This window comes from Leifsonia lichenia, from assembly GCF_054780215.1.
In genome coordinates, this window is sequence record NZ_BAAGWT010000009.1 from 55,537 (window position 1) to 111,505 (window position 55,969).

Genomic DNA, 55,969 nt, shown 5'->3' on the forward strand with positions numbered 1-55,969 from the left:
TTCTACTCGGCGGCCGTGCAGGCGGGAAGCGTCGACTGGGAGGCGTTCTTCTACGGCTCCAGCGACGCGGCCAACTCGATCACGGTCGACAAGCCACCGGCGAGCCTGTGGATCATGGCGCTCTCGGTGCGGCTGTTCGGGCTGAGCTCGTGGAGCATCCTGGTGCCGGAGGCGCTGATGGGCGTCGCGACGGTGGCCATCGTCTACTGCATCGTGCGGCGGCACTGCTCCGCACAGACCGCGCTGCTCGCGGGAGGGGTGCTGGCGATCACGCCGGTCGCCGTCCTGATGTTCAGGTTCAACAACCCGGATGCGCTGCTGGTGCTCCTGCTGACCGCGTCGCTCTACTTCACCCTGCGCGCGATCGAGTCCGGGCGGACGCGCTGGCTACTGCTGGCCGGGGTGGCGGTCGGTTTCGGCTTCCTGACCAAGCAGCTCCAGGCCTTCCTCATCCTCCCGGTGCTGGCTGGGGTGTACCTCGCGGTTGCGCCCGTCTCCGTGAAGAAGCGATTCGGTCAGCTTTTCGCGGCCCTCGGCGCCGTGATCGTGGCTGCGGGGTGGTGGGTCGCCGTTGTCGAGCTGGTGCCGGCATCCCTGCGCCCGTACATCGGCGGATCGCAGACCAACAGCTTCCTGGAGCTGACCTTCGGCTACAACGGGCTCGGCCGTCTCACCGGCGATGAGACCGGAAGCGTCACCGGCGGCGGTGGAACGACGACCGGAGGCGGGATGTGGGGAGCCACCGGCATCCTGCGCCTATTCGAGAACGAGATCGGCGGCCAGATCTCCTGGCTGCTGCCCGCCGCGCTGGTGCTGTTCGTGCTCGCTCTGGTGCTCGGCCGTGCCGCGAAGCGGACGGACGCCCGCCGGGCGACCCTGCTGCTCTTCGGCGGTTGGCTCATCGTCACGGCGCTCGCGTTCAGTTTCATGGCGGGGATCTTCCACGCGTACTACACGGTCGCTCTCGCTCCGGCGCTGGCGGGGACCGTAGCCATCGGCGCCGCTGCCGCCTGGTCGGCGAGGGAGAGACTGTGGGTGCGCATCCTGTCTGCCGTGACCCTGGTGGGCACAGCGGTGTGGGCGTGGGTGCTGCTCGACCGGGCGGCGGACTGGCTGCCCTGGCTGAAGGTGGTGGTGCTCGTGCTGGCGATCGTCGGGGCGGTGCTGCTCGTGCTGCCCCCGCGCGGCCGGAGGTTCGCAGGAGCGACCATCGCCACGACACTCGCCGCTGCGCTGCTGGCACCCGCCGCGTACGCGGTGGAGACCGTGGCGACGCCGCACACCGGCTCGATCGTGACGGCGGGGCCGACCGTGTCCGGGTCGATGGGCGGTCCGGGCGGCGGCGCAGGCCGCGGCGGGTTCGGCGGCGCGCCAGGAGGTGCGGGAGGGCCGGGCGCTGGCACGGCTCCGGGCGGCACGGGCGGGACAGGTGCGGCGCAGGGCGGCACCGGCACGGGCACTGGCACCGGCGGCACCGCGCAGGGCGGCACCGGCACCGGCACTGGCACCGGCGGCGCCGCTCAGGGCGGCGGGATGGGCGGCCTTCTCGGCTCCTCGACCGTCAGCTCGCAGCTCAGCGCCCTGCTCACGGCGGACGCGTCGTCGTACACCTGGGTCGCCGCGGCGATCGGCTCCAATTCGGCGGCCGGATACCAGCTCGCCACCCAGCAGGCCGTCATGCCCATCGGTGGCTTCAACGGCTCCGACCCGTCGCCGACGCTCGCGCAGTTCAAGGAATACGTCGCAGCGGGGAAGATCCACTACTTCATCGCGGGAGGCGTCGGGCAGGCGAACGGAGGGAGCAGCGCATCCAGTGCCATCGCGAGCTGGGTGGAGCAGAACTTCACGGCGACGACCGTCGGGAACACGACGGTCTACGACCTGACGAGCCAGCCACGCGCCTGATGGAATCGATGTCGGGGGTCTGCGCCATCATGGAGACATGACGGAAAGCGGGCCCTCGATCGCGCGCGCCCGCGGCACACGCGCCGACGGTGTGCAGGACGGTCCCGCCGAACCGCACGGCCACCTGGGCGTCGCGGGCGGCACGGCGCTGTACATCGCCGCCGTCCTCGGCACGGGCATCCTCGTGCTCCCCGCGCTCGCCGCGTCCGTGGCCGGACCGGGGTCGATCATCGCGGTCGCCGCCCTCGCCGTCATCTCCATCCCGCTGGCCGCCACGTTCGCCGCTCTCGCCAGGCGGCATCCGGATGCGGGTGGCGTCGCGACCTTCGCCAGGCGCGCCTTCGGCCCGACCGCCGCCCGCGTCATCAGCTACTGGTTCTTCTTCGGCACGCCGATCGGGGCGCCGATCGCCGCGCTGATGACGGCACGGTACGTGGTCGCCGTCATCGGAGGGGATGCGCTGACCACCACGCTCATCGCCGTCGGCCTCATGGTCATCCCCGTGATCGTCACGGCGTTCGGCGTGCGGTTCGCCGGGTGGCTGCAGCTCGTGCTGTCGGCGGCGCTGGTGGCTGTGCTGGTCTTCGTGCTCGCCGCCGCCGTCCCGCACGCCGACCCGGCCAACCTGCAGCCGCTGCTGCCGCACGGCTGGGCGGGCGTCGGACTCGCGATGAACCTGTACATCTGGGCGTTCGCCGGCTGGGAGGCTGTTGCGGGGATCGGCGGCGAGTTCCGCAATCCCAAACGGGACATTCCACGGGCGACGGCGCTGGCCCTCGTGATCGTGTCCGTGGCCTACCTGGCGATTCAGACGGTGACGGTCCTGGTGCTCGGCGGCCGCGCATCCACCAGTGCCGTGCCCCTGCTCGACCTGGTCGTGGTGTCGTCCGGGAGGGGTGGCGGGATCGTGGTCGCCGTCATCGCGGCCATCGTGGTGACCGGCGTGTTCAACGCGTACCTGGCGGCGTTCAGCAAGCTGGGGGCGGCGATGGGGCGAGACGGCGACCTGCCGCGCTGGTTCGGGCGGGGTGCTGAGAACGGCGGGATCGCGCGCCGCGGGCTGCTGCTGTCCGCCGTGATCATGGCGGCGTACTCGGCGGTGGTGCTCGCCAGCGGCGACCTGCAGCCGTTCATCCTCGTGCACACGAGCATCGCCGCGGCCGTCTACGCGCTCGGCGTCGCCTCGGCGCTCGTGCTGCTGCCGCGCTGGTCGGTCGGCTGGTGGATGTCGCTCGCCTCCTGCGTCTTCGCGGCCGGTCTCCTCCTCCTCGCCGGGTGGCACCTCGTCTTCCCGCTCGCGCTCGCCCTCGCCGCCGTCCTCATCCGCCCCCGCAGGCCGACGATCGAGTCCGAACCTGTTCGGGCGACGCGCCGGGGACCGGCCTGAACGACTCCGGACTCGAACCCGTGGCGCTGCACGCATAATTGGGAGGTGACGCACGAGGAAGGCGCGGGTAGAGCCGCCAGTATGCGCGATGTCGCGCGCGTCGCCGGCGTGTCGCACCAGACCGTGTCGCGCGTGCTGAACGGGCACCCGAGCATCCGGGCGTCGACGCGGGAGCGGGTCGTGCAGGCGATGGATGCGCTGCACTACCGGCCGAATCGCGCGGCGAGGGCGCTGGTCACCGCCCGGTCGAACACGATCGGTGTGCTCACCTCCTCCGCCGCGGCGCTGTACGGCCCGGTGTCGAGCATGGGCGCCATCCAGAACGCGGGACGCGAGGCCGGCTACTACGTCACCGTCGCGCAGCTCGCCGACCTCAGCGCCGAGAGCATCGCGGACGGGATCGACCACCTGCTCGCGCAGGCCGTTGAGGGCGTCGTCGTGATCGCCCCGCAGGAGCGGGTGCTCGACCAGATCGCCGCGAGCCTCGACGTGCCGTACGTGACGCTGCAGGCGGGCGCCCAGTACGCGGAGAAGGAGCTGTCTGTCGATCAGATCGCCGGAGCCCGCGCCGCCACCCGTCACCTGATCGACCTCGGACACCGCAGGATCGCCCACGTCTCCGGGCCGCTCGGCTGGATCGAGGCGCAGGCCAGGGTGCGCGGCTTCGAAGAGGAGCTGCGCTCTGCCGGACTCGAGGCGCTGCCGCCGATCCGCGGCGACTGGTCGGCGCAATCCGGCTACCTCGCCGGTCTCGCGCTGCTCGCCGACCGCACGATCACGGCGGTATTCGCCTCCAACGACCAGCTCGCCCTCGGCGTGATGCACGCCGCGCGCGACCTCGGCAGGGACATCCCGGGCGACCTCAGCATCGTCGGCTTCGACGACATCCCCGAGTCTGCGCACTTCTGCCCGCCGCTCACGACGGTCAGGCAGGACTTCGCCGAGCTGGGCCGCCGCTGCGTCGCCCGGCTGGTCGCCGAGATCGAGTCGACGGAGGAACCGCACCCCGGCAACGTGCAACCGGCGCTCGTCGTGCGCGCGTCGACGGCCGCGCCACGCTGATCGCGGCACGCCGACCACGGCACGCCGACCACGCCGGGCCGACCAGGCCGGGCCGACCGCTTCAGTCCTCGTCGTCCATCCATCTGCGCGGTCCTGGCCCGCTCCCGCCGAGTTCGTCCGACGGGTTCTGGAGCGCGCACGTGCGCAGGCTGAGGCACCCGCATCCCATGCAGCCGGTGAGGTCGTCGCGGAGGTGTTCCAGGTCCCGGATGCGGTCGTCGAGCGCATCCCGCCACAGCCGGGAGAGCCGCGCCCAGTCCTTCTTGGTCGGCGTGCGTCCTTCCGGAAGCGAGTCGAGGGCGACCCGGATCTCGGCGAGCGGCACGCCCACCCGCTGCGAGACCCGGATGAACGCCACCCGACGCAGGACGTCCCGCCGATAGCGCCGCTGGTTCCCCGCCGTGCGTTCGCTGCTGATGAGTCCCTGCCGCTCGTAGAAGTGCAGGGCGGACACGGCGACGCCGCTGCGCGCGGCCAGCTCGCCGACGCTGAGGATCGGTTCCGACGGGTTCATTGACCTCAACCGTAGTTGAGGTCATAGGCTCGCACCATGACCAGTGACGACCTCGACCGCACCGGCGCGCCCGCGCAGCCGAGCGCGGCCGTCCATCCCGAAGCGCCGGAACACCAGGGCGGCGCGGTCGCCGATCTTCCTCCGCCAGGCGGCGTGCTGAGCCAGCAGTACCGCTGGGTGAGCATCGGGATGTGCGCCCTCATCATGCTGGCGGCGTTCGAAGCCCTCGCGGTCACCACGATCATGCCCACCGTGAGCCGCGAGCTCCACGGCGCGAGCCTGTACGCCTTCGCGTTCGCCGGTCCCCTCGCTGTCAGCGTGGTCGGCATGGTGCTCGCGGGCGCCTGGTGCGACAGGGGAAGCCCTCGGAACGCGCTGTTCGCATCCGTCGGGATGTTCGTGATCGGCCTGCTCGTCGTCGGCACCGCCCAGAACATGGGCGTCTTCGTCGCGGGCCGGCTCATCCACGGCTTCGGCGGCGGAGCGCTGACGGTGGCCCTGTACGTGATCGTCGCCCGCGTCTACCCCGCGTCGCTGCACGCCAAGATCTTCGCCGGGTTCGCGGCTGCGTGGGTCATCCCGTCGTTGATCGGCCCCCTGATCGCCGGGGCACTCGCTGAGTCCGTCGGCTGGCGCTGGGTGTTCCTCGGCGTCGTCGCCCTGGCGGTGCTCGCGATGCTGATGGTGGTCCCCGCGATGCGCGGGGTGCACCGGCCGGCCGATGGCGACGATCGTCCCCCGCTCGATCTTCGCCGCATCGGCTGGGCCGTGCTCGTCGCTGTCGCCGTGCTCGCCCTCAATCTGACCGCGGAGGCGCGCGGCCCCGTGCAGTGGATAGCGCCGGTGTTCGCCGTGGCTGTGGCGCTGTACGCCATCCGTCCGCTGCTGCCGGCGCGCGCTCTCCGGGCCGCCCGCGGCCTGCCGAGCGTGATCCTGGTGCGCGCGATCGTCGCCGGGACGTTCTTCGCCGCCGAGGTCTACGTTCCGCTGCTGCTGGTGACGGAGTTCGGTTTCACGGCAGCGCTCTCCGGCCTCGCCCTGACGGCTGCCGGAGTGAGCTGGGCTGCGGCGTCGTGGGTGCAAGGCAGGTTCCCCGCGATCCGCAACAGGACGGCCGCCATGCTCGGCTCCGCTGGTCTCAGCATCGCTGTGGGCTCGCTGCTGCTGACGGCCCTCTTCCACCTTCCTCCCGTGATCGTCGTGGTCGGCTGGGCGTTCGCGGGAGCCGGTATGGGCATCCTGTATCCGCGGCTGGGTGTGCTCACGCTGGAGTACTCGACGATCGAGAACCAGGGCTTCAACAGCTCGGCGCTGTCCATAGCGGATGCGATCGGCTCGTCGATCTCGCTCGCGGCGACCGCGATCGTGTTCGCGGCCCTCGCCGGGCTGGGCGGCGCATGGCCGTTCGTCGGAGCGTTCGCCTTCACGGGCATCCTGTGCCTGGCGTCGTGGGCCGCAGGCCCGCGCATCCTGGTGTCGCGCCGCTGACGCGGCACCCTTCCAGACTCGTCGCGGCGGCAGCCGGGCGGCTCCCGAACCGCGGGGCCGAGCGACAGCCGTCCGCCGCCGCGACGATACTCGTCGGCCGCGCTGTCGCCCTGCGCCAGCACCCCTCCGAGGTCACGCAGCGACACGCCCGGTTAACCTCGCGTCCCCCTGTTGAAACCCTGAGTGGATACTGTCATTCCGTTCACAGAGAGGACACCCATGTTCCCCATCGCCCTGGCCGCCGACGGCCTGATCGCCACCGAGACCACCGCATACAACCCGGTGCCGTCCATCATCGGCGGCCTCATCGGATACATCCTTGTCGTCATCGCCCTGTGGCCCGTGTTCACCAAGGCGGGCAAGCCGGGCTGGGGTGCGCTCATCCCGATCTACAACACCTACCTGCTGGTGAAGATCGGCGGATTCCACGGCGCGCTCGTGATCCTGTACTTCATCCCGATCGTCAACATCATCGTCGCGATCATCGTTGCCCTCGGCGTCGGCCGTGCGTTCGGCAAGGGAGCTGCGTTCAGCATCTTCCTGCTCTGGCTGCTGGCGATCATCGGCTACTTCATCATCGGCTACGGCAGCTCGCAGTACGTCGGCCCCGGCGGCAAGCGCGAGGCCGTCGCGGCGTAAGCGCCGCCAGCGCCGTAAGCGCCGCCAGTGCCGTAAGCGCCGCCAACTTCGCAGAAAGGGTGCGACCGGGAGTCTCCCGGTCGCACCCTTTCGTGTGTCGTGCGCTCGATGTGTCAGCGCACCGCTGCAGGCTCCGGTGCGGCGACGGCGTCTGGCGCGCCATCCTGGCCGAGTTCGCCGGTGGGCACATGCGCCGTCTCGCGCGCTGTGAGTGCTGCGACGGAGGCCAGCACCGCGATGCCGGCGGTGAAGATCGAGATGACCACCCAACTGTTCTCGGCCGTCGCGCCGACGGCGGCGTTGATCGCCGTGATGATGGTCGGTGCGAACCCGGCAGCGAGGAACCCGATCTGCGTGCCGATCGCGACCCCGGAGAACCGCACCCGGCGTGAGAACATCTCGTTGTAGAACGCGGGCCAGACCGCGTTCGCTGCTGCGTAGCCGCAGGAGAACGTCGCGACGGAGAGCGCGAACACGATGCCCATGTTCTCCTGCGACATGGACAGGAGATAGAACGGCAGCAGGGCTGCGCTCGCGAGGGCGCCATAGACGAAGACCGGTTTGCGCCCGATGCGGTCGGCGAGCATCCCGAACAGCGGTTGCGTGACCAGGGCCACGGCGTTCGCGGCCACCACCAGCCACTGCGTCATCCCCTTGTCGACGCCGACGCCGATCCCGTAGGCGACAGCGAGCGTGGTGATCACGGTGGACACCGCCGAGACGGTCGCGCAGAGGATCACGCGCAGCACATCCCGCCAGTGGTCGCGCAGCAGGTCGGCCACCGGCAGCTTGGCCAGCTCGCCTTTGCTCTTCGCCTCCTCGAACTCCGGGGACTCGTGCAGCGAACGGCGCACGACGAACGCGATCACGACCACGAGGGCGGACAGCCAGAACGGGATGCGCCAGCCGATCGTGTACGTGAACTCGTCCGGAGCCATCAGGATCGGGATGAACGCGAGCGCCGCGAGGATCTGCCCGCCCTGCGTGCCGGTGAGAGTCCACGACGTGAAGAACGCCCGCCGGTTCTCCGGTGCGTGCTCGAGCGTCATCGAGCTCGCGCCCGCCTGCTCGCCAGCGGCGGAGAGGCCCTGCATCAGTCGGCACAGCACCAGCAGCGCGGGCGCGAACCAGCCGATCGTCTCGAACGTGGGCAGGCAGCCGATGATGAACGTGGACAGTCCCATGAGCACGAGAGTGAACACCAGCACGCGCTGCCGCCCGATGCGGTCGCCGAAGTGACCGAGGAAGATCGCCCCGATCGGTCGCGCGACGTACGCGAACCCGAAGGTCGCGAACGACATCACCTGCGCGTTCGCGTTGGCATCCGGGAAGAAGATGTGCGGAAAGATCAGCGCCGCAGCCGTGCCGAAGATGAAGAAGTCGTAGTACTCCACGGCGGAGCCGAGAAAGCTGGCGACGGCCGCGCGTCGCGGGGTTTTTCCGGGGGTGTCGCCGGGGTTCGTGCTGGGGGGAGCGGCGGTCGTATTCGCCATTGATTCGTCCTCTGGTCGCTCTGGGCGCGCCGAAGACCCGCCTTAAATGATGAATGAACTATACGGTACGTTAGGAAGGCGCTGGCGGCGGTGTCAACCAAATTCCAGCATCCAATATCGATCGGCAGAGGAGGCTCCGATGAGCACCGTGGATGAGTCGCACCTGGTCGGACTGATCGGCGACGGCGTGCTGCCGTCGCTCACCCCGGCACTCCACGAGGCGGAGGGCGACGCCCACGGGATGCGCTACCTCTATCGCCCGCTCGATCTGGCCGCGATGGGCAGGAGCGCCGTCGAGGTGGGCAGGATCCTGGTCGAGGCGCGGGCGCTCGGCTTCTCCGCGTTCAACATCACGCATCCGTGCAAGCGCGAGGTCCTGTCCGTGCTCGACACGATCGACCAGGTGGCGCAGGCGGTCGGGGCGGTCAACACCGTGCTCGTCAGGGACGGACTGTTCGTCGGACACAACACCGACGTCACCGGCTTCGCCTCCGCGCTCTCCGCCGGCCTTCCGGGGGCCGACCTGGATTCCGTCGTCCTCGTGGGCGCCGGAGGCGCAGGCTCGGCCGTCGCGCACGCGCTCCTGGGAGCAGGGGTCCGCAGACTCGCGATCGTCGATGTGGTCGATGCCGCGGCAGCGCGGCTCGCCGCCGAGACTGCCGCCGCTTTCCCCGCCGCGCAGGTCGAGGCCGCCACTCCCTCCGACGTCGCCGCCCTCCTCGAACACGCCGATGGTCTGGTCAACGCGAGCTTCGTCGGGATGCACTCGCACCCGGGCATCCCGGTGGACGCCGCCCTGCTGCATCCGGGACTGTGGGTGGCCGACATCGTCTACCGCCCGGTGGTCACCGAACTGGTCGCCGCTGCGCGAGCGGCGGGATGCCGGGTGCTCGACGGCGGCCAGATGGCGGTCGGCCAGGCGGCGGACGCGTTCCGCCTGATCACCGGCAGCGAGCCGGACAGGGCACGGATGCACGCGCACTTCCTCGACCTGATCGCAGCCGGGCGCTGATGCGCACCTCGATCGCGACCGTCTGCCTCTCCGGCACCATCGTCGACAAGCTGCACGCAGCCGCCGACGCGGGGTTCGACGCCGTAGAGCTCTTCGAGCCCGACCTCGTCGTCGCCCAGCAGTCGCCGGAGGAGTTGCGGGCACTGAGCGACAGGCTCGGCCTCGAGCTCTCGCTCTATCAGCCGTTCCGGGATGCGGAGGGCGTCGCCGAGGAGGAGTTCGGCGCCGTGCTCCGCCGTGCGGAGGCCAAGTTCGAGCTGATGGACCGTCTCGGCATCGAAACGGTGCTGGTCTGCAGCAACGTGGCGACGGCCACCGTCGACGACGACGCGGTGTCCGCATCCCAGCTCGCGCGTCTGGCCGACCTGGCAGGCGCGCGCGGCATGAGGATCGCGTACGAGGCCCTCGCCTGGGGCCGGTTCGTCGACGACTACCGGCGGTCCTGGCGGATCGTGGAGCGTGCCGACCACGACGCGCTCGGCGTCTGCATCGACAGCTTCCACATCCTGTCGCGCGGCCACGACCCCGCCGCGATCGAGAGCATTCCCGGCGAGAAGATCTTCTTCGTGCAGCTCGCGGACGCGCCGCTGCTGTCGATGGATGTCCTGTCCTGGAGCCGGCACCATCGCCTGTTCCCGGGAGAGGGCGGCTTCGACCTTCCGGCGTTCCTCGGCCACGTGATGCGCGCGGGGTACACGGGGCCGCTGTCGCTCGAAGTGTTCAACGACACCTTCCGGCAGACGGATGCGCGGAGGACGGCTCGGCACGCGCTCCGCTCGCTGCGCGTGCTGGAGGATGCGACGGCCCGACTGCTGGCGGAGCATCCGTCCGCCGCGGCCCTCGACTCTGTGACGACCGTGCCGGAGCCGCGCGGGTTCGACTTCGTGGAGATCACGGCGGAGAACACCGACGCCGTGGCGGACGTGCTCGATCGCCTCGGCTTCGCGTTCGCCGGGCAGCACCGCACCAAGGACGTGCGGCTGTGGTCGTGCGGGTCGGCTCGCGTGATCCTCAACGAGCAGCAGGCGCGCGGCTGTGAGCCGTCGATCACGGCCGTCGGCCTCGACGTCGAGAACTCTTCTGCCGCCGCGGCGAGGGCGTCGGAGCTCAGCGTTCCCTCCGCGTTCCGCCGCACGAGCGCGCAGGACCAGGAGCTTCCGGCGGTGGTCGCCCCGGACGGCACGGAGGTCTACTGGTCGACGCAGCCCGCCGGGGCCGCTGTGCCAGACTGGGTCGCGGAGTTCACCGGCGGCTTCGGCGACGGCGATCCAGCCATCGACCGGATCGACCACGTGAACCTGGCGCAGCCGGCCGCCCACTTCGACGAGGCGGTGCTTTTCTACGGGAGCCTCCTGGCGCTCCGGCCGTCGGCCCCCACCGAGGTCGCCGGCCCTGTCGGGCTGGTCCGCAGCCAGGTGATCCGCTCGCGCGACGGCGGGGTGCGGTTCGCGCTCAACGTGGCGCCGTCGCTGTCCGAGGGCGATGCGACACCGGATGCGCGGCCCCTGGCTCAGCACGTCGCCATCGCCTGCTCCGACGTGGCCGGGCTCGCCCGCCGCGCCCGGCAGCGCGGGCTGCGCTTCCTGCCCGTCCCCGCGAACTACTACGAGGACCTCGCGGTGCGGTTCGACCTCGACGCCGACCGGATCGCCGAGCTGCGCACGCTGGACCTGCTCTACGACCGCGATGCGGACGGAGAGTTCGTCCACTTCTACACGCCGACGGTCGGGAACGTCTTCATCGAGCTGGTGCAGCGGTGCGGAGCCTACGACGGCTACGGAGCGGGGAACGCGCCGGTGCGGATGGCCGCGCAGCACGCTGCGGACTGAGGCGGCGCCGACTGCTGTCCGCGCCGCCTCAGTGACCCGAGGTCCCCCTCAGTCGGTCGCGCTCGCAGCCGCGGTTGCGCTCGCAGCCGCAGTCGCGCTCGCAGCCGCCGTCGCGCTCGCAGCCGCGTACTGCTCGCGGATGACCGGCCGGGTGTCGACGGCCAGCGCGGGGGCCGCATCCACCGTCCACGACGGACGCGTACCGGTGAGCGCCCACGCCGCCTGAACGGCGGCCCCGTCCGCGACGTACTCGCCAGGCGACGGCACGACCACGGGGGCGTCGAAGACCTGCGCCGCGATGGTGGCGACGGCGCGGTTCTGCGCCGCGCCGCCGATCAGGAGCACGCGCTTCTCGCGCACGCCGACCGCGCGCACGGCGTCGAGACCGTCTGCGAGGCCGCAGAGCATCCCCTCGATGGCCGCGCGGGCGACGGTGGCCGGCCTGGTGCTCGCGATGGTGAGTCCGTGGATGCTCGCGGTCGCGTCCGGCAGGTTCGGTGTGCGCTCTCCTTCGAAGTACGGCACGAGCACGACGCCCTCCGCACCAGGCTCGGCGGACAGCGCGAGCTCGGCGAGCCCGTCGAAGTCGACCGAGAGCAGGTCGGCGATGGAGCTGAGCACGCGGGCCGCGTTGAGGGTGGCGATGAGGGGGAGGCTGAGTCCGCTCGCGTCGGCGAAGCCCGCGACCGTGCCGCTCTCGTCTGCGACCGGAGCCTCCGTCACTGCGAACACTGTGCCGCTGGTGCCGATGGACACCACCACGTCGCCGTCCGCGGCGCCGAGACCGAGCGCGGCGCCAGCGTTGTCTCCCGCTCCCGGCCCGACAAGCACGCCGGACGGCGTGCGCCCGGCCGGCTCCGCAGGCCCGAGCACGCGGGGGAGCACCACGCCGTCGCCCTCCGTGCCTGCCTCGCGGGCGCCGCGGCCGAACGCCTGGGAGAACAGGTCGAGGTCGTACGCACCGGAGGCGGCGCCCCAATATGCGGTGCCGCTCGCGTCGGAGCGGTCGGTCGTCAGGGCGTCGAGGTCGGGACCGAGCTCGCTCTCGCCTTCCGGGCCATACCCGAGCAGCCGCCAGGTGAGCCAGTCGTGCGGGAGCGCGACGGCCGCGACGCGCGTGGCGTTCTCCGGCTCCGCATCCCGCAGCCAGCGCAGCTTGGTGGCCGTGAACGACGCGACCGGCACCACACCGACGCGCGCGGCGTACGCTGCGGCTCCGACCTCGGCGATCAGGTCTCGCGCGGCCTGCGCGGAGCGGGTGTCGTTCCAGAGCAGGGCGTCGCGGACGACCTGGCCCTGTGCATCCAGTGCAACCATGCCGTGCTGCTGCCCTGCGATGGAGACGGAGGCGACATCGTCCAGTCCGCCCGCCTCCGCGATGGCCTGCTGCAGCGCCGCCCACCAGGCGGCGGGGGCGACCTCCGTGCCGTCCGGATGCGCGGCACGGCCGAACCGCACGACGGCTCCGGTCTCGAGGTCGCGCACGACGACCTTGCAGCTCTGGGTGGATGAGTCGACTCCGGCGACCAGGGTCATCCGCTCTGTCCTTTCAACGGGGGAGAGGGGCGCCCCGGTCGGGACGCCCCTCAGGAGTGGGTCGGTTCAGCGAGCGCCGAGCAGGTGCTCGAGCGCCAACTGCTGCAGCCGGACGAAGCCGAAGCCCTTGCCGCCGAAGTACGCGTCGGCGTCGAAGTCTTCGTACGCCGAGCGGTCGGCGAGCAGGTCGTCGTAGCTTTCGCCGGCGCCGATGGTCGGCTGCGCGAGCTGGGTGACGCGCGACGCCTCCAGGGCCTCCTGCACCTCGGGGTCGGCGCGGAACGCCTGCGCGCGCTCCTTGAGCAGGAGGTAGGTGCGCATGTTGGCGGCCGCGGAGTCCCACACGCCGGTGATGTCCTCGGTGCGCGACGGCTTGTAGTCGAAGTGACGGGGACCGTCGTACGACGGGCCGCCGTTCGGGCCGCCGTTCTCCAGCAGGTCGACGAGCGCGAACGCGTTCTGCAGGTCGCCGTGACCGAAGACGAGGTCCTGGTCGTACTTGATGCCGCGCTGGCCGTTGAGGTCGATGTGGAAGAGTTTGCCCTGGTACAGCGCCTGGGCGATTCCGGCGGCGAAGTTCAGTCCGGCCATCTGCTCGTGGCCGACCTCTGGGTTGACGCCGACGAGTTCCGGACGCTCCAGCGTCTCGATGAACGCCATCGCGTGTCCGACGGTCGGGAGGAGGATGTCGCCGCGGGGCTCGTTCGGCTTCGGCTCGATGGCGAAGCGGATGTCGTATCCCTTGTCGGTGACGTACTGCCCGAGCAGGTTGACGGCCTCGCGGTAGCGCTCGAGCGCCGAGCGGATGTCCTTGGCCGAGTCGTACTCCGCACCCTCGCGGCCACCCCACATGACGAACGTCTTGGCGCCGAGCTCTGCGGCCAGGTCGAGGTTGCGGAGCACCTTGCGCAGCGCGAAGCGGCGCACGGCGCGGTCGTTGGAGGTGAAGCCGCCGTCTTTGAAGACCGGGGCGCTGAACAGGTTGGTCGTCACCATCGGCACGATGACGCCGGTGTCGGCCAGGGCACCCTTGAGGCGGTCGATCTGCTTCTGGCGCTCGGCGTCGGTCGAGCCGAACGCGAACAGGTCGTCGTCGTGGAAGGTCAGGCCGTACGCGCCGAGCTCGTTGAGCTTGGTGACGGCCTCGACGACGTCGAGCTGCGGGCGGGTCGGGCCGCCGAACGGGTCCGTGCCGTTGTAGCCGATGGTCCAGAGGCCGAACGAGAACTTGTCCTCGCGGGTGGGTGTTGCGGTCATGGGAGTTTCCTTCAGGTGTTCGATGGGATGGAGATCGGAATTCGATCGGTGGTGGGGTCGATGGTGAATGCGATGCCGGCGTCGCCGACGCTCGCCAGGTAGTCGCCGCTGAATCCGGAGACGGCCACGCGGCCGTGCTCGTCGGTGACGGTCGTGGTGGGTGCGAGCCACCAGTCCTCTTTCACCAGGCGGCGCAGCGCGTCGTACGCGGGCTTGGGGGTGCCGTCCGCGCGGACCAGCCCGATCGGCGCACCGAGCCAGGCGTCCGCGTCGGTGATGCCCCAGTAGGTGATGGCCTCGACGGCGGGATGCGCGACGAGCGACCGGTAGTGCCGCACGAGTTCGTCGGCCTGGCGCTCCTCGCCGTCCGGTGTCGACGGCCACGAGGGGATGCGGTAGTCGTTGAGGTCGACGATGTCGGCCGGCATCAGGTGCCCGGAGACCAGCGACGTCTCCGTCAGGTGCAGCGGAAGGCCGTAGCGGGCGAACCGGTCGACGGTCGCGAGCATCGCATCCTCGCCCCGGTAGCCCTGGTGCATATGCGTCTGCAGACCGATGGCGTCGATCGGGATGCCCGCCTCGAGCACGCCCTCGATCAGGCACTCGTACGCGGTGGACAGATCGAAGTCGTTGAGCAGCAGCTTCACCCGCGGATCGGCGGCGCGCGCCTCCTCGAACGCCATCCGGATCATCTGGATGCGGCCCCTGGCGCGGGCGAGCGGACTGATCGCGTTGTCGCCGTTGTCGAACACCGGCATGATGACGACCTCGTTGATGGCGTCCCAGGTGTCGATCAGGCCGTCGAAGTCGCGCACCTCGCGGCGGATGCGCTCGCGCTGGAGGCGCTCGACCTCGTCGAGCGGCAGGCCGAGCAGCCAGTCGGGCTGCACCGTGTGCCAGACCAGCGGGTGGCCCTTGAGCGCGATGCCGCCCTCGCGGAACCAGCGCGCCGTGCGCTGCAGCCGCAGCGTGTCCGGCTCGCCGCGCTGCGGCTCGAAGCGGCCCCAGTAGAACGGCAGGGTCGCCGTGTTGAACACGTCGGTGTACAGGGCGGCGAGGCGCTCGTCCGCGTCGCTCGTGCTCTCCCCGTTGGCGAGGGGGATGAAGTGGAAGCCGATGTTCCCGAACGCGAAGGCGTGCCTGGTCTGTTCGACCGTGACCTCGACGCCCGCGAGCGGCTCTCCCCGCGCATCCAGAACCGTCACGACGGCATCGTGGATGCGGTGGGCCTGCGCCGTGCTCGACGGTGCGGCTGCGGAATAGATCGACACTGATTCACTCTCGGAGGGAAATTGTTGTTTCTAAGAACATATCAGCGAGAGCGGCCGACGGGAAATGGAATTTTCGTCAGGCGGACGGTGCGGGGCCCGTGCTCCCGCGGACGACGAGCTCCGCAGGCAGGTGGATGCCGCCCGCCACGGGCTGGTCGTCCAGGAGAGCGAGCAGCATCTGCAGCGCGCGCTCGCCGAGTTCGTGCAGGGGCTGCGCGACGGTGGTCAGCGGGGGAGTGGCGTTCGCCGCATCCGGGATGTCGTCGAAGCCGACCACCGACAGATCCTCCGGGATGCGCAGCCCGAGCTCGCGTGCCACAGCGACGACGCCGAGCGCCGACGTGTCGTTCGCGGCGAACACCGCGGTCGGCCGGTCGGGGCGGCTCAGCAGCTCCCTCGCGACGGTCGCCGACTGCGCGGCGGAGTACTCGCCGAAGAGCACGAGTTCCTGGTCGAACGGGATGCCCGCCCCTTCGAGTGCTGTGCGGTAGCCGTCCTCGCGGAGCTGGGCGGACGCGAGGTCCCTGCGGCCGCGGATGTGCGCGATCCTGGTGTGGCCGAGCTCGATGAGGTGGCGCACGGCGACGAGCGCGCCGCCGACGTTGTCGGAGTCGATCGTCGCTGGTCCGCCCTGCCCGGTGTGCGGGTCGATCGCGACGACAGGGATGGACGTGCTCGGGATGAGCGTGGTCGGCGTCACGATGATCGCGCCGTCGATGAGCGTCCCCGCCAGACGGGAGAGCGACTTGCGCTCCCAGCCCACGCTGCTCTCGCCGGAGACGAGTCCCGTATACGCGAGCAGTTCGTATCCCGTGCCCGTCGCAGCCACGGAGATGCCCTTCAGGATCTCCACGGAGAACGGCTCGAACTCCGCCACCAGGATGCCGATGACGTTCGTGCTGCGCCTGCGCAGGCTGCTCGCGACGAGCGACGTCTCATAGCCGAGCTCGTTCACCACCTCCATCACGCGGCGTGAAGTGGTCGGGGCCACGCCGTATCGTTCGTTGACGACCTTCGAGACGGTGGACACCGAGACGCCGGCCGCGCGGGCGACGTCGTTGATCGTCACCCTGCCGAAGGCGGCCGGATCGAGTTCGGTGGACATAGTGGACACAGTACCGTGCGCCCAGCGGGTTTCCACGTTGCGCAGCACGTTTTCGATAACGATATCGAAAACGTTATCGACAACGTTTGACAAACGATGCGAATGGATGCGATGCTCTCGGCGGGCGGACGAATGTGCGTCAATGAGGACAACCAAGGAGTTTCCACAATGAAGAGGAAAATTCGAGCGGCGGGCTTGCTCGCACTCGTCGCGAGCACAGCCCTTCTCGCAACGGGGTGTAGCGGCGACGGCGGCAACTCTGCTGACGGCAAGGTCACGATGACCTTCTGGCACAACTCCACCACCGGACCGGGCAAGGCCTACTGGCAGCAGACGGTCGCGGACTTCGAGAAGGCCAACCCGAACGTCACGATCAAGATCCAGTCCATCCAGAACGAAGACATGGACGGCAAGCTGCAGACCGCGCTGAACTCCGGCGACGGTCCCGACATCTTCATGGCACGCGGCGGCGGAAAGCTCGCGGACGTGGTCGCCGCCGGTCAGGCGATGGACATCTCGGACAAGATCGACTCGGCCACCAAGTCCGCGGTCAGCGAGGGCGTCCTGAACTCGTTCGCCGTCGACGGCAAGATCTACGGAATGCCGACGGCCGTGCTTCCGGGCGGCATCTACTACAGCAAGGACCTCTACAAGGCGGCGGGCGTCACAGCGACGCCGACCACCATCCCGGAACTCGAGGCGACGGTCGAGGCCGTCAAGAAGACCGGCGTGCAGCCGATCGCGCTCGGCGGCAAGGATGCATGGCCCGCAGCGCACTGGTACTACTTCTTCGCCCTGCGCGAGTGCTCGCAGGACACCATGAACAAGGCAGCCAAGTCGCGCAGCTTCGATGACAAGTGCTGGCTCAAGGCCGGTGAGGACCTCCAGTCCTTCGCAGCCACCAAGCCGTTCAACGACGGCTTCCTGACCACGACCGCGCAGCAGGGTGCAGGCAGCTCCGCCGGTCTCGTCGCGAACCACAAGGCATCCATGGAACTGATGGGCGCGTGGGACCCGGGAGTGATCGCATCGCTCACCCCCGACCAGAAGCCGCTCGCCGACCTGAGCTGGTTCCCGTTCCCCGCGGTCGACGGCGGCAAGGGCAAGGCCGACGCGATGATGGGTGGAGTCGACGGCTTCACCTGCGCTGCCAAGGCTCCGAAGGAGTGCCCGGAGTTCCTCAACTTCTTCATGCAGAAGAAGTACCAGGAGGGCTACGCGACCGCGTTCCAGACCCTCCCGGCGAGCAAGGATGCTCAGGAGGTCGTCACCGACCCGGCGCTGAAGTCGATCCTCGAGGCGTACAACAAGGCACCGTACGTGTCCGTCTGGCTCGACACCCTCTACGGACAGAGCGTCGGAAACGCCCTGAACGCCGGAGTCGTCGACATGCTCGCAGGCAAGGGAAGCCCGGAGGCGATCGTCAAGGCCGTCAACGACGCCGGAGCCAAGGGATAGTTCTCGATCATGAGTGAGACACTCGGCGCTCAGTCGGCCATCGACGAGCAATCAGCTCCGAGCGCTCGCACCAACGGGGGTGACGCCGTCGTGGCGTCACCCCCTGTGCGGTCGCGATCCAAGCGACGCCGCAGCGGTGGCGGCTGGCGTCAGCGATCCGAGATCGCCCTGCTGGCCGGTCCCGCGATCATCGTGTTCCTGGCGTTCGTCATCTTCCCGGTGGTGCTCGCCGCGTACTACGGCTTCTTCAAGTGGAAGGGCTACGGCGCCCCGACCGACTTCGTGGGGCTCAACAACTACCTGATCATCTTCCAGGACAAGGCGTTCCAGGACGCCCTTGCGCACAACGGGATCATCCTCGTGCTCTCCCTGGTGATGCAGGGGCCGGTCGCGATCATCCTCGCCCTGCTCCTGAACCAGAAGATCCGCGGTCGCACGATCATCCGCGTGCTGATCTTCGTGCCATACGTGATCTCAGAGGTCATCGTCGGAACCGGGTTCAGCCTGATGCTGCAGAGCGCAGGCGCTGTCAACGACCTCCTGCAGAGCATCGGTCTGGGTGCGTTCAAGCAGGACTGGCTCTCCGACCCGAGCATCGCCATCTGGTCGCTGATGTTCATCATCTCGTGGAAGTACATCGGCTTCGCCGTGATCCTGTTCCTCGCCGGGATGCAGAGCATCCCCGAGGAACTGTTCGAGGCAGCATCCATCGACGGTGCGAGCTACTGGCAGATCCAGCGGCGCATCACCCTGCCGCTGCTCGGCCCGACCATCCGCATCTGGGCGTTCCTGTCGATCATCGGCTCTCTGCAGTTGTTCGACCTGGTTTACATCATCTGGGGCCAGTACGTGGCCGCGACAGCGGGGACGTCGACCATGGCGACGTACATGGTCGCCAACGGCCGCGGCTCGGGCAACTACGGCTTCGGCAACGCCGTCGCCGTCGTCATGTTCCTGATCTCGCTCGTGATCGCCCTGATCTACCAGCGTTTCGTGCTTCGTCGCGACATGGCTGGCGCTGTAACGGAGGGTAAGAAGTAATGTCAGCAACGACAGCAGGAACCGTGCAGCCGCCGGCGCGCGAGCAGCGCGGCCGCAGGCAGAAGCTCTCCCGCAACGGCGAGAAGTGGGGCAGCCCGCTCACCTACTTCATCGCCCTCGTCTTCATCGCCGTGTGCCTGGCGCCGATCCTCTACACGATCGTCGGCGGCTTCCGCACGAACTCGCAGATCACCACATCCCCCGCTGGGCTGCCGAACCCGTGGGTGATGGTCAACTACGCGGACGTCCTGACCAGCTCGACGTTCTGGATCGAGATCGGGAACTCGGCGATCGTCGGCATCCTCACCACGGCCGGCGTCGTCGCGCTGGGTCTGATGGTCAGCTACGTTCTGGCACGCTACGAGTTTCGCGGTCGCGGAGCGATCTACTCCCTGTTCGCGGCCGGGCTCATGTTCCCGCTCACCGTCGCGATCACGCCGCTCTACATCCTCGTCAAGGACCTCGGGCTGACCAACAGCCTCGCCGGTGTGATCCTGCCGCAGATCGCGTTCTCCCTGCCGACCACGGTGATCATCCTCGTCCCGTTCATCCGGGCGATCCCGGTCGAGCTCGAAGAGGCGGCATCCCTCGACGGCACCAGCCGCCTCGGCTTCTTCTTCCGGATGGTGATGCCGCTGTCGATCCCCGGCGTGGTGACCACGGGCATTCTGGCGTTCATCGCGAGCTGGAACAGCTATCTGCTCCCGCTCTTCATCCTGAACGACCCGTCGACGTTCACCCTGCCGCTCGGTGTGCAGGCGTTCGCGTCGCAGTACTCGGTCGACACGGCGAAGGTCCTCGCCTTCACCTCGCTGTCGATGATCCCCGCTCTGATCTTCTTCACGATCTTCCAGAAGCGCATCGTCGGCGGCCTGACCGGCGCGGTCAAGGGCTGACCGCGGCGTCCGACCGATTTCTCTCTCCCCGCATTCAGCTCTCTTTTGTGATTGGTTCCTGTGAAGAAAAGCACTGAGTCCGCGACCGTTCCTCCCGCGGCCATGCCAGACGTCTCGGAGCGCGTCCGCGCGCTGCACGCCCGGATGACCCTCGAAGAGAAGCTCGCGCAGATCGTCGGATACTGGCTCGACCAGAACGGCCTCGTCGCCCCGATGCAGGGCGAGATGGCCGCGGGTCAAGAGGCGAAGGGCAGCCTCGCCGACGTGACGCGTCACGGCATCGGGCACTACACGAGGGTCTACGGCACCCGGCCGGTCGACCCCGCGGAGCGTGCGGCGTGGCTGTGGCAGGAGCAGCGTAGGCTGAAGCGGGAGACCAGGCTGGGCATCCCCGCGCTGGTGCACGAGGAGTGCCTGACCGGGCTCGCCACCTGGAAGGCAGCGACCTTCCCGACTCCGCTGGCCTGGGGTGCGTCGTTCGACCCCGACCTGGTGGAGCAGGTGGCTCGCTCGATCGGCGACGCGATGAAGCAGCTCGGCATCCACCAGGGGCTCGCTCCCGTGCTGGACGTCGTGCGCGATCCCCGCTGGGGCCGCGTGGACGAGTGCATCGGCGAGGACCCGTACCTCGTCGGCACCGTGGGAACCGCGTACGTGCGCGGCCTGCAGGATGCGGGGGTGCACGCCACGCTCAAGCACTTCCTCGGGTACTCGGCGTCCCGTGCCGGCCGCAACCACGCGCCCGTGCACGCCGGGCCGCGCGAGCTCGCGGACGTCTTCCTCCCCCCGTTCGAGATGGCGATCCTCGACGGGGGCGCGCGCTCGGTGATGAACTCGTACACCGAGATCGACGGCGTCCCCGTGGCCGCCGACCCGAACCTGCTCACCGGGACGCTGCGGGAGAAGCTGGGGTTCGACGGCGTCGTCGTCGCCGACTACTTCGCCGTCGCCTTCCTGGAGGTCATGCACGCCGTCGCCGCCGATCGCGGGGAGGCGGCAGCGCTCGCGCTGGAGGCCGGGATCGACATCGAACTGCCGACCGGGGATGCTTACCTGCAGCCGCTGGCCGACCGCATCCGCTCCGGTGCGTTCGACGAGGCATACGTCGACCGCGCGGTGCTCCGCGCGCTCGCCCAGAAGGAAGAGCTCGGCCTGCTCGACGCCGACGCGTTCGAGGACGAGCCACCCTCGGTGGTCGACCTCGACTCGCCGCGGCACCGTGAGCTGGCCAGACGCCTCGCCGAGGAATCGGTCGTGCTGCTCAGGAACGACGGTGTCCTCCCGCTCGGCGCACGCTCCTCCGCGCTCTCGACTGTGGCCGTGATCGGCCCGAACGCCGACAGGGCGGAGGCGCTGCAGGGCTGCTACTCGTTCGCCAACCACGTGCTCGCCGCTCACCCCGGTCTCCCGCTCGGGTTCGAGATCCCGACCGTGCTGGAATCGCTGCCGGGTGCGTTCGCGGACGCAGGGCTCCCCGTCCCCGAATTCGTGCACGCCGAGGGCTGCGCTGTGGAGGGCGACGACGAGTCCGGTTTCGCGGCGGCTGTGGATGCGGCGACAAGCGCCGACCTCGCCGTGGTCGTGGTCGGCGACCAGGCCGGCCTGTTCGGCCGCGGAACGGTCGGAGAGGGCAACGACTCCGAGTCGCTCGAACTGCCCGGCGCCCAGCGCCGCCTGGTCGAGGCCGTCATCGCGACGGGCACTCCTGTCGTCATGGTCCTGCTCACCGGCCGTCCGTACGCGATCGACTGGGCGCTCCACAGCGAGGCGGCTCCGGGAGCCGTGCTCCAGGCCTTCTTCCCCGGCGAAGGCGGTGGTCCCGCCATCGCCGACATCCTGACCGGACGCGTGAACCCGTCCGGCCGACTCCCCGTTTCGATGCCGCGCTCGGCCGGAGCGCAGCCGTACTCGTACCTGCATCCGATCCTCGGCGGGCCGTCCGACGTGACGGCGACCGACTCCACTCCGGTCCTCCCGTTCGGCTTCGGCCTGTCGTACAGCTCGTTCGCGTACTCCGACCTGGCGGTCGACCTGACCGCATCCACGGACGGGTCGTTCGCAGCGACCGTGACGGTGACCAACACCGGCCCCGCACGCGGCGCAGACACGGTGCAGCTCTACGGCCGTGACATCGCGGCGACCGTCACCCGCCCGGTGGCGCAACTGCTCGGCTACGCCAGGGTGACGCTCGACGCCGGCGAAGCCGTGCGCGTGACCTTCGACGTGCCGGCCACCCGGTTCGCGTTCAGCGACAGAGGGATGGTCAGGGTGGTCGAGCCTGGAGACGTCGAGGTGTGGGCGGCGACGCACGCGGCCGCATCCACGGGTCTCCGCGGCGACGAGGTGACAGGTGGCGCCATCGTCAACGAGAAGCAGGCCGACGTGCGGGACATCCCAGGTGCGGCGACGCCGAGAGCGACGCTGACCCTGACCGGCGCCGTGCACGCGGTGACGGCCTCGGATCGACGGACCGTGCGGGTGCTGCTCTCGGAGCGCGTGCCGGAGACGGTCTAGGCCGCTAGAGGGAGCAGGCGGATCGGGGCTTCCGTTGGCCCCGACTGCAGCGTGCCGTTCAGGATGCCTTCAGATACTGCGCCAGTGCGTCTCGGATGATTTCGCTGCGGTTGCGGTGCTCGGTTTCTACTCGCGCAGTGAGTAGCTCGTCGAGTTCCTGTCCGAGCCGCACCTGGCGGGCGGGGGAGTGGCCCGCCGTCATGCTGCCATCGACGCGGGGCCTGCCCATCGCCCGCTCGACGGCTTCGGGAGAACCCAGCAGTTCTTCCATCAGGGTCCGGCCACCATGGGTCGCCGCGGCGTCTACGACGGTGGCGTCGGCGGGGATTCCGTCGACGCCCTCCGCCCAGTCGGCGGCGCGTGCGTAGCGCGCTTCCTGCTCTTCGGTCAGTTTCCGGTTCATTTGCCGATCCTCCTCTTCGCCTCGTTCAGAATCTTCGGTCGTACCAACATCACGTGAAAGACGGTCGCTTGTGTTCGCGACGTGCGTTCCAGCAGGACCTCGAGCATCCGCCCGTCGCGGCCGGGGCCGATATACAGGTCCGGAGAGATCCCACCAGTGCGACCGTCATCAAACTGAGGCACGACGTACAGCGCGTTCACGATCGCGTGCACCGCATCCTCGTGCGCCACGTGATGCCTGTCGGCGCTTGCTGCCCAGCTGATCGGTGCCATTTATATAGTGTAGTACAAATGACCTACTAGTGTGATACAAAAGACTGAGTCCTCGGAACGAGACGCGCGGAGGCCAGCGCCCGACGGACTACACCGCGAGGCGCGTCGCCAGCCAGCGCGCCTGCTTCTGCCACTGCACGGCTGACCCGCCCTCGTGGTCGTTGAACGGGTACACCTCCAGGGTCGTGTCCTCTGCCGCGAGGTGGTTGTATGCGGCCACCGTGGTCGAGGGCGGCACGACGCTGTCCATGAGCGCCACCGAGAACAGGGACGGGGCGTGGATGCGGCGGGCGAAGTTCACGCCGTCGAAGTACGAGAGGGTGCGGAACACCGCATCCACCTCGTCGCGGTGCACGGACAGATAGGTGGCGAGTTCCAGGTATGGGCCGCCGAACGCCACCTCGGCGCCACGGCGGAAGGCGCAGAGGAACGCCACGTCAGGGAGCAGGGCGCGAACGCCATCGGCAAGGGCAGCGGCCGCGATGGCGATGCCGCCGCCCTGGCTTCCGCCCGTCACGGCGATGCGGCCGGCGTCGACGAACGGGAAGGTGCGCGTCGCATCCACCGCCCGCACCGCGTCGGTGAAGACGCGGCGGTAGTAGTAGGAGTGCGGGTCGTGGATGCCGCGGGTCATGTAGCCGGGGGTCGCGGGGCCGGAGCCGTGCGGGTCGGGGGTGTCGCCTCCCGTTCCCCAGTTGCTGCCCTGACCGCGCGTGTCCACGAAGACGTGCACGTAGCCGGCGAGCGCCCAGAGCACGTTCTCGCCTGGCAGCCCCCGTCCGCCGCCGTAGCCCTGGAATTGCACCACAGCGGGCAGTGGGCCTTCCGCGTCCCGTGGCCGGGAGACCCACGCGCGCACCGGCTCGCCGTTGAACCCGGGGAAGGTCAGGTCTTCCACGATGAGCTGCGTGACCGGGGTGTCTGCCGGGGTCAGCGTCGTCTCGCCTCCGGCTGCTCGCGCCTCGGCGATGGTCTCTGTCCAGAACGCGTCGAAGTCGTCCGGCTCGTCCACGTCGGGGCGGAATGCGAGCAGTTCGGCGGGGGAGAGGTCGGTGAAAGCCATCTCTGAGCTGGTCCTCCTGGGAAGTTTTCGCCGGATCGGGCGAAAGGGATGGGCCACATTGTGGCACAGTGTGTGCATGTCCGATCGAAACCGGCCGACGCTGGAGGCAATAGCGCGGCAGGCGTCCGTGTCTCTGTCGACCGCGTCCAAGGTGCTGAACGGTCGGCCCGGGGTGTCCTCATCCACGCGCCAGCGAGTCGAGGAGCTGCTGCGCGACTCCGGGTACGCCAGGCGCGGGCTCGACCCGGAGCGCGGCGGACTGGTCGAGCTGGTCGTCGAGGACCTGCTGAGCGAGTGGTCGGTCGAGATCATCCGCGGCGTCGAACGGATCACGCGCGAGGCCGGATTCGTGCTGGCCCTCTCCGCGCTCGGCGACCACCACACGCCGAGGGACGAGTGGATGACCGGGGTGCTGCAGCGCAAACCGGTCGCGGTGATCCTGCAGTTCTCCGACCTGACCGTGGCGCACCGCAGGCAACTGCGCACCAGGAACATCCCGTTCGTGGTCGTGGACCCCGCGGGCGATCCGCCAGCGGACGTCCCGGCCGTCGGTGCCACCAACTGGGCGGGCGGCGTCGCGGCGACCAGGCACCTGATCGGCCTCGGCCACACCAGGATCGGCGTCATCTCCGGGCCGGCCGACCTCATGTGCTCGCGGGCGAGGGTGGCCGGATACCAGTCGGCTCTGGCCGAGGCGGGCATCCCGTTCGTGGAGGAGCTGGCGGGGTCCGGCTCGTTCGGGCAGCGGGACGGCGAGAGGGAGGGGCGGCGGCTGCTCGGCCTCCGCGACCGGCCGACCGCGATCTTCGCGGGCAACGATCAGCAGGCGCTCGGCGTCTACGACGCAGCGGCGGCTCTGGGGCTGGAGGTGCCACGGGATGTCTCTGTCGTCGGCTTCGACGATGTGCGGCCTGCGCTGTGGGCGCGTCCGCCGCTGACGACCGTGCGCCAGCCGCTGCAGGAGATGGCGGAGGAGGCGACGCGGATGGCGCTGCGCCTGCGCTCCGGCGAGGTCGACAACGCGCGGCTCGAACTGGCCACGTCTCTCGTGGTGCGGCAGTCGACGGCGGCTCCCGCATCCTGAATCGACGTCGCATTCACGAAAGTTTTCCAATGGCGGCTCGAAACTTGTGGCTCTCGTTGGGCGGGCAATAGCGTCGAACGGCGGAACGACGCGAAGGAGCGAGACGATGACGGATGCGGCTACAGAGCTGCGCGTGGCGATGATCGGCTACGGGTTCATGGGCGCCGCCCACTCCCAGGGCTGGCGCGTCGCCCCGCGGTTCTTCCCCCTCGATGCTCAGCCGGTGATGCACACCATCGTCGGCCGAGACAGCGCCAGGGTCGAAGCCGCGAGGGAACGCTTCGGCTGGCAGCACGCCGAGACCGACTGGCGCCGCGTCGTCGACGACCCGACCATCGACATCGTCGACATCTGCTCGCCGGGCGCATCGCACGCCGAGATCGCGATCGCGGCGCTGGAGGCAGGCAAGCACGTCCTCTGCGAGAAGCCGCTCGCCAACACGGTCGAGGAGGCGGAGGCCATGGTCGCTGCGGCCGAGCGCGCCGCCGCCCGCGGAGTGCGGTCGATGGTCGGCTTCAGCTATCGTCGCGTTCCGGCCATCGGGTTCGCCAAGCGGCTCGTGGAGGAGGGCAGGCTGGGCACCATCCGCCAGGTGCGTGCACTCTACCTGCAGGACTGGCTGACCGACGAGAACGGCCCGATGACCTGGCGGCTCGACAAGGAGGCCGCAGGCTCCGGCTCGCTCGGCGACATCGGCGCGCACGCGATCGACCTGGTCGAGCACATCACCGGTTCCCGCCTCGACAGCGTCTCCGGCACCCTTGCGACCTTCGTGGAGGAGCGTCCGCTGCTCGGCGAGACGGTCGGTCTGTCCGGCACGGCATCGACGGAGCGCGGCAGGGTGACCGTGGACGACGCGGCGTGGTTCACGGCGCGACTCGGCGGTGGAGGCGCGGCAGCAGGAGCCGTCGGCGCGTTCGAGGCCACCCGCTACGCCACCGGCCGCAAGAACGCGCTGCGCATCGAACTGAGCGGTTCGCGGGGCGCCATCGCCTTCGACCTGGAGGCGATGAACGAGATCCAGTTCTACGACGCGACCGCGCCGGCCGGGGAGCAGGGTTTCACGCGCATCATCGTGACGGAGCCGGAGCATCCGTACATGGCCAACTGGTGGCCGACAGGGCACGCGATCGGCTATGAGCACGCCTTCAGCCACCAGATCAAGGACTTCGTCGACGACATCACTTCCGGCCGCGACCCGCAGCCGTCGTTCGCCGACGGGCTGCACGTGCAGCGCGTGCTCGCCGCCGTCGAACGCAGTGCGGCCGGCGGCAGTGCATGGACGGCGACGGACGCACCGGTCGCCGCCTCCGAAGAACGGACAGGACAGGAAGCATGACCAGGAACGCACTCGTCGTCCGCGGCGGCTGGGACGGGCACATGCCCGTTGAGACCACCGACCTCTTCATCCCGTATCTCGAAGCGAACGGCTTCGACGTGCGCATCGAGGAAGCCCCCGCCGTCTACACCGACGAGGCATACATGGACACAGTCGACCTGGTGCTCCAGATCAACACCATGAACACGATCACGAAAGAGGAGTTCGCCGGCCTGCAGCGGGCGGTCCTCAGCGGGACGGGCATGGCGGGCTGGCACGGCGGCATCGCAGACGCCTACCGCGACAACGCCGACTACCTGCACATGATCGGCGGCCAGTTCGCGCATCACGCAGGCAAAGACCCGGCCGAGCGCACCGGCGAGCAGTCGGACAACTACATCCCGTACACGGTGCACATCACCGACCACGGTCGCGGCCACCCCATCACCGAGGGCATCGACGACTTCGACCTGGTGAGCGAGCAGTACTGGGTGCTGAGCGACGAATACAACGACGTCCTCGCCACCACGACCCAGTCGGTGCGCCCGTGGGATGCGTGGAACCGCCCGGTCACAGCGCCCGCCATCTGGACGCGCCAGTGGGGCAACGGCCGCATCTTCGTCTCCGCACCCGGCCACCGGCTCGAGATCGTGGAGAGCCAGCCGGTCCGCACCATCATCGAGAGGGGGCTGCTGTGGGCAGCACGTTGAACATCGGCGTCGTCGGGGTCGGCAACATCAGCCGCCAGTACTTCGAGCGGTTCCCGCAGTTGCCCAACCTCTCGCTGACGGCTGTCGCCGACCTCGACCTGGGTCGCGCATCCGCTGTCGCCGCCGAGCAGGGCGTCGAGGCGCTGACGGTGGATGCGCTCATCGCCGACCCGCGGATCGACGCCGTCCTCAATCTCACCATCCCCGCCGCGCACACCGAGATCGCGCTCGCGGCACTGGATGCGGGCAAGCACGTCTACGGGGAGAAGCCGCTCGCCCTCGCCACGGCCGACGCCGTACCCGTGCTGGAGCGCGCGGCCGACAAGGGGCTGCGCGTCGGGAGTGCGCCGGACACGGTGCTCGGCACGGGCATCCAGACCGCTCGCGCGCTGCTCGACGACGGGCGGATCGGCCGACCGGTGGGTGCCGCGGTGTCGTGGACGGCGCCTGGACACGAGCTGTGGCATCCTGCGCCCGCCTTCTACTACCAGCCGGGCGGCGGGCCGCTGTTCGACATGGGGCCGTACTATCTGACGAGCCTCGTGACGTTCTTCGGTCCGGTCGTGCGGGTGTCCGGCGCCGTCGGACGCTCTGAGCGAGCGCGCACCGTGGCGACCGGACCGCTGGCGGGAACCGTCATCCCCGTCGACGTCGACACGCACGTCACCGCGATCCTGGAGCACGCTGACGGCGTCATCTCCACGGTGACGATGTCGTTCGAGGTGTGGGAGTCCAGGATCCCGCTGTTCGAGGTCTACGGCACGGGCGGCACCATCGCGGTGCCCGACCCGAACGCGTTCTCGCAGACCGCATCCATCGCAACCGCCGACGACCGCACCTGGCGCGAGGTTCCGGATGCGGCCGGGTACATCGACGCCGGACGCGGAGTCGGCCTCGCCGACCTCGCCCGCGCTGTGGAGACCGGACGGCCGCACCGGGCGTCCGGAGAGCTGGCGTTCCACGTGCTGGAGATCATGGAGTCGATCATCTCTGCGGGACACCGTCACGAGGTCGTCACCCTGCGCTCGACGGTTGAGCGGCCGGAGCCCGTGCCGCTCGGCGCGCGGCCGGAAGCCTGGTGAACAGAAGCCTGGTGAACGGAAGCCTGGTGAGGGGGCGCTGTCGGACGACCTGATGCGCCGCCCCGCGCGACGCGAAACGGTACAGTACACAGGACCATGAACACGACCGGCACGAACCTCGACACCGTGCGCCGGAACAACCTCGCCACGGTGCTCGGGCTCGTGCACCGCGGCGGCCCGGCCGCACGGTCGTCGCTCACGCACGCAACGGGGCTGAACCGGTCGACGGTCGGCGCGCTCGTGGCCGAGCTCGTCGAGCTGGGGCTCGTCACCGAGCGCGACCCGGAGACCAGCAACAGGGTCGGGCGTCCCTCGCCCGTCGTCGTCGCGGACGGCCGCGTGGTCGCGATCTCGGTGAACCCGGAGATCGACGCGGTCACGGTGGGTGTCGTCGGCCTCGACGGAGCTGTGCACCGCCGCGTGCGATTCCCCCTCGACCACGTTCCAGGAGCGCAGGAGGCGGCGGCAGTCGCCGCAGCGGTCATCGACGGACTCCGCCCCGACCTCGCCGCAGCACGCAGAGTGGTCGGCATCGGCGTTGCCGTGCCGGGGCTGGTGCGCGAGAGCGACGGCGTCGTGCGGCTCGCACCCCACCTCGAATGGCGCGATGAACCGTTCGCCTCCGAACTCGCCGACGCGACAGGGCTGACCGTCAGCGCGGCGAACGACGCCAACCTCGGCGCGAACGCCGAACGGCTCTTCGGCGCCGGGCGGGGAGCGAGCGACCTGGTCTACCTCAACGGCGGCGCATCCGGCATCGGAGCCGGTGTCGTCGTCGGCGGCGTCTCCCTCACCGGGGTCTCCGGCTACGCGGGGGAGCTCGGTCACACACTCGTCAACTCCAACGGCGTGCGCTGTCACTGCGGCGCGATCGGCTGCCTGGAGACCGAGGTGAGCCAACGGGCGCTCCTCGCGGCCCTCGGGCTGGAGGCGGCCGATAGTGAGGAACTGGATCGCGCGCTCGCCGCGGCCGTCGCAGCAGGGGATGCGGAGGTGCGCGCCGAGATCGAGCGGCAGCTCGGCTTCCTCGCCATCGCGCTGCGCAACGCGACCAACGTGTTCAACCCGGAGCTGGTGGTGCTCGGCGGGTTCCTCGGCTCGCTGTACGCCGTCGCGCCCGACCGTCTGGCGGCTCTCGTCGCCGAGCAGGCGATGGCGGCGTCAGGGGAGCACCTGCGGATCGCACGCGCGGAGCTCGGGGCGAACATCCTGATGATCGGCGCGGCCGAGCTCGCCTTCGCGCCGCTCCTCGCCGCTCCGGCGGACTGAGCGCATCCACTGTCCGGATCCCCCGAATTCGGGGATGTGCACGGTAACATTCCCGCCCGGTATCCGATAGGATTATCGAGCAACGACGGTCGAATCGATTCGAACGAGCGAGTAGCACCACCGCCGGATTCCCGGCAGCACCCCTCCCACCCACACACCGCGGCTTCCCCCGCGGTGCTCGTCTTCCAGTCAAGGACCCTTTCGTGACCACCGTCGTGCATCCAGGAGACTCGCTCTCCGGTCGCCAGCGCCTCGCATACATCCTCATCCTCGGTGCGCTCACCGCGCTCGGGCCGTTCACCATCGACACGTACCTGCCGGCGCTTCCGACGCTGCAGGCCGACTTCAACGTCTCGACGGCGGCCATCCAGCTCACGCTCACGGCCACCACGATCGGGTTCGGCGTCGGCCAGTTGCTCGTCGGCCCGTGGAGCGACAAGATCGGCCGCCGTCTGCCGCTCATCCTGTCGACCGTCGTGCACATTCTGGCCTGCCTCGGCGCTGCGGTCGCACCGAACGTCGAGCTGCTCGGGCTCGCCCGCGCCATGCAGGGCATCGGCGCTGCAGCGGGCGGTGTCGTCGCGATGGCGATGGTGCGCGACCTGTTCGGCGGACGCCCGCTGGTCAGGATGCTCAGCCGCCTCGCGCTGGTCAACGGCCTCGCTCCCGTGCTCGCGCCCGTGATCGGCTCCTGGCTGCTGCTCGTCATGCCGTGGCGCGGCATCTTCGTCGTGCTCGCCTGCTACGGACTGTTCGTCGTCATCTGCGTCTCGCTCTGGATCGTCGAGACCCTGCCGAAGGCGCGCCGCCACGACGCGGGCCACTCCACCGTGCGGCAGCGGTACAAGGCCGTGCTGAGCGACCGGATCTTCGTCGGCATCGCCATCGTCGGCGCTGCCAACTTCACCGGCCTGTTCTCCTACCTCTCGTCGAGCTCGTTCGTGTTCCAGGAGATCTACAAGTTCAACGCCCAGGAGTACGGTCTGCTGTTCGCTGTCAACTCGATCGGCATCATCATCGGTGTGCAGTCCGCTGCGCGGATCACGAAGTACGTGGGCCCGCAGTGGATTCTCGCGGTGTCGACGGTGGTGATGTTCGTCTCCAGCGTGCTCATCGTCATCCTCGACCAGGCGCACGTCGGGCTGTGGGGCACGGCCATCCCGCTGTGGTTCTTCATCGCGGCGTGCGGTTTCGGTTTCCCCTGCGTACAGGTGCTCGCGCTCAACGCGCACGGGCACGAGGCCGGCACGGCCGCATCCCTCCTCGGCGCGCTGAACTTCGGCATCGCGGGCATCGTCTCACCGATCGTCGGCATCCTCGGCGTCGGCAGCGCCACCCCGATGGGCTTCGTCATGGCCGTGTGCGCCCTCGTGTCCATCGCTGCCCTCTGGTTCATCGTGCGCCCCCGCACCGTCCCCGCCCTCGCCCACTAGCCCCTTCATCCGGCTTCCTGACAATCGAATCGGAACTCCTTCACGCGTCGCACCGTCGAACCCGTGAATACCGTCTGACTCGATGGATGCACGGCGAGGCATGAGTACGTTGGTTGGCATGGGAACGGCACGCGACGACATCCAGCAGGCCGCACGGGTGAGCAGACGGTGGCCGGTGATCTCCGCCTCCGTCGCCGTCGGACTCGTCGTCGTGCTCGGCGTGATCATCGCGTTGCGCCCGACGGAGCCGTTCGCCATCGACCTCGAGTGGATGGGCGAGATCGTCGAGCACCGCTCGCCGATCTGGCTCGGCCCTGCCCTGTTCTTCAACTACGCCGGTGGAGGCATCATCGGCTCGGTGGCCATCCCCGTCCTGATCTTCCTGCTGTTGCTCGCGTTCCGACGGCCATGGGGCGCTTACTTCTTCGCGGTGGCGAGCCTTCTGTCGGTGGCGGCGGTGCAGCTTCTCAAGCACACGGTCGGTCGCGCGAGGCCGACAGAGATCCTTGTGCAGTCGGACACGGGCTCGTTCCCGTCCGGGCACACGGCTAACGCCGCCACGATGGTCGTGGTGCTCGCGATCATCTTCCCGCGGGTGTGGGTGTGGGTGGCCGGTGCGGCGTGGGCCGTCCTGATGGCCGTCAGCCGCACCTACCTCGGTGCGCACTGGCTCAGCGACACGATCGGTGGTCTGCTGCTCGGGGCGGCCATCGCGGTGATCGCGTGGGCGCCGTTCGCCTTGCGCCTGGTGCAGGAACGCCTGCGCCCGCATCCTTTCCTGCGGCGGACCATCTGACCCGTGATGTTTAATTTCGATATTCGGAATCCGCAACGTTATTGATCTCCCCCGCGCGGCTCTAGATCACCGGGAGACCCTCCCTGCCCGGCGCCATGTGCTGATCGAGCAGGTTCTCCTGTCGTAGAGACGCGGCTCCGCCGTGCGCTCTCCGAGATCACATTCGAAGCAGTGCACCTGAGTGGGCGCCGAACCGGCCGGATGACATCGGCTAGCGGCTCCCCGACACATGGAGAAGAGATAACGTGCGTTCACGCAAACTGAGGGCGACTATGGCCCTTGCTGTCGCCGGTGGTGTCGGAGCCACCGGTATGGTCGCGGTACCCGCTGCGACCGCAGCACCGGGGCAGCCGCTCGATCCGGCACAGGCGGCGCTGTACACGACGTCTGCGTTGGACGCCGGCAACAACCAGACGGTTCTGCTGCAGGGCATCAACGGGCCGACGGGGTTCACGTTCAACCAGGTCGGCACTCCCCAGGGCGGGTACGGCGCCATTGGACTTCACCAAGCGTCGGGCTTCCTGTTCGGATTGTCTCAGAAACCGGTCGCGAACAACGGCGTGTGGACGCGAATCGACTCCGAAGGAAACACGACGCTGTACAGCGTTCCTGACGCGTTTCCCTCATCCGATCTGACTTTTGTCGTCGTCTTCGGCGGAGCGTTCGGGACGGGCGCATACGCCAACAAATTCGTGTTTCAGTATTTCGCCGATTCCCAGCTCTATCTCGGCGTCATCGACGTCGATGACTCGGGAGCGCCTGTCACCGCGGGAAACATCCAGGTGAACACGACGGCGCTCGGCGATCTTGCATACTCGAACGGCTATTTCTGGATTCTTGGAATCTCAACGATCCTCCGCATCGACCCCACAAACAACTTCGCGACCGAGTTTCCGCGCCCCGCGGACCTGGCGCCGGCCGTGTCTGCGTCCACTGGAGGCGCTTGGACCTACCCGAACGGCAACGTCGGCTTCATGAGAGGTGACGTCGGCACGACGGCCGGCCGGCCTGCTGTGCAGCTTCACATCGACAACCCGAGCAGCTCGAGCCCGACGTTCACGGCTGTCGCTCAGTACATGTATCCCGGTTCTGCCGCATCGTCGGACGCCGCATTCGCCGGCTATACCCACGACACCGACCTCGAGCTCGTGAAGTCGGCCCCGGCAAGCGTGCTCCTTGGCTCGCAGATCACCTATTCGTTGAATGTCACGAACCGCTCAGCCGACCCGTCGTCTGGTTCGGTCATCGCCGACACGCTTCCAGCCGGACTCACCAACGTGCAACTGCCGGCCAACTGCCTGTTGGATGCGGGTGAGATCTCCTGCAACGTGCCCGCTCTGGCACCCGGTGCATCGCAACTGATCCAGTACACGGCCCAGGTCCCGAGCACGCCGTCGGTCGTCACGAACTCGGCGACGATCACGCCGAACGAGGTCGACCCGGACGTCTCGAACAACACGTCGACGGTGAACACGGATGTCGTCGCCGACACCGGTGATGTCAATGCGTCCGCCTCGGCGGCCGCTGATGCGACCGGCGGAGCCGCGGCGGTCGCCGCGGCGAACGCGGACGCGACGTCCGCGGGCTCGGCGGCGGCCGATGTCACGAGCGCTGCGGCCGCGCAGGCTGCTGCAAACGCCGCGGCGTCAACGGATGCGTCTGCCGACGCAACGACCACGACGGCTGCGCAGGCGGCCGCGCAGGCCGCCGCCCACGGCGACGACACCTCCACGACGGCGGCTGACGCGTCGGCGGCGGCAACCGGCAACGCATCCGCCGCGGCGCAGGCTGCTGCGACCGCGACAGCGTCGACGGACGCGTCGGCCGAGTCATCCGCGAACGCGAACGCTGCCGCATCTGCCGCGGCCGACGCCAACGCGAACAGTGCCTCCGTCGCTGCCGGCAATGCGGACGCGACGACCCAGGCGTCGGCTGCGGCCGACATCTCCGCGGCTGCTGCGGCTCAGGCCGCTGCGAACGCAACGGCGTCCACAGCGGCGACGGCAGACGCGACGACGACGACCGCGTCGCAGGCCGCCGCTCAGTCGTCAGCCCGCGGCGACAACAGCTCGAACACGGCAGGCGAGGCATCCGCTGCGACGAGTGGCGATGCTACCGCTGCAGCGCAGTCTGCAGCGACCGCGACAGCGTCGACGGACGCATCCGCCGACGCATCCACCGCGTCCAACGCGAACGCATCGGCCTCCGCTGCTGCAGACGCGAACGCGAACGCTGCCGCGGCTGCTGCGGCAAACGCGGATGCGACCACGACGGCGTCCGCCGCGGCTGACATCACCGCGGCTGCTGCCGCGCAGGCTGCGGCGAACGCAACGGCCTCGACCTCCGCGTCGACAGACGCCACCACCACGACGTCAGCGCAGGCGGCCGCTCAGGCAGCAGGTAACGTCGACGCGGCCGCCATCGGAGCGGCCGCGGCAAGCGCGGCCGCGACCGGCGATGCGTCCGCTGCGGCGCAGACCGCTGCGAACGCGACGGCGTCGACCGATGCGTCAGCCGCCGGTAGCGTTGATGCGAACGCGAATGCTGCGGCGTCGGCGGCGGCTGATTCGAACGCGAACGCTGCTGCGGTTGCTGCTGGCAATGCGGATGCGACGACGTCGGCGTCGGCGGCGGCGGACATTACCGCGGCTGCTGCTGCGCAAGCGGCAGCGAACACGACGGCGTCGACGGATGCGTCTACTGACGCGACCACGGCGACGAATGCCGCTGCGCAGGCGTCGGCGCAGGCCGCGTCGAACGCGAACAACACCGCTGCTACGAACGCGGCAGCATCTGCTGCCGCGACCGGGGACGCGACCGCTGCGGCGCAGACCGCAGCGAACGCGACCGCGTCGACGGATGCGTCGGTGACGAGCGCGGGCAACGCGAACGCTGCAGCGTCAGCTGCAGCTGATTCGCAGGCGAACGCTGCTGCGGTTGCTGCCGGAAATGCGGATGCGACAACGACCGCATCGGCGGCGGCTGACATCACGGCGGCTGCTGCTGCTCAGGCGGCGGCGAACACGACCGCGTCGACCGATGCGTCTACTGACGCGACGACGCAGACCGCTGCGGAGGCGTCGGCGCAGGCTGCGTCGAACGCGAACAACACGGCTGCTACGAATGCGGCAGCATCTGCTGCGGCGACCGGGGATGCGACCGCTGCGGCGCAGACCGCTGCGAACGCGACCGCGTCCAGCGACGCTTCGACCGTGGGCACCGCGAACGCGAACGCGAATGCTGCCGCGTCGGCTGCGGCTGACTCGAACGCGAACGCTGCTGCGGTTGCTGCTGGCAATGCGGACGCGACCACGCAGGCGTCAGCGGCGGCGGACATCACGGCGGCTGCTGCTGCGCAAGCGGCGGCGAGCACGACTGCGTCGACGGATGCGTCTACTGACGCGACCACGGCGACGAATGCTGCTGCGGAGGCGTCGGCGCAGGCCGCGTCGAACGCGAACAACACGGCCGCCACGAACGCGGCGGCATCTGCTGCGGCAACCGGGGATGCGACCGCGTCGGGGGCGGCGCAGACCGCTGCGAACGCGACCGCGTCGACGGATGCGTCGGCGACGAGCGCGGGCAACGCGAATGCTGCAGCGTCGGCTGCGGCCGACTCGAACGCGAACGCTGCTGCGGTCGCTGCCGGCAACGCGGACGCGACAACGACCGCATCAGCGGCGGCCGACATCACCGCGGCCGCTGCTGCGCAAGCGGCAGCGAACACGACCGCGTCGACCGATGCGTCCACCGACGCGACCACGCAGACCGCTGCGGAGGCGTCCGCGCAGGCTGCATCGAACGCCAACAACACCGCTGCCACGAACGCGGCAGCATCTGCTGCCGCGACCGGGGATGCGACGGCTGCGGCGCAGACCGCTGCGAACGCGACCGCGACCAGCGACGCCTCGACTGTCGGCACCGCGAACGCGAACGCGAATGCTGCAGCGTCGGCGTCGGCCGATTCGAATGCGAATGCTGCTGCGGTTGCTGCTGGCAATGCGGATGCGACCACGACCGCATCAGCGGCGGCGGACATCACCGCGGCTGCTGCTGCGCAAGCGGCAGCGAACACGACCGCGTCAACGGATGCGACCACGCAGACCGCTGCGGAGGCGTCCGCGCAGGCTGCATCGAACGCGAACAACACGGCCGCTACGAACGCGGCAGCATCTGCCGCCGCAACCGGTGACGCGACCGCTGCGGCGCAGACGGCTGCGAACGCTACGGCGTCCAGCGACGCCTCGACTGTCGGCACCGCGAACGCGAACGCGAATGCTGCCGCGTCGGCTGCAGCTGACTCAAATGCGAACGCTGCTGCGGTCGCTGCCGGCAATGCGGACGCGACGTCGGCGGCATCAGCCGCGGCGGACATCACGGCGGCTGCTGCTGCGCAAGCGGCAGCGAACACGACCGCGTCGACCGATGCGTCTACTGACGCGACCACGCAGACCGCTGCGGAGGCGTCCGCGCAGGCTGCATCGAACGCGAACAACACCGCTGCTACGAACGCGGCAGCATCCGCCGCCGCGACCGGGGATGCGACGGCTGCGGCGCAGACCGCTGCGAACACGACCGCGTCAACCGATGCGTCGGCGACGAGCACGGGCAACGCGAACGCAGCAGCGTCAGCTGCAGCTGACTCGAACGCGAACGCTGCCGCAGTCGCTGCCGGAAATGCGGATGCGACCACGACCGCGTCAGCCGCGGCCGACATCACGGCGGCTGCTGCTGCGCAGGCGGCAGCGAACACGACCGCGTCGACCGATGCGTCTACTGACGCGACGACGCAGACCGCTGCGGAGGCGTCGGCGCAGGCTGCATCGAACGCGAACAACACGGCCACCACGAACGCGGCAGCATCTGCTGCCGCGACCGGGGATGCGACGGCTGCGGCGCAGACCGCAGCGAACGCGACCGCGACCAGCGACGCCTCGACCGTCGGCACCGCGAACGCGAACGCGAATGCTGCCGCGTCGGCTGCAGCTGATTCGAACGCGAACGCTGCCGCGGTCGCCGCAGGCAATGCGGACGCGACCACGCAGGCGTCAGCCGCGGCTGACATCACGGCGGCTGCTGCTGCTCAGGCAGCGGCGAGCACGACCGCGTCCACCGATGCGTCTACTGACGCGACCACAGCGACGAATGCCGCTGCACAGGCGTCGGCGCAGGCCGCGTCGAACGCCAACAACACGGCCGCCACGAACGCGGCGGCATCTGCTGCGGCAACCGGGGATGCGACCGCGACGGCGGCGGCGCAGACCGCTGCGAACGCGACCGCGTCGACGGATGCGTCGGCGACGAGCGCGGGCAACGCGAATGCTGCCGCGTCGGCTGCGGCCGATTCGAATGCGAACGCTGCTGCGGTTGCTGCTGGCAATGCGGACGCGACAACGCAGGCGTCAGCGGCGGCGGACATCACGGCGGCTGCTGCTGCTCAGGCAGCAGCGAACACGACCGCGTCGACCGATGCGTCTACTGACGCGACGACGCAGACCGCTGCGCAGGCGTCCGCGCAGGCTGCATCGAACGCGAACAACACCGCTGCTACGAACGCGGCAGCATCTGCTGCCGCGACCGGGGACGCGTCCGCGGCGGCGCAGACGGCTGCGAACGCGACGGCGTCGACGGATGCGTCGGTGACGAGCGCGGGCAACGCGAACGCTGCAGCGTCGGCTGCGGCTGACTCGAATGCGAATGCTGCTGCGGTTGCTGCTGGCAATGCGGATGCGACCACGACCGCATCAGCGGCGGCGGACATCACGGCGGCTGCTGCTGCTCAGGCAGCGGCGAACACGACCGCGTCGACCGATGCGTCTACTGACGCGACGACGCAGACCGCTGCGGAGGCGTCGGCGCAGGCTGCGTCGAACGCGAACAACACGGCCGCTACGAACGCGGCAGCATCTGCTGCGGCAACCGGGGATGCGACGGCTGCGGCGCAGACCGCAGCGAACGCGACCGCGTCCAGCGACGCTTCGACCGTGGGCACCGCGAACGCGAACGCGAATGCTGCCGCGTCGGCTGCAGCTGATTCGAACGCGAACGCTGCTGCGGTTGCTGCTGGCAATGCGGACGCGACCACGCAGGCGTCAGCGGCGGCTGACATCACGGCGGCTGCTGCTGCTCAGGCAGCGGCGAGCACGACCGCGTCGACCGATGCGTCTACTGACGCGACCACAGCGACGAATGCCGCTGCACAGGCGTCGGCGCAGGCCGCGTCGAACGCCAACAACACCGCTGCCACCAACGCGGCAGCATCCGCTGCGGCAACAGGTGACGCGACCGCGACGGGTGCGGCGCAGACGGCTGCGAACACGACCGCGTCAACGGATGCGTCGGCGACGAGCACGGGCAACGCGAACGCAGCAGCGTCAGCTGCGGCTGACTCGAATGCGAATGCTGCTGCGGTTGCTGCTGGCAATGCGGATGCGACCACGACCGCGTCGGCGGCGGCGGACATCACGGCGGCTGCTGCTGCGCAGGCAGCAGCGAACACGACCGCGTCCACGGATGCGTCTACTGACGCGACCACGGCGACGAATGCTGCTGCGGAGGCGTCGGCGCAGGCTGCATCGAACGCGAACAACACGGCTGCTACGAACGCGGCAGCATCTGCTGCCGCGACCGGGGATGCGACGGCTGCGGCGCAGACCGCAGCGAACGCGACCGCGTCCAGCGACGCCTCGACTGTCGGCACCGCGAACGCGAACGCGAATGCTGCCGCGTCGGCTGCAGCTGACTCGAACGCGAACGCGGCTGCGGTTGCTGCTGGCAATGCGGATGCGACCACGACCGCATCAGCGGCGGCTGACATCACCGCGGCTGCTGCTGCGCAAGCGGCGGCGAACACGACCGCGTCAACGGATGCGTCCTCTGACGCGACGACGCAGACCGCTGCGGAGGCGTCGGCGCAGGCTGCATCGAACGCGAACAACACGGCTGCTACGAACGCGGCAGCATCTGCCGCCGCAACCGGTGATGCGACCGCTGCGGCGCAGACCGCTGCGAACGCGACCGCGTCCAGCGACGCCTCGACTGTCGGCACCGCGAACGCGAACGCGAATGCTGCCGCGTCGGCTGCGGCCGACTCGAACGCGAACGCGGCTGCGGTCGCTGCCGGCAATGCGGACGCGACGGCGGCGGCATCGGCGGCGGCGGACATCACTGCGGCTGCTGCTGCGCAGGCGGCAGCGAACACGACCGCGTCGACCGATGCGTCCACCGACGCGACGACGCAGACCGCTGCGGAGGCGTCCGCGCAGGCTGCATCGAACGCGAACAACACGGCCACCACGAACGCGGCAGCATCTGCTGCCGCGACCGGGGACGCGACGGCTGCGGCGCAGACGGCTGCGAACACGACCGCGTCGACGGATGCGTCGGCGACGAGCGCGGGCAACGCGAACGCTGCAGCGTCGGCTGCGGCCGACTCGAACGCGAACGCTGCTGCGATCGCTGCCGGCAACGCGGACGCGACAACGACCGCATCAGCGGCGGCCGACATCACCGCGGCCGCTGCTGCGCAAGCGGCAGCGAACACGACCGCGTCGACCGATGCGTCCACCGACGCGACCACGCAGACCGCTGCGGAGGCGTCCGCGCAGGCTGCATCGAACGCCAACAACACCGCCGCCACCAACGCGGCAGCATCCGCTGCCGCAACCGGTGACGCGACCGCGTCGGGTGCGGCGCAGACCGCTGCGAACGCGACCGCGTCGACCGATGCGTCGGCGACGAGCGCGGGCAACGCGAACGCTGCAGCATCGGCGTCGGCCGACTCGAACGCGAACGCTGCCGCGGTCGCTGCCGGCAATGCGGATGCGACCACGCAGGCGTCAGCCGCGGCCGACGTCTCGGCGGCTGCTGCTGCGCAGGCGGCAGCGAACACGACCGCGTCCACCGACGCGTCAGCCGACGCGACCACGGCGGCCAACGCGTCTGCGCAGACGTCCGCCCAGGGTGCTGCCAACGCCAACAACACCGCCGCCGCCAATGCGGCAGCGTCTGCCGCGGCGACCGGCGACGCTTCCGCCGCCGCGCGGGGTGCTGCCAGCGCCATCGGGTCGACGAACGCGTCGGCGGATTCGACCGGGAACGCGAACGCGGCGGCCTCGGCTGCTGCGGATGTCAGCGCCAACGCGGCTGCTGTTGCCGCAGGCGCCGCAGATGCGTCAACGCAGGCGTCCGCCGCAAGCGACGTGACCGCCGCTTCGGCAGCGCAGGCTGCAGCGAACACGGCTGCGTCGGCGAACGCGTCAGCAGATGTCAGCACCGCCGCGAATGCGGCTTCGCAGGCGTCCGCTCAGGGTGCCGCGAACGGGGACAACACGGCCGCTGCGAACGGTGCAGCGTCCGCCGCTGCCAACAGCACCGCAGCCTCCTCGTCCGCTGCCAATGCCGCGGCGTCCACAGACGCGTCGGCCTCGATCGCGGCCAACGGCACCGCCGGCGCGAACACCGCAACCGAGGGGGCGACGACCGCAAACGCGAGCGCCGCTGCAGACGGTTCGGGTGAAGGCAAACTCGCCAGCACCGGTTCCGACACCAACGGATGGCTCGTCGGCGGAGGCATCACAGGCCTCCTGCTCGGGCTCGGTGCGTTCCTGTTCGGTCGTCGCCGCAAGAACGAAGCAGAGAGCGGCGACACCAGCATCAACTAGTCGCGACCATCATCGTCGGCATCGTTTGAGGCGGTGACACGAGGCGGGGCCAGGACACACCAGTCCTGGCCCCGCTTTCGTCCGTCACCTGCGCAGAGTCAGAGACGTTTCCGCCACCGTCACGCCGCGCTCGCGGGCACTGACCGCGACACACGACACCCTTCACACCGCCAGACCCCCCGTCCCGGCTGCCGCTCTTGCCGGTCGCCCCAACCAGCCCGTGCGCTGCTCGGGGAGGAGGGCGGCACGCACCGGCTCGTCGGGGGAGTTGCTCGCGTGGGGCCGGACGATGGCGAGCGTGACGGCCAGCGCATCCTGAGCTGTCACACCGCCGAGTTCGGCACCCCAACGCACGACGGACGGATGCAGAGCGCCGTGGTCGAGGAGCACACTCCGTCGCCGCACAGGTGGTCAGGTGGAAGGCATGATGCTCCTCAGCCGGGACGTCCGAACACGTTCGGGGGCGAAGTTTCTTGACCGTCGCGATGCGATGCGCGCTAGCGTTGCGCCATGAGAATCCTGCTCGTGGGCGCCGGCGGGGTCGGCGACGCCATCGCGAAGATCGCCGCACGCCGAACGTTCTACGAAGTGATCGTCGTCAGCGACTACGACCTCGGTCGCGCGGAGAAGACCATCGCGTGGATAAGAGGGAGGCACGGCGACGAGGTCGCGTCGCGGTTCGTCGCGGCCGCCATCGACGCGTCCGACCCGGATGCCGTTGCCGCCGTCGCCAGGGAGCACGGAGCGACGCACGTGATGAACGCCGTGGAGCCGAAATTCGTGCCGACCATCTTCGCCGGAGCGCTGGCCGCGGGCGCCGACTATCTGGACATGGCGATGAGCCTGTCGGAGCCGCATCCCACCGACCCGTACGCGAAGACCGGCGTGAAGCTCGGCGACGACCAGTTCGCCCTCCGAGGCGACTGGGAGACGGCGGGCAGACTGGCGCTCGTCGGCATGGGCGTCGAGCCGGGGCTGAGCGACGTGTTCGCACGGTACGCCTCCGACACCCTGTTCTCCCACATCGAGGAGCTCGGCACCCGTGACGGCGCCAACCTCGTGGTGCGGGACAGCGACGGCAACGAGATCTTCGCCCCGTCGTTCAGCATCTGGACCACCATCGAAGAGTGTCTGAACCCGCCGGTGATCTTCGAGAAGGACGCGGGGTGGTACACGACGCCCCCGTTCAGCGAGCCGGAAGTGTTCGACTTCCCCGACGGCATCGGCCCGGTCGAATGCGTCAACGTGGAGCACGAGGAAGTGCTGCTGATGCCGCGGTGGATCGACGCGGAACGGGTGACGTTCAAGTATGGGCTGGGGGAGGAGTTCATCGGCATTCTGCGCACACTGCACCAGCTCGGACTGGACTCGACCACGCCCATCCGGGTGCGCAGCCAGAACGGTCCTGTCGAGGTGGCCCCGCGGGATGTGGTCGCCGCCGCCCTCCCCGACCCCGCCACGATCGGGCCGCGGATGACGGGCAAGACCTGCGCGGGAGTGTGGGTGAAGGGAACCGGTGTGGATGGGAACTCCCGCGAGGTGTACCTCTACCACGTGAGCGACAACGAGTGGACGATGGCCGAGTACGAGGCGCAGTGCGTCGTCTGGCAGACCGCGATGAACCCGGTGATCGCGCTCGAACTGCTCGCGACGGGCGCGTGGGCCGGAACCGGCGTGCTCGGCCCTGAGGCGTTCGACGCCGCCCCCTTCCTCGACCTGATGGCGCGCCCGGTCGACGAAGGAGGCTACGGGCAGCCCTGGGGGCTCCGGGAGCAGTAGCCCAGCGACCGCGGCAAACCTGTCCGACGTTCGTCACGTCGGACTGTCGCGTGTCGCCGGAACAACTTCGGACTCCATTGCTGCGCGGGGGCAGACCGCACCTTTAGAGTGAGCGCATGAGCGACGCGGATGCACTTGCCCAAGCCCAGGCCGACGCGAAAGCCGCCGCGGAGAACGCGGCCCGGCTGCAGGCGGAGGCGGCGGACGCGATGAAACGAGCACAGGATGCGGCCGCGGCGGCACAGGCGCAGGCCGACGCCGCGCAGGCGCGAGCCGATGCGGTGCAGGCCCAGGCCGCGGCGGCCCAGACGGCGGTGGCGGCCTCGGACGCGGCGACCGCGGCCAGCGCGGCTGCGACGGAAGTCGCGCCGCCCGCCCCGGCTCCCACACCGTCCGCCGCCCCGGCTCCCGCCCCAGTTCCCGCCCCGCCCGCCGCACCGGCAACGGCCGCGGCACCCGCATCCTCGCCCGCCGGCGCCGCCGGCGCCTCCGCGCCGCCAGCCGGCCCGCTCACCGAACCGGAGGTGGACGCTGTGCGCACCGGTTACGCGTTCACCGGGGCGGTGCTGGAGATGGGGGCGCTCGTGAACGGGGAGGCGCGCGCGGACGTGCCCGTGCGCATCCCGTTGTCGATGACCAACCGGCACGGGCTCGTGGCCGGAGCGACAGGCACGGGCAAGACCAAGACGCTGCAGGTTCTTGCGGAGCAGCTCGCCGCGCACGGGGTTCCCGTGTTCGCCGCCGACATCAAGGGCGACCTGTCCGGGATCGCGACGGCGGGGGAGCCGAACGACAAACTCCTCGAACGGACGCGCGGCATCGGTCAGGACTGGGCGCCGCACGCCACCACCACCGAGTTCTTCTCGCTCGGCGGCATCGGGAAGGGCATCCCGATCAGGGCCACCGTCGCCGGGTTCGGGCCGCTGCTGCTGTCGAAGGTGCTCGGGCTGAACGACACGCAGGAGTCCAGCCTCGGGCTTGTCTTCCACTACGCGGACAAGGCAGGGCTCCCGCTGCTCGATCTCAGCGACCTGCGCGCCGTCCTCACCTACCTGAACAGCGCGGACGGGAAAGCGGAGCTCGCCGACCTCGGCGGGCTGTCGAGCGCGACGGTCGGGGTGATCCTGCGCGAGCTCATCACCTTCGCCGACCAGGGCGCCGACGCGTTCTTCGGCGAGCCGGAGATCGACACGGCCGAGTTCATCCGGCTCGCCGCCGACGGCACTGGGGTGGTCAGCCTGCTCGAAGTGCCGGGCGTGCAGGACAAGCCGGCCCTGTTCTCGACGTTCCTGATGTGGCTGCTCGCCGACCTGTTCAACGACCTGCCGGAGGTCGGCGACCTCGACAAGCCCAAGCTGGTGTTCTTCTTCGACGAAGCGCACCTGCTGTTCAAGGACGCATCCAAGGATTTTCTCGCCTCCATCACCCAGACCGTGCGGCTGATCCGGTCGAAGGGAGTCGGCATCTTCTTCGTCACGCAGACACCGAAGGATGTGCCCTCCGACGTGCTCGCGCAGCTCGGTTCGCGCGTGCAGCACCAGCTTCGCGCGTTCACTCCGGACGACGCGAAGGCGCTGAAGGCGACGGTGTCGACGTACCCGAAGTCTGGCTACGACCTGGCCGAGGTGCTGCAGCAGCTCGGCACGGGTGAGGCCATCGTCACGGTCATGGGTGAGAAGGGTGCGCCGACGCCGGTCGCGTGGACGCGGCTGCGCGCACCCCAGGGCTCCATGTCACCGGCGCCCGAGTCGCAGATCGATGCGACCATCGCCGCGTCTCCGCTGCTCTCGAAATACGGGACGGCCATCGACCGCGACTCCGCCCGCGAGATGCTCACCCGCAAACTGGATGCTGCCGCCGCGGCCGCCGAGGAGCAGGAGCGCGTGCTGGAGCAGGCCAAAGCGGCAGTGGAGGCGCAGAAGGCAGCGGACAAGGCCGCCGCGGCCCAGGCGAAAGCGCAGAAGGCGGCCGACGCGGAGTACGAGAGGCTGCTGAAGTCGACGGGGCCGACCACCCGCGGCAAGCGCACGACCTCGAAACCGCAGCCGAACCTCCTGGAGCAGGTGCTCGGCTCAAAAGCGACGGCGTCGATCCTCACCGGCGTTGTGGAGGGGATCTTCGGAACGCGGAAGCGGCGCTGAGGAACAACGGTGGGGGCGCTGGGCCGACCGTCGCGCGATCGGCAGCGCAGCCTCAGCGCAGCGTCAGCCCGCCGCATCCCCGAGAAGCGACCGCGCCAGCCTCGCCACCCCCAGCGTGTGTCCGGCGTCGTCTCCGCTGCGCTCCGACCAGCACGAGGAGAGCGCCGCCCACGCGAACGCCCAGCGCAGCATCCGCGCGGGCTCGACGCCGGTCGAGGTGCAGATGACCCCGAGCTGACGTTCGAAGCGTCCGGGGGCGAGGGCGATCCGCGCATCCGGGTTGCACAGGATGTTGGCGTAGTCGAATCCTGGGTCGCCCGCGACGTGCTTCGGGTCGATCGCGAGCCAGCCGTCCGCGCCGAAGTCGAGCACGTTGCCGTGGTGCAGGTCGCCGTGCAGCACGAGGTCGGCGACGGGATGCGCGATCAGCTCCCCGGCGACGGTCGCCGCGTGCGTATACAGGCCGTCGTGTGCCGCCGGATGCTCCGCCGCCTCCTCGAAGAGCTCGCGGAACCACACCAGCAGGCTCACCAACCCGTGTGGTCTCGGCCGGTCGTCGACCGCGTGCAGGCGGTCGGCCGTGCGGCACAGGATGCGCGTGGCCGCGTCGTCGCTGTCCGGCCCCGACCCGGCGATGGTCGCCAGATCACGGTCGCCCGTCGCACGTTCGACGAGGATCGCGTCGCCGTCCGCCGCGAACACCGGCGCGGCTCCGCGTCCGTCCCACCAGGCGAGCAGGCGCGATCCTGCGGCCTCTTCCGCAACTGTCGCCAGTTTGAGGAAGGCGGGGCGACCGCGCCAGTCCACCGGCTGCAGCACGCTCGACGGGGTGGCGAAGGCGTCGCCGGAGGGGGTCAGCCGCCAGCGGTCGCGCCAGGGCGCGAGAGCGGCGTCCGCGAGAGCGGCGACCGGGCTGGACGGGCACGGGAGCTGTCCGGTCATCGGTCGGAATCCGTCATCAGCCGGTCGACTCGGCCGCGTACGTGCCGGGCGTCGACCCGATCACGGCTTTGAACTCCCGGCCGAAGTGGGCCTGGTCGGCGTAGCCGAGTTCGGCGGCGAGGTCGGCGAGCTGAGGCGGCGCAGGGGAGCGCAGCGCCGCCGCCGCCTCCTGCAGCCGGTAGCGCTGAATGAGCCATTTGGGCCCGAAGCCGATGTGGCCGGCGACCAGCCTCTGCAGGTGGCGGATGCCGAGCCCGAACCGGTCGGCGAGCTGCTCGACGCGGGTGATGGTCCTGTCGGTCTCCACCGCATCCACGATCGCGTCGACCATCCCCGCCTCGACGGTGGGGGCAGGCAGCGTCGTCGTCCAGTCCTCGAACGCCTCGACCGCAGCCTGGTCGTCGCCCTGCCGCATGGCGTCGTGGATGCGCGCGCGAACCGCATCCACTCCCGGAAGCAGCAGCGCGTGATGCTGGTAGCCTCCTGCCCCGTCGGTCAGCGGGACGGCCGAGGGCAGGCTGCGGACGCTCACGCCGACGAGGCCGCGCGCTACGCCGGGGCGGAGCATCGCCCCGAACGCCCAGCCGTCGCCCCGCAGGGTCTTCACGCTGAGGCCGCGGCGCGCCAGGTGGAGCGCGGTCGTGTCTGGTTCGAAGACGAGGTTCGCGGTCGGGTACTCGAGCACCTGCTGCCGCAGGGACGCACCATCGGGGAGTCGCCAGCGTGGGATCCAGTAGTGGCGGACGAACGCGGCGGCGTCTTCGCCCGGCCAGCGACGCTCGATGGTCACGGGCGTCGACGCGCGCTCGTTGAGGTGGCCGTGGCTCACCGGCTGCTCGGCGCGGGTGGCGGAGTCGTGGATGGCAGCGGCGGAGGTGCTCACGCTGACATACTTTCACGGTGAGCTCGATCCGTCCCTACCAGCCCGGCGACCGCGACGACGTGTACGACGTGTGCATCCGAACAGGGGCGAGCGGCGGTGACGCGACCGGGACATACCGGGACGACGACCTCATCCCGGACGTCTTCGCCGGCCCGTACGCGACCTACCAGCCCGACCTCGCGTTCGTGGTGGACACCGGCGAGCACGTGGCAGGGTATGTGATCGCCGTCGCGGACAGCGCAGCGTTCGTCGACTGGTACGCCAGGGAATGGCTGCCGACGTTCTCCGCCAAATACCCGCTCGATACGGCGCGCGACGACAAGGAGCGCGAAGCGATCACGTTCGGCCTCGACCTGCAGGGGATGCTCGTGCCCGAGCTCGCCGAATACCCGGCGCACCTGCACATCGACCTCCTGCCCGAGCTGCAGGGGCAGGGGTTCGGCCGCGCCCTGATCCGCACGCTCCTCGACGCCCTCCGGGAGCGCGGGGTGCCAGGCGTCTACCTGCGGATGTCGCCGACCAACCACGGAGCCCGCGCGTTCTACGAGAAGCTCGGCTTCCACGAGCTGCCATCGAGCACGCCGGACGGCCCGGTGTACGCGATCTCGACCAACGCCGCGGTGTAGCCCACGCCGCGGTGTACCGCCGCGGCGGGTCAGCGCCCGAAGCGCGGCAACCGCTCGAACCAGTACAGCAACCCGGGGGATGCGCGCCGCAGCTCCGAGAGCGTCATCGAGTCCTCGCGCCTCGTCACGGGCACGTCGAGCTCTTCGGCCACGCGCTCCATGTCTTCGAGCGCCCAGAACTGCCCGCGCATCCGGATCAGCAGCTTGCCGTCCGTGCCGGTCACGAACAATTGCGGCTGGGTGTCGAGCGTGCTGCCCTCGTACAGGTTGACCAGGATGACCTGGCCGACAGAGCCCGGCACCACATCCACTGTCCTGCCGAAGAAACCGCGTTCGCGCACGACGTCGCGGCCGAGCTGGATGGTCGTGCTGAAGAACGCGAGGACGGCGAGCGTCGTGCCGGTGATCACCACGATGTGGAGGCCGAGCACGAGAGGCCAGACGCCGTCTGGGATGGTCAGCCAGTAGAGGACGGCGAAGACCGGGGTGGTGAGGGCGAGAATGGCGATGATTCCGCGCGCGAAAAGGTGGGCGTGCGGGCGCAGAACCACCGTCTGCTGCACCACGCCCGTCTCCTGTCTCAGCTCCCGCCGACCCTCCATCCTTCGAGGATCGCCTATCGCGGTGGCCTTTCGGTAGCGGCATTTTGGGGGACACGGGCGTCCGGTTTCGATGCGGCCGCCCGCTCGCGCATCCGGATGTTGCGCACCCGGAAGGCACTCAGAATCGTGATGAGGACGCAGGCGCCGAAGACGACGGCCATGCCGAGATCGTGCATGTTGCGGCCGATGAGCAGCGTGATGGCGCCGAGCAGCACGGTCGTGCAGAGCTGGGCGAAGACCTTCTTGCTCACGGAGCCACCTTCCTGCGGGCCGGAGTCCATCGTAGTGTCGGTGCCAGGGCGACTGTCCGGCCGCCGCAACGGAAAGGACACGACCGTGACGAACAAGACGCCGCGCGAAGAAGCCATCCAGAAGGAGCAGGAGCGCAAGGACGAGGAGAAGGAACACCTCGAAGAAGAGGAGGAGCGCCGCCTGAAGTAGCGGCTGCCGCGCGTCGGTACAGGGGAGCGGGCGGTGGAGCCGGTCAGGGGCGTTTGTTACACTCCCAGGGTGTCCACTCCGCTCGCTCCCGTGCTGCCCTCCGGGCGTCAGGAGGTCGTCGGCGTTCTGAACGCCGGCGTGAGATAGCGTCGTCTTCCCCTGCCTTCCGCCCTCGTTCTGTGCGAGGGATGCGGTGACCGACCCCGTGCATCCACCTGTGGTGCCTGTCGTCCCGCGCAGAATCCGACGCGCATCCGGGCTCGTCCGCCCGTGCGATCTCTCCGGCCGTCGCGGCCGTACTCCGATTGGTGAAACACACTCATGCTCCCTCTGACCGAGCAACAGCTCCGCTCCTCGTTCGTCAACGCCTCCCGCAAGGAGGTCAGCGACCTGACCCTGCCCGCCGACTTCCAGACCATCGACTGGGATGCGCTCGACTACCTCGGCTGGCGCGACCGCAAGCAGCCGAAGCGCGCATACGCCGTCGTGATCCTCGACGGCGCGCCCGTCGGCCTGCTTCTGCGCCAGGCAGAGGCGTCCGCGCTCAGCCGCCCGCAGTGCTCGTGGTGCCAGGACGTGAACCTGACCAACGACGTCGCTTTCTACAGCGCCAAGCGCGCGGGCCAGGCCGGAAAGAACGGCGACACGGTCGGCACACTCGTCTGCACCGACTTCGGCTGCTCGGCGAACGTCCGCAAGCGCCCGCCGCTCGCCTACGTCGGCTTCGACGTGGATGCGGCGCGCCAGGAACGCATGGCGAGCCTGCGCGAGCGCGCGGCGAGCTTCGCGGTGTCGGTGCTGCACGGGACGGGGCGCACCTCGGCCTAGCGACGGGGATGCGCATCCACAGCCGCCTCCACAGGTGACCCGGCGCGCAACGGCGAGATGCCAGTAACTGCGTGCGATCCTTCGGGGCCCGGCGCAGTTACTGGCATCTCGTCGGCCGCTGCCGCGGCATCGGATCCGGTTCCGGGAAGAAGGTGTCCTGTGGCCTTGCGCGGCGTGCCCCAGTCGTTCGGTGTCGCGTGGACACCAATGCGCCCATAGTGGTCTGCTGGGGCGAAAAGTGAAGGGCTGGGTCGGCGAGCGGGCGCGCCTCAGCCTGTCGTGTAAAACGGATCTGGTTGAGCTGGCAACCCGAGTGATCTCCGGAACACGGGGCCCACGTCGGCAAAGCGAGCGACGTTGCCGTTCGCGGCCACGGTGCATCCGGAGAGACCGACCGTCACGGTTGCGCGCGCGGATGCGTCCCAGAAATAGAGGTCTGCTTCCTCGCCAGAGTCGGCCGGGCACGAGAGCAGTCCCTCCGCAGACTGCCGAAGAGCGTTGAGCTCCTTGGCGACGTTCGCGGCTTTGGCCGGATCGTTCGCGATGCGTTCTTCCAGCTTCGCCGGGCCTGGTGCGTAATGACACACGAGCAGCCCTGTCGGCGTGAACGGGACCAAGCGGTCTGTGGCGCTTCCCCCGAGTGCTGAGGTGCGAGCGGCCGGAGCGGCCGGACACGTCAGGGTGGCGAACGTCGACGTTTCGGGCGAGTGCGCTGTCGAAGGTGTGGGCGAACCAGAAGTGCATCCGGAGAGGGTGGCGCCGAGCAGAACGGACACGACGACCGCTAACGTCACCCCGCCGTGCTTCATGCGCTGACACTACATCTGTCGCTGACTCGGAGACGCGAACCCCCCCCCCGGATTCGAACCCCGGATGGACGCTGCGCGCGCACCGGCGGCGCATCCTGGAACACGATTGGCGGAGAATGGGGGATTCGAACCCCGGATGGACGCTGCGCGCGCACCGGCGGCGCATCCTGGAACACGATTGGCGGAGAATGGGGGATTCGAACCCCGGATGGACGCTGCGCGCGCACCGGGGGCGCATCCTGGAACACGATTGGCGGAGAATGGGGGATTCGAACCCCCAGCGAGGGCTTTGAAGGCCGCTGAAAAGGGCCAACTTCCGCCGAATTACGCGGAAGTTGCATCTCCTGTTATCTCCGTAATTTGGCCCGATCTCAGAATTTTGTGGGCAAAATGTGGGCACGGCCATTGCACCAAGAGCCTCGCGCGGTTGTGATGTATCAGGACATCTCTGACGTTTCTGCATCAGGACATCTCTGACAGACGGTGTATCAGGACATCTCTGACGGGAGCTGTGTCCAAACGTTTGGCATGTCTCGACCGTCCCGCATGTGTCTGTCGAGCCTGAGGACCGCACTTTGCGTGCTCGAGACTAGCTATGTGACATAGCTGGCGCCGCTCATTGGGCAGTCCTATGCTTCGGTTATCGAGGGGATGGGGGCGTCATGATCGACATGCGCGAGGATGCTGACGGAGTCTTTCGTGCGGACGCCGACCGGCCGCTCCCATATGGGTTGCATGATGATCCTCAGGAGCCGTTCGTGGCCATCGTCGCTCCCAACATCGACAAGGTCTCTTCCCTGTCTTTCGATCGCCGGACGGTGGCCGGCCGGCGCTCCCGCCGGGGGCTGATCGCCGTCGCCGCATCAATAGCCGGCGGTGTCGTCGTGATTGGAATCGTGGTTGCAGCGCAGTCGGTTATGAGCTTCTTGGGCGTCCAGTAGTCCCGCCCTGCGAGGCGAGCTGCGTTGAACAGACTCCCTCTCCTGCGCCTGGGCGACCGCATCTCGGCCGGTTGTGCTGAGGTTGCTTTTGATGACCATCTGGGGACCTTGCCGGACGAGGTTGGTGACCCTTAGACCGTCTTCGGTTTGCGGCCGCGGCGTTGGCCGCTGGCGACGTATGTGGTGCCGGGCTTGGGCCAGGGGTATTCGGCGATGAGCGTGCCCTGGTAGTCGAAGATCAGCACGGTCTTCGCTTCCTCGACAATGTAGGCGGTCGAGCCGGCGAGGGTGCGGCTGGTCTGGAAGCGGATGCTGCGGACGACGACGCTGCCGGTGTCGCGGATCCGGGTCATCCGGATGCCGTCGTCAGACTTCGGTGCGGCTGCTTGTGGGACCGGGCGCGGTGCTTCGACCACGGGCGTGGCCGCCCAACCCAACGCTGGTGTGACCCGACCGGGGAGCGCTTGATGCGGTCGCTCGGTGTTATAGATGACGTCGAACGCGTCGACCTGGGCCTGCAACTGCTCGAGCGTCTCCGCGAGTGGTTGCTTGTCGAGATAGCGGAACAAGGTCTGGTGGAAGCGCTCGTTCTTGCCTTGCGTGGTCGGTTTGTAGGGTTTGCCGGTGATCGGTTCGACGCCGAGTGAGCGCAGGTAGGCGACCAGCTGGCCCAGCACTCCGCGCCGGGACGGGTTCAGCGCCGCCCCGTTGTCGGAGAGCAGCCGTTGCGGAACACCGTGGGCTGCAATGCCCTTGCTGACCACCGTGATCGCGCCCTCGGAGGTCTCGCCCCAGGAGACGTGGGAGGCGATCGCGAGGCGGGAGTGGTCGTCGATGAGCTGAAAGATCACGCATTTGCGTCCGCCGGTTAGGACGTATTCGGTCGCATCCAGCTGCCAGCATGCGTTCGGCGCCGGATAGACGAACCGGCGATAAGACGCTCTCGGCTTCTTCCTCGGCTCAATCTTCGCGACACCCTGCTCGCGGAAGATCCGCGACAACGACGCCGTCGACGGCACCGGGTCCATCCCAAGCGACCGCATCTTCTCGTGAACACTGATCGGGCCATGGTCCAGGCCCGACGCCTCGAATGCGGCGCGGACCCCGACCGCTCGTTCGACGACCTCGTCAGTGACCCTCGACGGGCTGCTGCGCGGCCGTCTCGACCGCGGCTCCAACGCCGCCGCCGGCCCATCCTCCGCCGCCCGCTTCCGGATCGCGTAGAACGTCTCCCTGGAGATCCCGTGCTCGGCGCAGAATGTCGTGATCGACCCGCGCGGAGCATCCGGCGGCCACTGAACGATCGCGAGACGGACACGAGGATCAACAGGGTCAACACGACTCATCCCTCAAACATTGAGGGCAACTGTCAGGACCAACCCCGCCGAAACGTCAGAGCTCTATTGATGCAGCTTCGTCAGAGATGTCCTGATGGATCGCAAGAGCCTCGCGCGGTTCTACGGCGCGGCGGCCCGCCTCATTAGTTCAGGCTGCTCTTGGGCGACGGTGGCGGCTTCCATGATCTGCTCGGTCTTTACCCATTCGTCGACGCGGAGCCCGAAAGACATCCGCAATGCCAGCATGCCCATCCGTCGTGATGGGAGCTCGCGGAATCGTTGAGGGTTGGAGGTCGTCGCTGCCGCGACAGCACCGGCTTCTCGGACGAGCCAACGTGTGAGAGTCTGCACGGAGGATTGGTCGACGCCCTCATCTCCAGCGCCCTGCACCAGTTTGTTCAGCGTCGGGATCACGCGAAGCTCGAAGTCCTCGTTCTCTGCCCACGCAGTATTCATCGCCGCGTTCATAGACATGATCGCGGCGTGGGCCACCCGCTCGCGTGGCATCCTGGCTTCGCTTTCGGCGGCGTCGCGGGTCACCGATAAGGCCGCTCCGGCCGTCCGGTTAGCTGCGAGCGCGACGATGAGCGCGACGAAGGCGACAGTGATCGAGGCGGCGCCGACAATCACGGGAATCCAAACGCCGGACCACCAATCGAAGTCTGTGGGCGGCGCGGAGTAGTCCCACGGCCAATTATCGCGATCATGGACTTAGTCTGCAGGCCGCCAGGGGTTCATGCCCAGCACTCCGGCAAACCTTGATTCCTACTGGGATGAGCCGCCCGAAGTAGTTTCGGTCGACTCGTCGAGACCGACCATGCCGTCGCTCGTGAGCACTCCCGATAGCAGCGAGACCTCCCGGCGTATCCGATCGATGCGATCGCGGACTCCGGTGTTGGCCCCGGTGAGATCGGCGTCGCCGGATTTCGCCTGCACGTCCCAAATCATGCGAAGACGCTCTAGTTCGCGCTCAAGCGTGCCGAGCTCGCGAAGTGAGTTCAGTGTCTGGATGTCGGACCGTTCGGCTGCCAAGCGAGGTCGGTAAGAACTCGCCGGCGTTGCAGAAAGCCAGCAGTCGAACTCGGCCGCACTCATGCCGACAAAGTCGTCACTGAGATTCGGCAAATCCAAATCTGCGGTTGGTCTTCCCATCGGGGCGAGAAGCATCGAAGGCGGAACGTTGAGCCCCCGGGCGATATTCAGCAGCTGGCTGACACCAATGTCTGCCTTTCGTCCCGACTCAATGTTCTCCAGCACGGCCTCAGTGACATTCCCTCCAGGAATGGCCTCTGCCAACTCGCGTGTGGTGCGAAAACCACGCTGCCGCCGAGCGAACTTGATCCGCGCTCCAACTGTTTGCTCGCCTCGAAAATCCGTCATGTCGACAGCCTAGTGCGACCACTGTTGTCAATCCAGCGAATAGTGGTATTGTCTTTCTCACAACACGTGGAAACTCTCGTTGTCGAAACGGAGGATACGAGATGATTGGGGAATTCATTCGGCCCGCCGACGCGGCCGAACTCACTGGGCTGTCAGTGGCGGCGCTGGCACAGCTTCGCTACCGCCGCCAAGGGCCGCGCTTTTACAAGCCGACCTCGCATCGGGTCTACTACAAGCGTGCGGAGGTGATCGCATGGCTGGAATCGGGAATCCAGACCGCGACGTCGATGCTGGCGTAGGAGCATCGGTCGAGGCGCAAGCCGGGCTAATTCAGGACTTCGTGGACGGGTATCTAGTGCCGGTTGACCCCATGGATGACCTGCAGTGTGAGAGCTGTCAGTAGAACAGCCGGTGCACCCGGCGCGCCGCCGCGCCACGACCCCTGTTCGGGGGTAGCGTGCGGCACCAAATGGAGCGGCTGATTCTTACCCCACTTGCCGTTACGCCGGACTCGCGATTCGAGTCAGGGCGTCGGTGACGCATCGTGGCTGAGACTCCCGCACTTCAGAGTCGAAGTCGCCGCTCCACCATCGAATCCGAGGGCGCCGCCCCGAACCCCATGACTTCGGCGCTGCTCGGCTCATCCACCCTCCCTTGCCCAGGTGGGCTTTCGCGCGCCGTCGTGCGCTCGGCCGCACCACTGTTCTAACGGGCCTCACGGCTCGAACCCGGTCCTTCGCATTAGCCACATCCATGCAAGGAAGGTTGTGATCTCGTGGCTGAAGGAAATCAAGTCGCAGTTGTGGACGATCGTCTCGGAGAACTTCTCCGCACCGTCGACAGCATGCGCTCGTTCGTCCGATACCGCCTGTGGGGCCGGCCGAACGATGTCGACGTCGTTCTGCAAATCGTGCGGGAGTCCGTCTGGCGCCGCTGTTCCGCATATGACCCGGCGAAAGGGACACCGAACGCGTTTGTGTTCGGGATCACACGCCATGTCGTCCTGCGCGAACTACAGCGCAAGGTCGTCGAGACCGATGAGCTGCCGGCGGACATCCAATCGGGCCGCGACATCGACCCGCTCGATGCGCTGATCGGTCGGTTCGAAGCCAACCGGTGGATGAGCCTGGTCGCCGATTTCGTCGGGCCATCCGACTGGGTCGTGGTGGGTGAATTGGGGCTCACCGATGGTGACGGCGATCGTGTGGCTGAGGCGCACCACCTCTCTGCGCGCGGGCTTCGGACAGTTCGCGAGCGCGTGAGCCAGGCGGCGCACACCGTGCGCGCTGCGCTCGCGGCCGCCGATGCAGGCCTTCCACTCACTGGCTCCGTCGTTGTGCGATGCGTCCCTGAGCGGGGCGGCTTCCGTGAGGTCGCCGAGATGATCGACGACGACGCCGAGACGATCGCCGCCAGACTGCATATCCACGCCGGATCGGCGCGAGCGCGGATCGCGACAGCGAAACGTCTGATGATGATCGCCCGGGCCGTTCTAGAGCAGGAGGTCTCGGCATGATCACCGCGGGCGCCCGTGCGGCGCACGCAGTCACCCATCCAAAAGCAACGCGGAATCTGCTGATCGTCATCGCTGTCCTCGTCCTCGTCGTCCCCGCAAGCTTGGTAGCCCTGCCGGTCACGATGGTGCTCGCGATTGGCGCAAACGGGTTCGTCGGTGGGGGAGAGTGCGGCGGCTCCGCGCCCACCGTGGCCGCCAGCCAGAGCGTCGACGGGTATGGGCCCGACCAGTTGAGAATCGCCGCGACAATCATCACCGTCGGCCAACAAATGAACATCTCACCGCACGGCCAAACGCTCGCGCTGATGGTCGCGATCGGGGAGTCCGGACTACGGAACCTCGACCACGGCGATGCCGTCGACGACACCACCATCGGGGTCTTCCAGCAAGGCGCCGGCTACGGCACCCCTGCCCAACGAATGGACCCAGCCACTGCTGCTGCAGCGTTCTACACGCGGATGCTCCACGTGCCGGGCTGGCAGACCATAGCCCCGACCTTGGCCGCCCACGCCGTCCAGATCAACGCGGACCCGAATCACTACGCACCCTTCTGGACTCCCGCCCAACACGTCCTCGCCGCGCTCACCGGGGCAACCGCCGGCGCGTGCCAAATCCCGGCGGACGCCCGCGCTGCCGCGGCCGTGCTGGTGCAAGCGATCCAGGCAAAGAAGCTGAACTTCCTCGAGGCCCGGTATCAGCAACAGGTCATCAACATGGCTGACGGGACTGCGTCCCCGAACTGCGTGATCGACGGACACGTCCTTCAGTTGATCGTCGTCGCCGTCCAGTCGTTCCAGCAGGTCGGCGTCAGCGATCTCAACCGTCGCTGCACCGGCACAACACCAGGCGCCGGGACCAAGTCGGCGCACTGGAAGGGCAAAGCCGTGGATTTCTACGCCCTCAACCGTCGCTCGCTCACCGGTGCGGACGACCTCTCCACGCAATTGATCCACGTGCTGGATCCCTACGCCCCGCACGGGTCGAGCGCCGGTCAAAGCGACTGCCGCGCCCAGTCGGGCGTGACTCTCGGCCCACTGATGAACATCACCCACACCTTCGCCGACACCTGCAACCACCAGCACATTCAGGTGCCCTGACCAACCAACCTCACCAATGCGCGCCAAAACCCACCCCGAACCGGAACGTGTAGGTAAAGGCACAGACGAGAACCGAGGTGACTTGAGATGAACAAGAAGCTGATCGCAATCGGGGCACTCCTGCCATGCCTGGCGCTGGTCGGCTGC

General features: G+C 69.0%; 54 protein-coding genes and 1 pseudogene (2 of these 55 running past the window's edge). 29 read left to right on the plus strand and 26 right to left on the minus strand.

Going from position 1 to position 55,969, the window contains the following annotated elements; genetic code table 11:
* From ACYVGI_RS15340 to ACYVGI_RS15350, 3 genes are all read left to right on the plus strand, one after another.
* On the plus strand, positions 1-1,905 hold the 3' portion of the coding sequence (locus tag ACYVGI_RS15340; protein ID WP_460633463.1) for an ArnT family glycosyltransferase. The gene continues 210 nt to the left of window position 1, outside the view; the window shows 1,905 of its 2,115 coding nt (coding positions 211-2,115); the start codon falls outside the window, past its left edge; it ends in the stop codon at positions 1,903-1,905.
* A 37-nt stretch (positions 1,906-1,942) separates the two neighbouring features.
* Complete coding sequence (locus ACYVGI_RS15345; protein ID WP_460633464.1) at positions 1,943-3,292, plus strand: APC family permease; 1,350 nt, start codon at positions 1,943-1,945, stop codon at positions 3,290-3,292.
* An 81-nt stretch (positions 3,293-3,373) separates the two neighbouring features.
* Positions 3,374-4,354 (plus strand): LacI family DNA-binding transcriptional regulator, encoded by a 981-nt coding sequence (locus ACYVGI_RS15350; RefSeq protein ID WP_460633465.1) that lies wholly within the window; start codon positions 3,374-3,376, stop codon positions 4,352-4,354.
* A 61-nt stretch (positions 4,355-4,415) separates the two neighbouring features.
* Here the strand turns inward: ACYVGI_RS15350 and soxR are convergent, their stop codons facing one another.
* On the minus strand, positions 4,416-4,868 hold the full coding sequence (soxR, locus tag ACYVGI_RS15355; RefSeq protein WP_460633466.1) for a redox-sensitive transcriptional activator SoxR: 453 nt from the start codon (positions 4,866-4,868) through the stop codon (positions 4,416-4,418).
* 36 nt (positions 4,869-4,904) lie between these two features.
* Between soxR and ACYVGI_RS15360 the strand changes: the two genes are divergently transcribed.
* Both ACYVGI_RS15360 and ACYVGI_RS15365 read left to right on the plus strand, forming a co-directional pair.
* Positions 4,905-6,356 (plus strand): MFS transporter, encoded by a 1,452-nt coding sequence (locus ACYVGI_RS15360; protein ID WP_460633467.1) that lies wholly within the window; start codon positions 4,905-4,907, stop codon positions 6,354-6,356.
* A 219-nt stretch (positions 6,357-6,575) separates the two neighbouring features.
* Complete coding sequence (locus ACYVGI_RS15365) at positions 6,576-6,995, plus strand: DUF5684 domain-containing protein (protein WP_460633468.1); 420 nt, start codon at positions 6,576-6,578, stop codon at positions 6,993-6,995.
* Between the two features lie 113 nt (positions 6,996-7,108).
* Here ACYVGI_RS15365 and ACYVGI_RS15370 read toward each other — a convergent pair whose 3' ends face one another.
* A complete protein-coding gene (locus tag ACYVGI_RS15370) occupies positions 7,109-8,488 on the minus strand; it encodes an MFS transporter (RefSeq protein WP_460633469.1) in 1,380 nt (459 codons plus the stop codon).
* Positions 8,489-8,627: 139 nt separating this feature from the next.
* Here ACYVGI_RS15370 and ACYVGI_RS15375 point away from each other — a divergent pair, with 139 nt between their 5' ends.
* Positions 8,628-9,500: a shikimate dehydrogenase gene (locus ACYVGI_RS15375; RefSeq protein WP_460633470.1), complete on the plus strand. Its 873-nt coding sequence runs from the start codon at positions 8,628-8,630 to the stop codon at positions 9,498-9,500.
* On the plus strand, positions 9,500-11,329 hold the full coding sequence (locus ACYVGI_RS15380; RefSeq protein ID WP_460633471.1) for a bifunctional sugar phosphate isomerase/epimerase/4-hydroxyphenylpyruvate dioxygenase family protein: 1,830 nt from the start codon (positions 9,500-9,502) through the stop codon (positions 11,327-11,329). The genes ACYVGI_RS15375 and ACYVGI_RS15380 overlap by 1 nt, the downstream gene beginning before the upstream one ends.
* Before the next feature lie 48 nt (positions 11,330-11,377).
* Here the strand turns inward: ACYVGI_RS15380 and ACYVGI_RS15385 are convergent, their stop codons facing one another.
* The 4 genes from ACYVGI_RS15385 to ACYVGI_RS15400 form a co-directional block, all read right to left on the minus strand.
* Complete coding sequence (locus tag ACYVGI_RS15385) at positions 11,378-12,865, minus strand: xylulokinase (RefSeq protein ID WP_460633472.1); 1,488 nt, start codon at positions 12,863-12,865, stop codon at positions 11,378-11,380.
* Positions 12,866-12,931: 66 nt separating this feature from the next.
* The gene (xylA, locus tag ACYVGI_RS15390; protein ID WP_460633473.1) at positions 12,932-14,122 is read right to left on the minus strand and encodes a xylose isomerase; all 1,191 of its coding nucleotides are present in this window, start codon (positions 14,120-14,122) and stop codon (positions 12,932-12,934) included.
* Positions 14,123-14,133: 11 nt separating this feature from the next.
* On the minus strand, positions 14,134-15,393 hold the full coding sequence (locus tag ACYVGI_RS15395) for an endo-1,4-beta-xylanase (protein WP_460633474.1): 1,260 nt from the start codon (positions 15,391-15,393) through the stop codon (positions 14,134-14,136).
* A 76-nt stretch (positions 15,394-15,469) separates the two neighbouring features.
* The gene (locus ACYVGI_RS15400) at positions 15,470-16,498 is read right to left on the minus strand and encodes a LacI family DNA-binding transcriptional regulator (RefSeq protein ID WP_460633475.1); all 1,029 of its coding nucleotides are present in this window, start codon (positions 16,496-16,498) and stop codon (positions 15,470-15,472) included.
* A gap of 168 nt (positions 16,499-16,666) precedes the next feature.
* Here ACYVGI_RS15400 and ACYVGI_RS15405 point away from each other — a divergent pair, with 168 nt between their 5' ends.
* From ACYVGI_RS15405 to ACYVGI_RS15420, 4 genes are all read left to right on the plus strand, one after another.
* Positions 16,667-17,956 carry an ABC transporter substrate-binding protein gene (locus ACYVGI_RS15405; RefSeq protein ID WP_460633476.1) on the plus strand — a complete coding sequence of 430 codons (1,290 nt, stop codon included), beginning with the start codon at positions 16,667-16,669 and terminating at the stop codon, positions 17,954-17,956.
* Between the two features lie 9 nt (positions 17,957-17,965).
* A complete protein-coding gene (locus tag ACYVGI_RS15410) occupies positions 17,966-18,997 on the plus strand; it encodes a carbohydrate ABC transporter permease (RefSeq protein WP_460633477.1) in 1,032 nt (343 codons plus the stop codon).
* Positions 18,997-19,893, plus strand: coding sequence for a carbohydrate ABC transporter permease (locus ACYVGI_RS15415; RefSeq protein ID WP_460633478.1), 897 nt, complete (start codon positions 18,997-18,999; stop codon positions 19,891-19,893). Before ACYVGI_RS15410 ends, ACYVGI_RS15415 begins: the two co-directional genes overlap by 1 nt.
* A 102-nt stretch (positions 19,894-19,995) precedes the next feature.
* Complete coding sequence (locus ACYVGI_RS15420) at positions 19,996-22,407, plus strand: beta-xylosidase/alpha-l-arabinosidase (RefSeq protein WP_460633807.1); 2,412 nt, start codon at positions 19,996-19,998, stop codon at positions 22,405-22,407.
* A 58-nt stretch (positions 22,408-22,465) separates the two neighbouring features.
* Here ACYVGI_RS15420 and ACYVGI_RS15425 read toward each other — a convergent pair whose 3' ends face one another.
* The 3 genes from ACYVGI_RS15425 to ACYVGI_RS15435 form a co-directional block, all read right to left on the minus strand.
* On the minus strand, positions 22,466-22,810 hold the full coding sequence (locus ACYVGI_RS15425) for a ribbon-helix-helix domain-containing protein (RefSeq protein WP_460633479.1): 345 nt from the start codon (positions 22,808-22,810) through the stop codon (positions 22,466-22,468).
* Positions 22,807-23,082, minus strand: a complete 276-nt coding sequence (locus ACYVGI_RS15430; protein ID WP_460633480.1) for a hypothetical protein — start codon at positions 23,080-23,082, stop codon at positions 22,807-22,809. Before ACYVGI_RS15430 ends, ACYVGI_RS15425 begins: the two co-directional genes overlap by 4 nt.
* Positions 23,083-23,170: 88 nt before the next feature.
* Complete coding sequence (locus ACYVGI_RS15435; RefSeq protein WP_460633481.1) at positions 23,171-24,145, minus strand: acetylxylan esterase; 975 nt, start codon at positions 24,143-24,145, stop codon at positions 23,171-23,173.
* Positions 24,146-24,221: 76 nt separating this feature from the next.
* Here ACYVGI_RS15435 and ACYVGI_RS15440 point away from each other — a divergent pair, with 76 nt between their 5' ends.
* The 8 genes and pseudogenes from ACYVGI_RS15440 to ACYVGI_RS15475 all read left to right on the plus strand — a co-directional run.
* The gene (locus tag ACYVGI_RS15440; RefSeq protein WP_460633482.1) at positions 24,222-25,229 is read left to right on the plus strand and encodes a LacI family DNA-binding transcriptional regulator; all 1,008 of its coding nucleotides are present in this window, start codon (positions 24,222-24,224) and stop codon (positions 25,227-25,229) included.
* A 106-nt stretch (positions 25,230-25,335) separates the two neighbouring features.
* On the plus strand, positions 25,336-26,568 hold the full coding sequence (locus ACYVGI_RS15445; RefSeq protein WP_460633483.1) for a Gfo/Idh/MocA family protein: 1,233 nt from the start codon (positions 25,336-25,338) through the stop codon (positions 26,566-26,568).
* Entirely contained in the window at positions 26,565-27,257 is a 693-nt protein-coding gene (locus ACYVGI_RS15450; protein ID WP_460633484.1) for a ThuA domain-containing protein, read from the plus strand. Before ACYVGI_RS15445 ends, ACYVGI_RS15450 begins: the two co-directional genes overlap by 4 nt.
* Positions 27,242-28,339, plus strand: coding sequence for a Gfo/Idh/MocA family protein (locus ACYVGI_RS15455; protein ID WP_460633485.1), 1,098 nt, complete (start codon positions 27,242-27,244; stop codon positions 28,337-28,339). The genes ACYVGI_RS15450 and ACYVGI_RS15455 overlap by 16 nt, the downstream gene beginning before the upstream one ends.
* 96 nt (positions 28,340-28,435) lie before the next feature.
* A complete protein-coding gene (locus tag ACYVGI_RS15460) occupies positions 28,436-29,608 on the plus strand; it encodes an ROK family protein (RefSeq protein WP_460633486.1) in 1,173 nt (390 codons plus the stop codon).
* Positions 29,609-29,811: 203 nt separating this feature from the next.
* Positions 29,812-31,041, plus strand: coding sequence for a multidrug effflux MFS transporter (locus tag ACYVGI_RS15465; RefSeq protein WP_460633487.1), 1,230 nt, complete (start codon positions 29,812-29,814; stop codon positions 31,039-31,041).
* Positions 31,042-31,141: 100 nt separating this feature from the next.
* Positions 31,142-31,837 carry a phosphatase PAP2 family protein gene (locus ACYVGI_RS15470; protein WP_460633488.1) on the plus strand — a complete coding sequence of 232 codons (696 nt, stop codon included), beginning with the start codon at positions 31,142-31,144 and terminating at the stop codon, positions 31,835-31,837.
* Between the two features lie 1,076 nt (positions 31,838-32,913).
* Positions 32,914-33,060 (plus strand): annotated as a pseudogene (locus tag ACYVGI_RS15475) (hypothetical protein); the annotation flags it as partial.
* Here the strand turns inward: ACYVGI_RS15475 and ACYVGI_RS15480 are convergent.
* From ACYVGI_RS15480 to ACYVGI_RS15515, 8 genes are all read right to left on the minus strand, one after another.
* On the minus strand, positions 33,030-33,782 hold the full coding sequence (locus ACYVGI_RS15480; RefSeq protein ID WP_460633489.1) for a hypothetical protein: 753 nt from the start codon (positions 33,780-33,782) through the stop codon (positions 33,030-33,032). The pseudogene ACYVGI_RS15475 and the gene ACYVGI_RS15480 overlap by 31 nt on opposite strands.
* Before the next feature lie 96 nt (positions 33,783-33,878).
* Positions 33,879-34,205: a hypothetical protein gene (locus ACYVGI_RS15485; protein WP_460633490.1), complete on the minus strand. Its 327-nt coding sequence runs from the start codon at positions 34,203-34,205 to the stop codon at positions 33,879-33,881.
* A gap of 21 nt (positions 34,206-34,226) precedes the next feature.
* Positions 34,227-34,826 (minus strand): hypothetical protein, encoded by a 600-nt coding sequence (locus ACYVGI_RS15490; protein ID WP_460633491.1) that lies wholly within the window; start codon positions 34,824-34,826, stop codon positions 34,227-34,229.
* An 18-nt stretch (positions 34,827-34,844) separates the two neighbouring features.
* Positions 34,845-36,902: a hypothetical protein gene (locus ACYVGI_RS15495; RefSeq protein ID WP_460633492.1), complete on the minus strand. Its 2,058-nt coding sequence runs from the start codon at positions 36,900-36,902 to the stop codon at positions 34,845-34,847.
* Between the two features lie 18 nt (positions 36,903-36,920).
* The gene (locus ACYVGI_RS15500; RefSeq protein ID WP_460633493.1) at positions 36,921-37,256 is read right to left on the minus strand and encodes a hypothetical protein; all 336 of its coding nucleotides are present in this window, start codon (positions 37,254-37,256) and stop codon (positions 36,921-36,923) included.
* Positions 37,257-37,274: 18 nt separating this feature from the next.
* A complete protein-coding gene (locus tag ACYVGI_RS15505) occupies positions 37,275-37,598 on the minus strand; it encodes a hypothetical protein (protein WP_460633494.1) in 324 nt (107 codons plus the stop codon).
* Positions 37,599-37,616: 18 nt separating this feature from the next.
* Complete coding sequence (locus tag ACYVGI_RS15510; protein ID WP_460633495.1) at positions 37,617-37,946, minus strand: hypothetical protein; 330 nt, start codon at positions 37,944-37,946, stop codon at positions 37,617-37,619.
* An 18-nt stretch (positions 37,947-37,964) separates the two neighbouring features.
* The gene (locus ACYVGI_RS15515) at positions 37,965-39,977 is read right to left on the minus strand and encodes a hypothetical protein (RefSeq protein ID WP_460633496.1); all 2,013 of its coding nucleotides are present in this window, start codon (positions 39,975-39,977) and stop codon (positions 37,965-37,967) included.
* 61 nt (positions 39,978-40,038) lie between these two features.
* Between ACYVGI_RS15515 and ACYVGI_RS15520 the strand changes: the two genes are divergently transcribed.
* Entirely contained in the window at positions 40,039-40,500 is a 462-nt protein-coding gene (locus tag ACYVGI_RS15520) for an LPXTG cell wall anchor domain-containing protein (protein ID WP_460633808.1), read from the plus strand.
* A gap of 162 nt (positions 40,501-40,662) precedes the next feature.
* On the opposite strand, the gene ACYVGI_RS15525 is transcribed toward ACYVGI_RS15520, so the two are convergent.
* Entirely contained in the window at positions 40,663-40,890 is a 228-nt protein-coding gene (locus ACYVGI_RS15525; protein ID WP_460633497.1) for a hypothetical protein, read from the minus strand.
* Between the two features lie 120 nt (positions 40,891-41,010).
* Here ACYVGI_RS15525 and ACYVGI_RS15530 point away from each other — a divergent pair, with 120 nt between their 5' ends.
* Complete coding sequence (locus tag ACYVGI_RS15530) at positions 41,011-42,279, plus strand: saccharopine dehydrogenase family protein (protein ID WP_460633498.1); 1,269 nt, start codon at positions 41,011-41,013, stop codon at positions 42,277-42,279.
* 116 nt (positions 42,280-42,395) lie between these two features.
* Positions 42,396-44,420, plus strand: a complete 2,025-nt coding sequence (locus tag ACYVGI_RS15535) for a helicase HerA-like domain-containing protein (RefSeq protein ID WP_460633499.1) — start codon at positions 42,396-42,398, stop codon at positions 44,418-44,420.
* 63 nt (positions 44,421-44,483) lie between these two features.
* On the opposite strand, the gene ACYVGI_RS15540 is transcribed toward ACYVGI_RS15535, so the two are convergent.
* On the minus strand, positions 44,484-45,362 hold the full coding sequence (locus ACYVGI_RS15540) for an aminoglycoside phosphotransferase family protein (RefSeq protein WP_460633500.1): 879 nt from the start codon (positions 45,360-45,362) through the stop codon (positions 44,484-44,486).
* Between the two features lie 16 nt (positions 45,363-45,378).
* Positions 45,379-46,245, minus strand: a complete 867-nt coding sequence (locus ACYVGI_RS15545) for a helix-turn-helix domain-containing protein (protein WP_460633501.1) — start codon at positions 46,243-46,245, stop codon at positions 45,379-45,381.
* 17 nt (positions 46,246-46,262) lie between these two features.
* Between ACYVGI_RS15545 and ACYVGI_RS15550 the strand changes: the two genes are divergently transcribed.
* Positions 46,263-46,871, plus strand: coding sequence for a GNAT family N-acetyltransferase (locus tag ACYVGI_RS15550; protein ID WP_460633502.1), 609 nt, complete (start codon positions 46,263-46,265; stop codon positions 46,869-46,871).
* Between the two features lie 29 nt (positions 46,872-46,900).
* On the opposite strand, the gene ACYVGI_RS15555 is transcribed toward ACYVGI_RS15550, so the two are convergent.
* Together ACYVGI_RS15555 and ACYVGI_RS15560 are read right to left on the minus strand one after the other, a co-directional pair.
* Entirely contained in the window at positions 46,901-47,437 is a 537-nt protein-coding gene (locus ACYVGI_RS15555; protein WP_460633503.1) for a hypothetical protein, read from the minus strand.
* A 50-nt stretch (positions 47,438-47,487) separates the two neighbouring features.
* Positions 47,488-47,724 (minus strand): hypothetical protein, encoded by a 237-nt coding sequence (locus ACYVGI_RS15560; protein ID WP_460633504.1) that lies wholly within the window; start codon positions 47,722-47,724, stop codon positions 47,488-47,490.
* A 511-nt stretch (positions 47,725-48,235) separates the two neighbouring features.
* On the opposite strand from ACYVGI_RS15560, the gene ACYVGI_RS15565 reads away from it, so the two are divergent.
* Entirely contained in the window at positions 48,236-48,742 is a 507-nt protein-coding gene (locus ACYVGI_RS15565; RefSeq protein ID WP_460633505.1) for an FBP domain-containing protein, read from the plus strand.
* A gap of 269 nt (positions 48,743-49,011) precedes the next feature.
* Here the strand turns inward: ACYVGI_RS15565 and ACYVGI_RS15570 are convergent, their stop codons facing one another.
* Entirely contained in the window at positions 49,012-49,551 is a 540-nt protein-coding gene (locus tag ACYVGI_RS15570) for a hypothetical protein (protein WP_460633506.1), read from the minus strand.
* A 662-nt stretch (positions 49,552-50,213) separates the two neighbouring features.
* Here ACYVGI_RS15570 and ACYVGI_RS15575 point away from each other — a divergent pair.
* Positions 50,214-50,492, plus strand: a complete 279-nt coding sequence (locus ACYVGI_RS15575) for a hypothetical protein (protein ID WP_460633507.1) — start codon at positions 50,214-50,216, stop codon at positions 50,490-50,492.
* 131 nt (positions 50,493-50,623) lie between these two features.
* Here the strand turns inward: ACYVGI_RS15575 and ACYVGI_RS15580 are convergent, their stop codons facing one another.
* The 3 genes from ACYVGI_RS15580 to ACYVGI_RS15590 form a co-directional block, all read right to left on the minus strand.
* A complete protein-coding gene (locus ACYVGI_RS15580; protein ID WP_460633508.1) occupies positions 50,624-51,838 on the minus strand; it encodes an integrase core domain-containing protein in 1,215 nt (404 codons plus the stop codon).
* A 111-nt stretch (positions 51,839-51,949) separates the two neighbouring features.
* Complete coding sequence (locus ACYVGI_RS15585) at positions 51,950-52,459, minus strand: hypothetical protein (protein WP_460633509.1); 510 nt, start codon at positions 52,457-52,459, stop codon at positions 51,950-51,952.
* Positions 52,460-52,594: 135 nt separating this feature from the next.
* Positions 52,595-53,209 carry a helix-turn-helix domain-containing protein gene (locus ACYVGI_RS15590; protein ID WP_460633510.1) on the minus strand — a complete coding sequence of 205 codons (615 nt, stop codon included), beginning with the start codon at positions 53,207-53,209 and terminating at the stop codon, positions 52,595-52,597.
* A 101-nt stretch (positions 53,210-53,310) separates the two neighbouring features.
* Between ACYVGI_RS15590 and ACYVGI_RS15595 the strand changes: the two genes are divergently transcribed.
* The 4 genes from ACYVGI_RS15595 to ACYVGI_RS15610 all read left to right on the plus strand — a co-directional run.
* Positions 53,311-53,508 (plus strand): helix-turn-helix transcriptional regulator, encoded by a 198-nt coding sequence (locus ACYVGI_RS15595; protein ID WP_460633511.1) that lies wholly within the window; start codon positions 53,311-53,313, stop codon positions 53,506-53,508.
* Positions 53,509-53,984: 476 nt separating this feature from the next.
* Complete coding sequence (locus ACYVGI_RS15600) at positions 53,985-54,725, plus strand: hypothetical protein (RefSeq protein WP_460633512.1); 741 nt, start codon at positions 53,985-53,987, stop codon at positions 54,723-54,725.
* Positions 54,722-55,822, plus strand: coding sequence for a hypothetical protein (locus ACYVGI_RS15605; protein WP_460633513.1), 1,101 nt, complete (start codon positions 54,722-54,724; stop codon positions 55,820-55,822). The genes ACYVGI_RS15600 and ACYVGI_RS15605 overlap by 4 nt, the downstream gene beginning before the upstream one ends.
* Before the next feature lie 87 nt (positions 55,823-55,909).
* Positions 55,910-55,969 carry the 5' portion of a hypothetical protein gene (locus ACYVGI_RS15610; protein WP_460633514.1) on the plus strand. 585 nt of this gene lie beyond the right edge of the window, so the window shows 60 of its 645 coding nt (coding positions 1-60); the start codon lies at positions 55,910-55,912; the stop codon falls past the right edge of the window.

What these genes read in the sequence shown, in the direction of transcription:
- ACYVGI_RS15440 (WP_460633482.1), top strand. Translation starts at nt 24,222, where the DNA reads ATGTCCGATCGAAACCGGCCGACGCTGGAGGCAATAGCGCGGCAGGCG.
- ACYVGI_RS15380 (WP_460633471.1), top strand. Translation starts at nt 9,500, where the DNA reads ATGCGCACCTCGATCGCGACCGTCTGCCTCTCCGGCACCATCGTCGAC.
- ACYVGI_RS15495 (WP_460633492.1), bottom strand. Translation starts at nt 36,902, where the DNA reads ATGTCAGCCGCGGCTGACGCCTGCGTGGTCGCGTCCGCATTGCCTGCG.
- ACYVGI_RS15540 (WP_460633500.1), bottom strand. Translation starts at nt 45,362, where the DNA reads ATGACCGGACAGCTCCCGTGCCCGTCCAGCCCGGTCGCCGCTCTCGCG.
- ACYVGI_RS15445 (WP_460633483.1), top strand. Translation starts at nt 25,336, where the DNA reads ATGACGGATGCGGCTACAGAGCTGCGCGTGGCGATGATCGGCTACGGG.
- ACYVGI_RS15435 (WP_460633481.1), bottom strand. Translation starts at nt 24,145, where the DNA reads ATGGCTTTCACCGACCTCTCCCCCGCCGAACTGCTCGCATTCCGCCCC.
- ACYVGI_RS15460 (WP_460633486.1), top strand. Translation starts at nt 28,436, where the DNA reads ATGAACACGACCGGCACGAACCTCGACACCGTGCGCCGGAACAACCTC.
- ACYVGI_RS15350 (WP_460633465.1), top strand. Translation starts at nt 3,374, where the DNA reads ATGCGCGATGTCGCGCGCGTCGCCGGCGTGTCGCACCAGACCGTGTCG.
- soxR (WP_460633466.1), bottom strand. Translation starts at nt 4,868, where the DNA reads ATGAACCCGTCGGAACCGATCCTCAGCGTCGGCGAGCTGGCCGCGCGC.
- ACYVGI_RS15375 (WP_460633470.1), top strand. Translation starts at nt 8,628, where the DNA reads ATGAGCACCGTGGATGAGTCGCACCTGGTCGGACTGATCGGCGACGGC.
- ACYVGI_RS15480 (WP_460633489.1), bottom strand. Translation starts at nt 33,782, where the DNA reads ATGTCGGCCGCAGCCGACGCCTGGGTCGTCGCGTCCGCATTGCCGGCA.
- ACYVGI_RS15430 (WP_460633480.1), bottom strand. Translation starts at nt 23,082, where the DNA reads ATGGCACCGATCAGCTGGGCAGCAAGCGCCGACAGGCATCACGTGGCG.
- ACYVGI_RS15370 (WP_460633469.1), bottom strand. Translation starts at nt 8,488, where the DNA reads ATGGCGAATACGACCGCCGCTCCCCCCAGCACGAACCCCGGCGACACC.
- ACYVGI_RS15365 (WP_460633468.1), top strand. Translation starts at nt 6,576, where the DNA reads ATGTTCCCCATCGCCCTGGCCGCCGACGGCCTGATCGCCACCGAGACC.
- ACYVGI_RS15590 (WP_460633510.1), bottom strand. Translation starts at nt 53,209, where the DNA reads ATGACGGATTTTCGAGGCGAGCAAACAGTTGGAGCGCGGATCAAGTTC.
- ACYVGI_RS15490 (WP_460633491.1), bottom strand. Translation starts at nt 34,826, where the DNA reads ATGTCAGCCGCCGCCGATGCGGTCGTTGTCGCATCCGCATTTCCGGCA.
- ACYVGI_RS15505 (WP_460633494.1), bottom strand. Translation starts at nt 37,598, where the DNA reads ATGTCCGCCGCCGCTGATGCGGTCGTGGTCGCATCCGCATTGCCAGCA.
- ACYVGI_RS15580 (WP_460633508.1), bottom strand. Translation starts at nt 51,838, where the DNA reads ATGAGTCGTGTTGACCCTGTTGATCCTCGTGTCCGTCTCGCGATCGTT.
- ACYVGI_RS15410 (WP_460633477.1), top strand. Translation starts at nt 17,966, where the DNA reads ATGAGTGAGACACTCGGCGCTCAGTCGGCCATCGACGAGCAATCAGCT.
- ACYVGI_RS15575 (WP_460633507.1), top strand. Translation starts at nt 50,214, where the DNA reads ATGATCGACATGCGCGAGGATGCTGACGGAGTCTTTCGTGCGGACGCC.
- ACYVGI_RS15595 (WP_460633511.1), top strand. Translation starts at nt 53,311, where the DNA reads ATGATTGGGGAATTCATTCGGCCCGCCGACGCGGCCGAACTCACTGGG.
- ACYVGI_RS15535 (WP_460633499.1), top strand. Translation starts at nt 42,396, where the DNA reads ATGAGCGACGCGGATGCACTTGCCCAAGCCCAGGCCGACGCGAAAGCC.
- xylA (WP_460633473.1), bottom strand. Translation starts at nt 14,122, where the DNA reads ATGACCGCAACACCCACCCGCGAGGACAAGTTCTCGTTCGGCCTCTGG.
- ACYVGI_RS15385 (WP_460633472.1), bottom strand. Translation starts at nt 12,865, where the DNA reads ATGACCCTGGTCGCCGGAGTCGACTCATCCACCCAGAGCTGCAAGGTC.
- ACYVGI_RS15605 (WP_460633513.1), top strand. Translation starts at nt 54,722, where the DNA reads ATGATCACCGCGGGCGCCCGTGCGGCGCACGCAGTCACCCATCCAAAA.
- ACYVGI_RS15420 (WP_460633807.1), top strand. Translation starts at nt 19,996, where the DNA reads ATGCCAGACGTCTCGGAGCGCGTCCGCGCGCTGCACGCCCGGATGACC.
- ACYVGI_RS15470 (WP_460633488.1), top strand. Translation starts at nt 31,142, where the DNA reads ATGAGTACGTTGGTTGGCATGGGAACGGCACGCGACGACATCCAGCAG.
- ACYVGI_RS15345 (WP_460633464.1), top strand. Translation starts at nt 1,943, where the DNA reads ATGACGGAAAGCGGGCCCTCGATCGCGCGCGCCCGCGGCACACGCGCC.
- ACYVGI_RS15530 (WP_460633498.1), top strand. Translation starts at nt 41,011, where the DNA reads ATGAGAATCCTGCTCGTGGGCGCCGGCGGGGTCGGCGACGCCATCGCG.
- ACYVGI_RS15360 (WP_460633467.1), top strand. Translation starts at nt 4,905, where the DNA reads ATGACCAGTGACGACCTCGACCGCACCGGCGCGCCCGCGCAGCCGAGC.
- ACYVGI_RS15510 (WP_460633495.1), bottom strand. Translation starts at nt 37,946, where the DNA reads ATGTCAGCCGCCGCTGACGCCTGCGTGGTCGCGTCCGCATTGCCAGCA.
- ACYVGI_RS15570 (WP_460633506.1), bottom strand. Translation starts at nt 49,551, where the DNA reads ATGAAGCACGGCGGGGTGACGTTAGCGGTCGTCGTGTCCGTTCTGCTC.
- ACYVGI_RS15405 (WP_460633476.1), top strand. Translation starts at nt 16,667, where the DNA reads ATGAAGAGGAAAATTCGAGCGGCGGGCTTGCTCGCACTCGTCGCGAGC.
- ACYVGI_RS15415 (WP_460633478.1), top strand. Translation starts at nt 18,997, where the DNA reads ATGTCAGCAACGACAGCAGGAACCGTGCAGCCGCCGGCGCGCGAGCAG.
- ACYVGI_RS15500 (WP_460633493.1), bottom strand. Translation starts at nt 37,256, where the DNA reads ATGTCCGCCGCCGCTGACGCCTGCGTTGTCGCGTCCGCATTGCCAGCA.
- ACYVGI_RS15425 (WP_460633479.1), bottom strand. Translation starts at nt 22,810, where the DNA reads ATGAACCGGAAACTGACCGAAGAGCAGGAAGCGCGCTACGCACGCGCC.
- ACYVGI_RS15400 (WP_460633475.1), bottom strand. Translation starts at nt 16,498, where the DNA reads ATGTCCACCGAACTCGATCCGGCCGCCTTCGGCAGGGTGACGATCAAC.
- ACYVGI_RS15450 (WP_460633484.1), top strand. Translation starts at nt 26,565, where the DNA reads ATGACCAGGAACGCACTCGTCGTCCGCGGCGGCTGGGACGGGCACATG.
- ACYVGI_RS15565 (WP_460633505.1), top strand. Translation starts at nt 48,236, where the DNA reads ATGCTCCCTCTGACCGAGCAACAGCTCCGCTCCTCGTTCGTCAACGCC.